The sequence below is a fragment of the uncultured Oscillibacter sp. genome (assembly GCF_910584465.1).
In the GTDB taxonomy this organism is placed as follows: domain Bacteria; phylum Bacillota; class Clostridia; order Oscillospirales; family Oscillospiraceae; genus Oscillibacter.
This window is the reverse complement of the sequence record NZ_CAJUBK010000007.1, coordinates 1-57671: the sequence shown is the minus strand read 5'-3', so window position 1 is coordinate 57671 and position 57671 is coordinate 1. Positions and strand designations below refer to the sequence as shown.

Annotated in this window: 43 protein-coding genes, 3 pseudogenes and 1 riboswitch (1 of these 47 running past the window's edge); of the genes and pseudogenes, 32 read left to right on the top strand and 14 right to left on the bottom strand. The window is 66.1% G+C overall.

Features of this window, described 5'->3' with window-relative positions; all coding sequences use genetic code 11:
• The 6 genes in view from QZ332_RS03550 to QZ332_RS03525 are tightly spaced (at most 26 nt apart) and all read left to right on the top strand, a layout consistent with a single transcriptional unit that may run on beyond the window.
• Nucleotides 1-492, top strand: the final stretch of a protein-coding gene (locus QZ332_RS03550) for a 1-deoxy-D-xylulose-5-phosphate reductoisomerase (RefSeq protein ID WP_295762400.1). The gene continues 660 nt to the left of window position 1, outside the view; 492 of the gene's 1152 nt are visible here — the last part of the coding sequence; its start codon lies off the left edge, out of view; its stop codon occupies nucleotides 490-492.
• 16 nt (nucleotides 493-508) lie between these two features.
• The gene (locus QZ332_RS03545; RefSeq protein ID WP_295762397.1) at nucleotides 509-1570 is read left to right on the top strand and encodes an RIP metalloprotease; all 1062 of its coding nucleotides are present in this window, start codon (nucleotides 509-511) and stop codon (nucleotides 1568-1570) included.
• Between the two features lie 10 nt (nucleotides 1571-1580).
• On the top strand, nucleotides 1581-2618 hold the full coding sequence (ispG, locus tag QZ332_RS03540; RefSeq protein ID WP_295762394.1) for a flavodoxin-dependent (E)-4-hydroxy-3-methylbut-2-enyl-diphosphate synthase: 1038 nt from the start codon (nucleotides 1581-1583) through the stop codon (nucleotides 2616-2618).
• Between the two features lie 26 nt (nucleotides 2619-2644).
• Nucleotides 2645-2785: a hypothetical protein gene (locus QZ332_RS03535; protein WP_295762392.1), complete on the top strand. Its 141-nt coding sequence runs from the start codon at nucleotides 2645-2647 to the stop codon at nucleotides 2783-2785.
• A 24-nt stretch (nucleotides 2786-2809) separates the two neighbouring features.
• Nucleotides 2810-6802 carry a PolC-type DNA polymerase III gene (locus QZ332_RS03530; protein WP_295762389.1) on the top strand — a complete coding sequence of 1331 codons (3993 nt, stop codon included), beginning with the start codon at nucleotides 2810-2812 and terminating at the stop codon, nucleotides 6800-6802.
• A 24-nt stretch (nucleotides 6803-6826) separates the two neighbouring features.
• Nucleotides 6827-7009 carry a hypothetical protein gene (locus QZ332_RS03525; RefSeq protein ID WP_295762386.1) on the top strand — a complete coding sequence of 61 codons (183 nt, stop codon included), beginning with the start codon at nucleotides 6827-6829 and terminating at the stop codon, nucleotides 7007-7009.
• Nucleotides 7010-7057: 48 nt separating this feature from the next.
• On the opposite strand, the gene QZ332_RS03520 is transcribed toward QZ332_RS03525, so the two are convergent.
• Nucleotides 7058-7621, bottom strand: a complete 564-nt coding sequence (locus QZ332_RS03520) for a TetR/AcrR family transcriptional regulator (RefSeq protein ID WP_295762384.1) — start codon at nucleotides 7619-7621, stop codon at nucleotides 7058-7060.
• Nucleotides 7618-8214 carry a TetR/AcrR family transcriptional regulator gene (locus QZ332_RS03515; protein WP_295762381.1) on the bottom strand — a complete coding sequence of 199 codons (597 nt, stop codon included), beginning with the start codon at nucleotides 8212-8214 and terminating at the stop codon, nucleotides 7618-7620. The genes QZ332_RS03520 and QZ332_RS03515 overlap by 4 nt, the downstream gene beginning before the upstream one ends.
• Nucleotides 8215-8356: 142 nt before the next feature.
• On the opposite strand from QZ332_RS03515, the gene QZ332_RS03510 reads away from it, so the two are divergent.
• Both QZ332_RS03510 and QZ332_RS03505 read left to right on the top strand, forming a co-directional pair.
• Entirely contained in the window at nucleotides 8357-11458 is a 3102-nt protein-coding gene (locus QZ332_RS03510) for a hypothetical protein (protein ID WP_295762378.1), read from the top strand.
• A gap of 16 nt (nucleotides 11459-11474) precedes the next feature.
• Nucleotides 11475-13718 (top strand): RND family transporter, encoded by a 2244-nt coding sequence (locus tag QZ332_RS03505; RefSeq protein ID WP_295762375.1) that lies wholly within the window; start codon nucleotides 11475-11477, stop codon nucleotides 13716-13718.
• 69 nt (nucleotides 13719-13787) lie between these two features.
• Here QZ332_RS03505 and glpK read toward each other — a convergent pair whose 3' ends face one another.
• Complete coding sequence (gene glpK / locus QZ332_RS03500; protein WP_295762372.1) at nucleotides 13788-15287, bottom strand: glycerol kinase GlpK; 1500 nt, start codon at nucleotides 15285-15287, stop codon at nucleotides 13788-13790.
• A 20-nt stretch (nucleotides 15288-15307) separates the two neighbouring features.
• Nucleotides 15308-16240, bottom strand: coding sequence for an alpha/beta fold hydrolase (locus QZ332_RS03495; protein ID WP_295762369.1), 933 nt, complete (start codon nucleotides 16238-16240; stop codon nucleotides 15308-15310).
• A 359-nt stretch (nucleotides 16241-16599) separates the two neighbouring features.
• On the opposite strand from QZ332_RS03495, the gene QZ332_RS03490 reads away from it, so the two are divergent.
• Entirely contained in the window at nucleotides 16600-17727 is a 1128-nt protein-coding gene (locus QZ332_RS03490; RefSeq protein WP_295762367.1) for an ROK family transcriptional regulator, read from the top strand.
• Between the two features lie 498 nt (nucleotides 17728-18225).
• The gene (locus QZ332_RS03485) at nucleotides 18226-20085 is read left to right on the top strand and encodes a M15 family metallopeptidase (RefSeq protein WP_295762364.1); all 1860 of its coding nucleotides are present in this window, start codon (nucleotides 18226-18228) and stop codon (nucleotides 20083-20085) included.
• A 117-nt stretch (nucleotides 20086-20202) separates the two neighbouring features.
• Here the strand turns inward: QZ332_RS03485 and QZ332_RS03480 are convergent, their stop codons facing one another.
• Both QZ332_RS03480 and QZ332_RS03475 read right to left on the bottom strand, forming a co-directional pair.
• Complete coding sequence (locus tag QZ332_RS03480; protein ID WP_295762361.1) at nucleotides 20203-21312, bottom strand: aldo/keto reductase; 1110 nt, start codon at nucleotides 21310-21312, stop codon at nucleotides 20203-20205.
• Between the two features lie 154 nt (nucleotides 21313-21466).
• The gene (locus tag QZ332_RS03475; RefSeq protein WP_295762359.1) at nucleotides 21467-22810 is read right to left on the bottom strand and encodes an MATE family efflux transporter; all 1344 of its coding nucleotides are present in this window, start codon (nucleotides 22808-22810) and stop codon (nucleotides 21467-21469) included.
• A 157-nt stretch (nucleotides 22811-22967) separates the two neighbouring features.
• Nucleotides 22968-23073, top strand: a riboswitch (TPP riboswitch).
• Nucleotides 23074-23167: 94 nt separating this feature from the next.
• Between QZ332_RS03475 and QZ332_RS03470 the strand changes: the two genes are divergently transcribed.
• Nucleotides 23168-23827 carry an energy-coupled thiamine transporter ThiT gene (locus QZ332_RS03470; protein ID WP_295762356.1) on the top strand — a complete coding sequence of 220 codons (660 nt, stop codon included), beginning with the start codon at nucleotides 23168-23170 and terminating at the stop codon, nucleotides 23825-23827.
• A 234-nt stretch (nucleotides 23828-24061) separates the two neighbouring features.
• Here QZ332_RS03470 and QZ332_RS03465 read toward each other — a convergent pair whose 3' ends face one another.
• Nucleotides 24062-25603 (bottom strand): O-antigen ligase, encoded by a 1542-nt coding sequence (locus QZ332_RS03465; RefSeq protein ID WP_295762353.1) that lies wholly within the window; start codon nucleotides 25601-25603, stop codon nucleotides 24062-24064.
• A 411-nt stretch (nucleotides 25604-26014) separates the two neighbouring features.
• Between QZ332_RS03465 and QZ332_RS03460 the strand changes: the two genes are divergently transcribed.
• From QZ332_RS03460 to QZ332_RS03450, 3 genes are all read left to right on the top strand, one after another.
• The gene (locus QZ332_RS03460; protein WP_295762351.1) at nucleotides 26015-27121 is read left to right on the top strand and encodes an ATP-grasp domain-containing protein; all 1107 of its coding nucleotides are present in this window, start codon (nucleotides 26015-26017) and stop codon (nucleotides 27119-27121) included.
• A gap of 5 nt (nucleotides 27122-27126) precedes the next feature.
• Complete coding sequence (locus QZ332_RS03455) at nucleotides 27127-27849, top strand: PHP domain-containing protein (protein WP_295762348.1); 723 nt, start codon at nucleotides 27127-27129, stop codon at nucleotides 27847-27849.
• 155 nt (nucleotides 27850-28004) lie between these two features.
• The gene (locus tag QZ332_RS03450) at nucleotides 28005-29300 is read left to right on the top strand and encodes a polysaccharide deacetylase family protein (RefSeq protein ID WP_295762345.1); all 1296 of its coding nucleotides are present in this window, start codon (nucleotides 28005-28007) and stop codon (nucleotides 29298-29300) included.
• Nucleotides 29301-29380: 80 nt separating this feature from the next.
• On the opposite strand, the gene QZ332_RS03445 is transcribed toward QZ332_RS03450, so the two are convergent.
• The 5 genes from QZ332_RS03445 to QZ332_RS03425 form a co-directional block, all read right to left on the bottom strand.
• The gene (locus QZ332_RS03445; protein WP_295762342.1) at nucleotides 29381-31192 is read right to left on the bottom strand and encodes a DUF4127 family protein; all 1812 of its coding nucleotides are present in this window, start codon (nucleotides 31190-31192) and stop codon (nucleotides 29381-29383) included.
• An 83-nt stretch (nucleotides 31193-31275) separates the two neighbouring features.
• Nucleotides 31276-33603, bottom strand: coding sequence for a DUF6020 family protein (locus QZ332_RS03440; RefSeq protein WP_295762339.1), 2328 nt, complete (start codon nucleotides 33601-33603; stop codon nucleotides 31276-31278).
• Nucleotides 33591-34529 (bottom strand): glycosyltransferase family 2 protein, encoded by a 939-nt coding sequence (locus QZ332_RS03435; RefSeq protein WP_295762337.1) that lies wholly within the window; start codon nucleotides 34527-34529, stop codon nucleotides 33591-33593. Before QZ332_RS03435 ends, QZ332_RS03440 begins: the two co-directional genes overlap by 13 nt.
• A gap of 225 nt (nucleotides 34530-34754) precedes the next feature.
• On the bottom strand, nucleotides 34755-36926 hold the full coding sequence (locus QZ332_RS03430) for an ATP-binding protein (protein WP_295762334.1): 2172 nt from the start codon (nucleotides 36924-36926) through the stop codon (nucleotides 34755-34757).
• An 83-nt stretch (nucleotides 36927-37009) separates the two neighbouring features.
• The gene (locus QZ332_RS03425) at nucleotides 37010-39106 is read right to left on the bottom strand and encodes a GAF domain-containing hybrid sensor histidine kinase/response regulator (RefSeq protein WP_295762331.1); all 2097 of its coding nucleotides are present in this window, start codon (nucleotides 39104-39106) and stop codon (nucleotides 37010-37012) included.
• Nucleotides 39107-39609: 503 nt separating this feature from the next.
• Between QZ332_RS03425 and ychF the strand changes: the two genes are divergently transcribed.
• The 6 genes from ychF (at nucleotide 39610) to QZ332_RS03395 (ending at nucleotide 47033) form a co-directional block, all read left to right on the top strand.
• Entirely contained in the window at nucleotides 39610-40719 is a 1110-nt protein-coding gene (ychF, locus tag QZ332_RS03420; protein ID WP_295762328.1) for a redox-regulated ATPase YchF, read from the top strand.
• Nucleotides 40720-40722: 3 nt separating this feature from the next.
• Nucleotides 40723-40932, top strand: a complete 210-nt coding sequence (locus QZ332_RS03415; RefSeq protein WP_295762325.1) for a hypothetical protein — start codon at nucleotides 40723-40725, stop codon at nucleotides 40930-40932.
• Between the two features lie 217 nt (nucleotides 40933-41149).
• Nucleotides 41150-41680, top strand: a complete 531-nt coding sequence (locus QZ332_RS03410; protein ID WP_295762322.1) for an RNA polymerase sigma factor — start codon at nucleotides 41150-41152, stop codon at nucleotides 41678-41680.
• A complete protein-coding gene (locus QZ332_RS03405; RefSeq protein WP_295762319.1) occupies nucleotides 41622-42557 on the top strand; it encodes a hypothetical protein in 936 nt (311 codons plus the stop codon). The genes QZ332_RS03410 and QZ332_RS03405 overlap by 59 nt, the downstream gene beginning before the upstream one ends.
• A 679-nt stretch (nucleotides 42558-43236) precedes the next feature.
• Nucleotides 43237-45726, top strand: coding sequence for an ATP-binding protein (locus QZ332_RS03400; protein ID WP_295762317.1), 2490 nt, complete (start codon nucleotides 43237-43239; stop codon nucleotides 45724-45726).
• A complete protein-coding gene (locus QZ332_RS03395; RefSeq protein WP_295762315.1) occupies nucleotides 45723-47033 on the top strand; it encodes an ABC transporter substrate-binding protein in 1311 nt (436 codons plus the stop codon). The genes QZ332_RS03400 and QZ332_RS03395 overlap by 4 nt, the downstream gene beginning before the upstream one ends.
• 551 nt (nucleotides 47034-47584) lie before the next feature.
• Here QZ332_RS03395 and QZ332_RS03390 read toward each other — a convergent pair.
• Together QZ332_RS03390 and QZ332_RS03385 are read right to left on the bottom strand one after the other, a co-directional pair.
• Nucleotides 47585-47728: a transposase domain-containing protein gene (locus QZ332_RS03390; protein WP_295762313.1), complete on the bottom strand. Its 144-nt coding sequence runs from the start codon at nucleotides 47726-47728 to the stop codon at nucleotides 47585-47587.
• Nucleotides 47709-49058: pseudogene (locus QZ332_RS03385) on the bottom strand (IS66 family transposase). Before QZ332_RS03385 ends, QZ332_RS03390 begins: the two are co-directional and overlap by 20 nt.
• A 251-nt stretch (nucleotides 49059-49309) precedes the next feature.
• On the opposite strand from QZ332_RS03385, the pseudogene QZ332_RS03380 reads away from it, so the two are divergent.
• From QZ332_RS03380 to QZ332_RS03325, 12 genes and pseudogenes are all read left to right on the top strand, one after another.
• A pseudogene (locus QZ332_RS03380) lies at nucleotides 49310-50192 on the top strand (DUF6017 domain-containing protein).
• Nucleotides 50193-50434: 242 nt separating this feature from the next.
• Nucleotides 50435-51922, top strand: coding sequence for a phage terminase large subunit (gene terL / locus QZ332_RS03375; RefSeq protein ID WP_363324013.1), 1488 nt, complete (start codon nucleotides 50435-50437; stop codon nucleotides 51920-51922).
• An 86-nt stretch (nucleotides 51923-52008) separates the two neighbouring features.
• Complete coding sequence (locus QZ332_RS03370; RefSeq protein ID WP_295762311.1) at nucleotides 52009-52302, top strand: hypothetical protein; 294 nt, start codon at nucleotides 52009-52011, stop codon at nucleotides 52300-52302.
• Nucleotides 52303-52393: 91 nt separating this feature from the next.
• Complete coding sequence (locus QZ332_RS03365; RefSeq protein ID WP_295762309.1) at nucleotides 52394-52603, top strand: site-specific DNA-methyltransferase; 210 nt, start codon at nucleotides 52394-52396, stop codon at nucleotides 52601-52603.
• Nucleotides 52600-53025, top strand: a pseudogene (locus tag QZ332_RS03360) (DUF935 family protein); the annotation flags it as partial. The gene QZ332_RS03365 and the pseudogene QZ332_RS03360, both read left to right, overlap by 4 nt.
• A gap of 50 nt (nucleotides 53026-53075) precedes the next feature.
• Nucleotides 53076-53822 (top strand): serine/arginine repetitive matrix protein 2, encoded by a 747-nt coding sequence (locus QZ332_RS03355; protein ID WP_295762307.1) that lies wholly within the window; start codon nucleotides 53076-53078, stop codon nucleotides 53820-53822.
• 20 nt (nucleotides 53823-53842) lie between these two features.
• Nucleotides 53843-54211: a carbamoyl-phosphate synthase subunit L gene (locus QZ332_RS03350; protein WP_295762305.1), complete on the top strand. Its 369-nt coding sequence runs from the start codon at nucleotides 53843-53845 to the stop codon at nucleotides 54209-54211.
• Nucleotides 54208-54618, top strand: a complete 411-nt coding sequence (locus tag QZ332_RS03345) for a DUF2634 domain-containing protein (RefSeq protein WP_295762303.1) — start codon at nucleotides 54208-54210, stop codon at nucleotides 54616-54618. The genes QZ332_RS03350 and QZ332_RS03345 overlap by 4 nt, the downstream gene beginning before the upstream one ends.
• The gene (locus tag QZ332_RS03340) at nucleotides 54615-55745 is read left to right on the top strand and encodes a baseplate J/gp47 family protein (protein WP_295762301.1); all 1131 of its coding nucleotides are present in this window, start codon (nucleotides 54615-54617) and stop codon (nucleotides 55743-55745) included. Before QZ332_RS03345 ends, QZ332_RS03340 begins: the two co-directional genes overlap by 4 nt.
• A gap of 4 nt (nucleotides 55746-55749) precedes the next feature.
• Entirely contained in the window at nucleotides 55750-56427 is a 678-nt protein-coding gene (locus tag QZ332_RS03335) for a hypothetical protein (protein WP_295762299.1), read from the top strand.
• Entirely contained in the window at nucleotides 56424-57326 is a 903-nt protein-coding gene (locus QZ332_RS03330) for a hypothetical protein (protein WP_295762297.1), read from the top strand. The genes QZ332_RS03335 and QZ332_RS03330 overlap by 4 nt, the downstream gene beginning before the upstream one ends.
• Before the next feature lie 19 nt (nucleotides 57327-57345).
• A partial coding sequence (locus tag QZ332_RS03325; RefSeq protein ID WP_295762295.1) for a hypothetical protein occupies nucleotides 57346-57671 on the top strand: 326 nt, incomplete at its 3' end.

Below are 57671 nucleotides of genomic sequence, written 5' to 3'. Positions count from 1 at the left end.
ATCGAGGCCATGCGGCTCTACCGCCTGCCGCTGACGAGGGTGAAGGTGGTCATCCACCGCCAGAGCATCGTCCACTCCCTGGTGGAGTTCCGGGACGGGGCGCTGCTGGCCCAGCTGGGCACGCCGGACATGCGCCTGCCCATCCGGTACGCCATGACCTGGCCCCGGCGGGCAGAGTCGGCGGCGGAGCCGCTGGATCTGCTGCACTGCCCGCCGCTGACCTTCGCCGAGCCGGACCGGGGGACCTTCCCCTGCCTGCGCCTGGCGGAGGTGGCCGCCGCCAAGGGCGGCACCGCCTGCGCCGTGCTGAACGCCGCCAACGAGGAGGCGGTGCGGCTGTTCCTGGAGGAGCGCATCGGCTTCCGGGAGATCTTCGACCTCACCGCCCAGGCCATGACGGAGCTGCCCGTCGCCCACAAGCCCGGCCTCGCGGACATCCTGGAGGCGGACGCGGCCGCCCGGGAGGCCGTGCGGAAACACTTTTCTCGATGATAAGGAGCGTATCCCCATGAGTTTCATCTATGTCCTGGCAGGCATCGCCATCTTCGGCTTCCTGATCGCCATCCATGAGCTGGGCCACTTCCTGGCGGCGCGGCTGTGCGGCGTGCGGGTCGACGAGTTCTCCATCGGCATGGGCCCCTTACTGTGGCACCGGGAGACGGGGGAGACCCGCTATTCCCTCCGCCTCCTGCCCATCGGCGGCTTCTGCGCCCTGGGGGAGGACGAGGAGGACACCGGGGACGAGCGCTCCTTCGCGCATCAGTGCGTTTGGAAGAAGCTGGTCATCCTGGCCGCCGGGTCCTTCATGGACCTGCTGGCCGGCGTGGTCATCATCGCCTGCATCTTCGCCACGGCCAGCGGGTTCTATGTGGACCAGGTGGCCGGCTTCTCCGAGGGCTTCCCCCTGGAGGGGGAGGACGGCTTGATGGAGGGGGACGTCTTCTACAAGGTCGACGGCTGGCGGACCTACCTCCGGGGGGACGCGGCGCTGTTCCTGCGCTTCAACGACGGGGAGGGCGTGGACCTGGAGGTCATCCGGGACGGCAGGAAGGTGGTCCTGGAGGACTTCCCCCTCTACCGGGGGACCTATGACGGCCAGCCGGGGCGCTTCGGCCTGATGGTGGGCGCGGCGCGGGTCCCCGCCAGCTTCCCCACCACGGTGAGGTTCATCGGATACCAGACCCTGGACTTCGTCCAGCAGGTGTGGTTCAGCCTGACCCAGCTGATCCGGGGGGGCGTGGGCCTCGACGAGGTCAGCGGCCCGGTGGGCATCGTCTCCAGCATGACCGCGGTGGGGAACGCCTCGGAGACGGCGGCGGCGGCCTTCGAGAACATCGCCTTCTTCGGGGCGCTGATCGCCGTCAACCTGGCGGTGATGAACCTGCTGCCCATCCCGGCCCTGGACGGGGGGCGCATCTTCTTCCTGGCTGTGGACGGCGCGGCCATGCTGCTGTTCAAGCGCAAGGTGCCCCAGAGGTACCAGGCGGCGGTGAACGCGGCCTGTTTCGTGATGCTGCTGGGCGTGATGCTGCTGGTGACCTTGAAGGACGTGCGGGACTTGTTCCTGTGAGGAGGATACGATGACGAGACGTTTGATGGTGGGCGGGGTCCCGGTGGGCGGAGGTGCGCCGGTGTCCATCCAGTCCATGTGCAGCACGAAGACCGACGACGTGGCCGCGACCGCGGCCCAGATCGAGGCGCTGGAGGCCGCCGGGTGCGAGATCGTCCGGGTGGCCGTCCCGGATCAGGCGGCGGCGGAGGCGGTGGACAAGATCAAGGAGCGGATCTCCATCCCGCTGGTCGCCGACATCCACTTCAACTATAAGCTGGCCCTGGCGTGCGCGGAGCGGGGGGCCGACGCCATCCGCATCAACCCCGGCAACATCGGCGGGGAGGAGAACGTCCGGGCCGTGGCGGACGCCTGCCGCCGGCGGGGCATCCCCATCCGGGTGGGCGTCAACGGCGGCTCCCTGGAGAAGGAGCTCCGGGCGAAGTACGGCGGCGTCACCGCCGAGGCCCTGGTGGAGAGCGCCCTGGGGCAGGCGCAGCTGCTGAACGAGTCCGATTTCGACGACATCTGCATCTCCGTCAAGTGCTCCGACGTGCCGCTGACCATGGCGGCCTACCGCCTCCTGAGCGAGCGGACAGACTATCCCCTCCACCTGGGCGTCACCGAGGCGGGGACGCCCTCCATGGGCATGGTGAAGTCCGCCATGGGCATCGGGGGCCTGCTGTGCCTGGGCATCGGGGACACCATCCGGGTGACGCTGACCGCCGACCCGGTGGAGGAGGTGTACGCCGCCAAGAAGATCTTGAAGGCGGCGGGCCTTCGGAAGGAAGGGGTCGACCTCATCGCCTGTCCCACCTGCGGCCGGACCCGCATCGACCTCATCCCCATCGCCGAGGAGGTGGAGCGGCGGCTGGCGGGCTGTGAGAAAAACATCACCGTGGCGGTGATGGGCTGCGCGGTGAACGGGCCGGGCGAGGCCGCCGCCGCCGACATCGGCATCGCCGGGGGCAAGGGCGAGGGATTGCTGTTCCGCAAGGGGGAGATCCTCTATAAGGTCCCCCAGGAGCGGCTGGTGGACGCGCTGATGGAGGAGATCGAGAAGCTGTGAACCGCCTGTGTACAGGAGGACGTGTCGTGACGGAGAGGCAGGAGGGCGCTTTGGCCTTGGTGCTGGCGCCGGCCCTGCCGGCGGCCTATGCCGCGGACCGGCTGGGACTGACCACGCTGGCGGCTGTGCTGATTTTCCTGGTCCTCCATGACAGGAGCGGGAGCTGACGGATTTGGAGACGAGAGGGTAGCATGTCGAGGAACATCCCATTTTTTGAACTGTTCGCCGAGCTCTCGGCGGCGGCGGAGCTGCGGCTCCGGCTGGCGGGGGCGGAGGTGACCCATGCCTGCATCGACCAGGGGGCGCGGTCGATCCGCCTGGATATGACGGCCGCGGCCCCCTTGGACCAGGCGGGGATCCGGGGCCTGCAGGAGGCGCTGAAAGCCGTCTACGGCTTCCGGGAGGCGGAGCTGAACGTCACCGGCGGGGCATCACCGGGGCCCGCGCCCGCCGCGGCCCCCAAGAGCGGCGGGAGGCCGAAGGCCGGGCAGAAGAAGAAGCCGGGCAAGATCTTGATGGGGGGCCCCGTCAAGGCCAAGCCCGGCCCCATGTCGGCGCTGAACGTGAAGATGGGCACGGCCGTCGTGTCCGGCAAGGTCTTCTCCTTCGAGTGCCGGGAGACCCGGCGGCCCGGCCTGTGGCGGCTCAGCTTCGACATGACCGACGGGACCGGCTCCGTCACCGTCCAGAAGAACCTCGCCGCCCGGGAGGCCCAGGCCCTGGAGAGCGCCGTGAAGCCCGGCATGTGGCTGACGGTCCAGGGGAAGATGGAGCCCACCTGGGACGGCAAGGACATCCAGCTCGATCCCCAGAACATCAACGCGGCCGACCACCAGGAGCGGCAGGACACCTCCCCGGTGAAGCGGGTGGAGCTGCACCTGCACACGAAGATGAGCAACATGGACGCCCTCACCGACACCAAGGAGGTCATCCAGGAGGCCATCCGCTGGGGCCACCCCGCCATCGCCATCACGGACCACGGCGTGGCCCAGTCCTTCCCGGACGCCTGGCACGCCGCCGGGGACAAGATCAAGGTCCTCTACGGTGTGGAGGGCTATTTCATCAACGATGTGGACGACCGCATCGCCGTCCACGGGGATGGGGACGGCCCGCTGGACGGCGAGATCGTCTGCTTCGACATCGAGACCACCGGGCTCCGGGTGGACCGGGAGGCCATCACGGAGATCGGCGCCGTGGTGCTGAGGGACGGGGGGATCGCCGAGCGCTTCCAGACCTTCGTGGACCCCGGCCGGCGGCTGACGCCGGAGATCGTGGGCCTCACCGGCATCACGGACGAGATGCTCAGGGGCGCGCCGAAGCCCGCCGAGGCCCTGGCCGCCTTTTTGAAGTTCGTGGGGGGGCGGCCCCTGGCGGCCCACAACGCAGAGTTCGACATCGGCTTCATCCGCAAGGGCTGCGCCGAGGCGGGGCTGGACTTCCGTCCCACCTACATCGACTCCCTCATCCTGGCCCAGAACCTGCTGCCGGGGCTGGGGAAGTACAAGCTGGATATCGTGGCGGAGCATCTGGGCCTGCCCGCCTTCGATCACCACCGGGCCAGCGACGACGCGGCCACGGTGGGCCATATGCTGATCCCGTTCTGGAAGATGCTCCATGAGAGGGGGATCCACACCCTCCAGGCGGTGAACGGCGAGATGGAGGAGCTGCGGCCCCTGGGGAGCAAGTCCAACCGCTTCCCCAAGCACATCATCCTCCTGGCGCGGAACAAGGTGGGGCTGAAGCACCTCTATCAGATGATCTCGGCCTCCAACCTGCGGTATTTCAAGCGGGTGCCCATCATCCCCAAGAGCCTCCTGCGCCAGCACCGGGAGGGCATCATCGTCGGCGCGGCCTGCGAGGCGGGGGAGCTGTTCCAGGCCGTCAAGGACCACAAGGACTGGGAGGAGCTCAAGCGCATCGCCTCCTTCTACGACTACCTGGAGATCCAGCCCCTGTGCAACAACCGCTTCATGCTCCGAAACGGCGACGCCAGGAGCGAGGAGGACCTGCGGGAGTTCAACCGGACCATCGTCCGCCTGGGGGAGGCGCTGGCCAAGCCCGTCTGCGCCACCGGCGACGTCCACTTCCGGGAGCCGGAGGACGAGGTCTTCCGGCGCATCCTGCTGGCGTCGAAGAAATTCCCCGACGCCAACGAGCCCCTGCCCATCTATTTCAAGACCACGGACGAGATGCTGGAGGAGTTCGCCTACCTGGGGGAGGAGAAGGCGTTCGAGGTGGTGGTCGCCAACACCCGGCTGGTGGCGGACCAGATCGAGACCTTCGAGCTGCTGCCCAAGGAGCTCTTCCCCCCCAAGCTGGAGAACTCCGAGGAGGACCTGGACCGCCTGGTCTGGGAGAAGGTCCGCCGCCTCTACGGCGAGGACCCGCCCCAGCTCATCGTGGACCGCCTGAAGATCGAGCTGGGCGGCATCCTGGGCAAGTACGACGTGGTCTACATGTCCGCCCAGAAGCTGGTCCAGCGGTCCCTGGAGAACGGCTATCTGGTGGGCTCCCGGGGATCTGTGGGCTCGTCCCTGGTGGCCTATATGTCCGGTATCACGGAGGTCAACTCCCTGCCGCCCCACTACCGCTGCCCGGAGTGCCGGAACAGCGAGTTCATCCAGGACGGCTCTTACGGCTGCGGCGCGGACATGCCGGACAAGCTCTGCCCGGTCTGCGGGGCGAAGTATGAAAAAGACGGCTTCGACATCCCCTTCGAGACCTTCCTGGGCTTCGGCGGCGGCAAGGTGCCGGACATCGACCTGAACTTCTCCGGGGAGTATCAGGCCCGCGCCCACCGCCACGCCATCGAGATGTTCGGCGAGACCCAGGTCTTCCGGGCGGGCACCATCGGCACCCTGGCGGAGAAGACGGCCTACGGCTTCGTGAAGAAGTACCTGGAGGAGAACCAGATAGCCGCCGGCCGGGCGGAGGAGAACCGACTGACCCTGGGCTGCGTGGGCGTCCGGCGGACCACCGGGCAGCACCCGGGGGGGCTGGTGGTGGTCCCGGCGGACAAGAGCATGGAGGATTTCTGCCCCGTGCAGCACCCGGCGGACGCCGACGGGTCGGACACCATCACCACCCATTTCGAATACCACTCCATGGAGGCCAACCTCCTCAAGCTGGACATGCTGGGACACGATGACCCGACGATGGTCCGCATGATGCAGGACCTCACCGGCGTGGATCCCCAGAAGATCCCCCTGGACGATCCGGACACCATGTCCATCTTCACCTCCAGCAGGGTGCTGGGCTATGAGGACGACGAGATCCTGGGCCCCACCGGGGCGGTGGCGATCCCGGAGTTCAACACCCGCTTCACCCGGCAGATGCTCATCGACACCCAGCCCAAGGACTTCAACACCCTGGTCCGGCTCTCCGGCTTCTCCCACGGCACCGACGTGTGGCTGGGCAACGCCCGGGAGCTGATCGTCAGCAAGACGGCCACCGTTTTGGAAACGGTGGGCTGCCGGGACGACATCATGCTCTACCTGATCTCCAAGGGCCTGGACCCGAAGATGAGCTTCAAGATCATGGAGTCCGTCCGGAAGGGGAAGGTGAAGAAGGGCGGCTTCGAGCCCGGCTGGGCGGAGGCCATGCGGGACCACGGCGTGCCGGAGTGGTACATCGGCTCCCTGGCGAAGATCGGCTACCTGTTCCCCAAGGCCCACGCCGTGGCCTATGTCATGATGGCCTTCCGCATCGCCTGGTACAAGGTCCACGAGCCCCTGGCGTTCTACGCCACGTTCTTCTCCGTCCGGGCGAAGGCCTTCGACGCGGAGCACTGCTGCGCCGGGAAGGACGTGGTGAAGCGGAAGATCCGGGAGATCGAGAACAACAAGGACGCCACCGCCGTGGAGCAGAACCTGCTGACCACGCTGGAGGTCTGCTACGAGTTCTACCTCCGGGGCTTCCACTTCGAGACCATCGACATCTACCGCTCCGACGCCACGAAGTTCCTGATCACGGACGGGGGGCTGCTGCCGCCCTTCACCTCGGTCCACGGCCTGGGCGAGGCGGCAGCGCTGGACACGGTGGAGAAACGGAAGGGGAAGGAGTTCATCTCCATCGAGGAATTCGGGGACTGCTGCAGCAAATTGTCCAAGACCCACATCGAGCAGCTCAAGGCCCTGGGGGCCTTCGCGGGCATGGCGGAGACCAGCCAGATTACCTTATTTTAAGAACGAGAACGTCGGGAGGAATCAATGAAAAATCAACTACGGGGAATCGCCCTCATTCTGCTCAGCATCGCGCTGATGCTCGGCGCTCTGGGGGATGGGTGGAGATACTTTTTCGACTTAAGTATCAGCTGGCAGCACGTGTTTGCGGCGGTTGGCATCGTTGGGGCCGTGATGGTGTTTCTGCCTGATAAAAAAGGAAAGAAGTAGGGTCAATAAACGAGGAGAGAGGACAGCTGGTCCTCTCTCCTCGTTTATTTATGTATCTGCCTCCATGGCCCGGTTCAGCATCCGCTCCGTCATGCCCTCGCCCAGCTGGCAGAGACGGCGGAACTGCCCGCCGATGTCATAGCGCATCCCGCTGTTCAGCCACTCCATGACCTGGCCGAAGCATTCGCACTGGTAGAAGCGGAGGATGACCTCCCGGTCCTCCGGCCGGATGGGGACGTTGCCGATGGCCGCCGCGGCGAACTCCACCACCACCCGGCGGCACACGTCCATCAGGCCCAGCTCGAACAGGCGGCGGTGGGCGGACTGGTTGAGGTGGAGCACGGCCTGGCGGTGCTCCTGGGCGAAGCGGACGGCGGTGTCCAGGCAGTCCGCCAGGGACGCCGCCGGGCCCTGGGCGGCGATGATGCGGTCCGCGCAGTCCGTGACGATCTCCTCCAGCAGGGAGGGGATGTCCTTGAAATGATAATAGAAGGTGTTCCGGTTGACGCCGCAGTCCCGGACGATGTCCTTCACGGTGATCTCCCGGAGGGGGCGCTCCTCCAGCAGGCGGAGGAAGGAGCGCTTGATGGTCTCTCTGGCAGGGGACGTCATAGGGCGGCCCTCCTCTCGAACAGGCCGGCGGCGGCGCCGTCCGCCATGCGCTGGGCGGCGGAGAGCAGCTCCGCCTTGGGCAGGGCCATGTCCTTCTCGAACCACTCCGTCAGCAGGCCGATGAAGCCCCAGGCCAGGAAGTTGAGCAGATAGTCCGTCAGCCGGGGATCGGCGGGGCGGAACCAGGTCCTCACCAGCGGGGCGCCGTTCTGGTGGACCAGCTGCTGGAGGGACTGGAAGAAGCCGCTGGCCTCGCTGCTGGCGAAGAGGACGGCGCAGGTCTCCCGGTGTTCCACCAGGAAGTCCAGCACCGGCTCGAACACCGGGGCCACGCTGCCCACGGCCACGGTCTCCTGCATGTGGGCGTCCACCAGCGCCTGGAGCTCCTCCAAAAGGTCCGTCTCCACGCTCTGCAGGAGCTCCGTGGTGCCGGAGTAATGGAGGTAGAAGGTGCCCCGGTTCATGTCCGCGGCGTCCGTCACGTCCCGGACGGAGATCTCGGCGAAGGTCTTCCGCTTCATCAGCTCCAGGAGGCTCTCCTTCAACAATCTGCGGGACCGGCGGGCCCGCCGGTCCTCGGGGTTCTTCAGCATATGGGCCCTCCTCTGGACGAGTTAGACACTCGTCGGTTTTTGTCTATTGACCGGATCTCCTGTTTTTACTATAATCGACTCAAGTCAATAAGTCAACAAAAATCTTTTAATCAACGAACGTCTATTATTTGGAGGAGATCCTATGACCAGGCAGACCATGAGGGAACGCGCCGCCGCCCTGGCCCTGGCGGCGGTACTGACCGTGACGCTGGCCCTGCCCGCTTCGGCGGCGGAGGCCATCCGGGACGGCGTGGCCCCTACGTACGATGAGGCGTACTACGCCACGCTGGACTATTACGGCAATCTGCTGGAGGGGAGCATGGTGAAGAGCTATGCCCTCAACGGCAAGGACAGCCTGACGGACTACGGCGTCTACGACGAGGTGGTGAACCTCACCGACGGCACCGTCCCCGCGACGGGGGAGGGGAGGACCTCTTTCCGCTTCGGCGGCGCCGCGCCGGACCACTTCTACTTCGAGGGCAAGACGAAACAGCCCTTCGAGGACCTGCCCTGGAGCATCGCCGTCCGCTATACCCTCAACGGCGTCCCCGCCAGGGCGGAGGACCTGGCGGGGGAGCGGGGCGTGGTGGAGATCCTGCTGGACATCGTGCCCAATGAGGCGGCCAGCGACTATGCCCGGTACAACTACACCCTGGCGGCCACGGCCCTGTTCAACCAGGACGACATCCTCTCCCTGGAGGCCGAGGGGGCCCAGGTCCAGCTGGTGGGCAACCTGCGGACCGTCCTCTTCCTCTGCCTGCCGGGGGAGGAGCGGCACTTCACCATCCGGGTGGGCAGCAACGATTTCTCCTTCGGGGGCCTGACCGTGCTGATGGTCCCCGCCACCCTGGCCCAGCTGGAGGAGATCGCCAAGATCAGCGAGCGCAAGGACGATCTGGAGGAGGACTACCGGGCCCTCTCCGGCAGCCTGGACGGCTTGCTGGACGCGCTGAGCGACATCCAGAGCGGCCTCTACGCCTCGGCCAAGGGCCTGGACCAGCTGGAGGCGGCCCGGCGGACCTTCTCCGGCGGCAAGGGCGTGCTCTATGACGGGACGGACCGCCTCCGGGGCGACCTGAGCGATCTTGCGGCCCTGCTGGAGCCGGTGGGACAGCGGGTCGAGACGCTCCGGACGACGGTGACGGGGTCCAAGGCCGTGCTCAACGAGATGACCGACGCCACGCTGGTGCTCCAGGACCAGCTGGCGGAGATGGAGGATGCCCTCCAGGGGCTGGAACGGGGGACCAACGACCTGAGAAACGTCGTCGAGCTGGCGGCGGATATGGAGAGCAGCCTCCTCCGGCTGGAGCGGGCCCTGGGCGGCACGCACATCAGCACCGGCGGCAGCTTCCCCAGCAGCAAGGCGCTGGTGGATAAGGTGAAGAACGTCGGAGGGGCCTATCGCGCCAAAGACGAGGAGACCTTCATGCGCAAGATGCTGGAGGCCCAGGGGATGGGCAGCGACCAGGCCCAGGCAGCGGTGAAGGACATCAGCGACCTGGCGGCGGCGGTGAAGGGCGGCCTGATCCAGCCGGACCAGCTGACCGGGGAGCAGCAGTCGGCCCTGAAGCAGGCGGAAGACATGCAGAAGCTCCATTCCGCCGCCCAGGGCGGGATGACCTTCCGGGACTTCTGCGAGCAGCTCCCCGGCGTCTCGGAGACCCAGGCCAAGCAGATGAGCGACCTCTGGCTGATCTATAACGCCGGCGGATCCGCCTCCGGCAGGAACCGCTCGGCGGCGGAGGCCCGGGGGGACCGGACCGAGGGCGCGGCTGCGGGCGGGGAGACGCCCGCGCCGGGCGCCCCGGCGGAGGAGGAGACGGAGCAGACGCCTGCGGTGCCGGGAGAGGGCGCTCCGGAGGACCGTCAGCCGTCTGAGGAGGGAGCGGCCAAGGCATCCCTCGGGAAGGGGCAGATGTCGGCCCGGCTGGTCCTCAACGCACCTGGCGACACCGGCGACTCCGGTGACTCCGGCGACTCCGGCGACTCTGGCGACTCCGGTGACTCTGGCGACTCTGGCGACTCCGGTGACTCTGGCGACACCGGTGACTCTGGTGATTCTGGCGACACCGGTGACTCTGGCGACTCCGGTGACTCCGGCGACTCTGGCGACACCGGTGACTCTGGCGACTCCGGTGACCCTGGTGACTCCGGCGATTCTGGTGACTCTGGCGACTCCGGCGATTCCGGCGACACCGGCGATTCCGGCGACACTGGCGATTCCGGTGACTCTGGTGACTCTGGCGACTCCGGCGACTCCGGTGACTCCGGTGATACTGGCGATTCCGGTGACTCTGGTGATACCGGTGACTCCGGCGACTCCGGTGACACCGGTGACACCGGTGACTCTGGTGACACTGGTGACTCTGGCGATCCCGGCGACTCCGGTGATACTGGCGATTCTGGCGACACCGGCGACACGGGCGATCCCGGCGACACAGAAGATCCCGGCGGCACCGTGGGCGGCGCGGTAGTGGACCTCATCACCGGCGGCCTGGACAGCGCCAGCGCCCGGATCGATCAGATCCAGAGCGAGCTCAACGCCACGCTCAACGAGATCAAGCGCCCCACCTCCGAAGTGGTGGGCGACCTGGCGGACCTTTGCGGGGAACTGGACATCCTGATCGACGACCTGGACGAGGCGGAAGACCTCATGGCCGCGCTGCGGGGCGCTTCCGGGACCCTGCGGGACATCCTGGCGGACGTGGACGCCCTGCGGGGCGTGCTGGACGGGTATGAGCCCACGCTCCAGGAGGCCCTGGCCAACGCCGGGGCACTGAGCGCCTCCGCCGTCACCACCATCCGGGATACGGAGGCCCTGCTCGCCGATGCGGAAGAGCTGGCCCGCTCCACCGGCGGGGACTTGGACGCGGGGACGAAGCAGTCCCTGACGGGCCTGGCCGCCGCCCTGCGGCAGACCGCCAAGGCCCTGGCGGCGACCAAGGATGTGAAGGACGCCAAAAAGACCATCACGGACATCATCGAGGACACCTGGCACGAGTACACCGGGGACGTGAACAACATCCTGATGATGGACGCGACAGCGGAGCCGGTCTCCCTGACGGATGAGCGGAACCCCGCTCCCACCAGCATCCAGGTGCTCATCCGCACCCAGGAGATCGAGGCCGAGGACGAAGAGGAAGCCGCGGCGGCGGCCGCCGCCAAGGAGGAGACCACCTTCTGGGGCCGGATCGCCCGGATGTTCAAGGACTTCTGGGACGCCGTCACCGGCATCTTCGGCTGAGGGGAGGGCAGGCGCTATGATCGAAAAGATCGCCCATAAGCTGACCCGGAAGCCCAAGCTGGTGGCCGTGACCGCCGTGCTGATGCTGATCCCCTCCATCATCGGCTACGCCGCCACCCGCATCAACTATGACATCCTCTCCTACCTGCCCCAGGACCTGCCGTCCTCCCAGGGCGAGCAGCTCCTGGAGGATCCCTTCCAGATGGCGGCCACCAGCATGCTCATCGTGGAGGGGATGCCCGCGGGCTATACCAACAAGCTGATCCAGGACATCAAGGACGTCCCCGGCGTGTCCAGCGCCGTGTGGATCAGCAACCTGGTGGGCATCCAGGTCCCGGTGGAGATGATCCCGGCGGAGTTCCGCGATATGTTCTTCTCCGGCCAGGCCACCATGATGCTCATCCAGTACGACCACCCCGGCGCGTCGGACGAGACCATGGAGTCCATCCAGCAGGTGCGGGACGCCTGCAACCAGAACTGCTTCCTGGCGGGCTTCTCCGTGGTCATCAAGGACACCCGGGACGTGATGGACGGGGAGCTGCCCATCTTCGTGGGACTGGCGGTGCTGCTGGCGCTGCTGGCCATGAGCGTGACCCTGGAGTCCACGGTGCTGCCCTTCGTGTATCTCGCCAGCATCGGCATGGCGGTGGTCTACAACTTCGGCAGCAACGTCTTCCTGGGACAGATCTCCTACATCACGAAAGCCATCGCCGCTGTCTTGCAGCTGGGCGTGACCATGGACTACTCCATCTTCCTCTACCACCGCTATGAAGAGGAGCGGGCCCGCTTCGACGATAAGCGGGACGCCATGGCCCAGGCCATCGTGGCGGCCTTCCGGTCCCTGTCGGGCTCCAGCCTGACCACGATCGCGGGCTTCTTGGCCCTGTGCTTCATGCGTCTGACCCTGGGGCGGGACATCGGCATCGTCATGGCCAAGGGCGTGGTCCTGGGCGTGGCGACGGTGATCTTGGTCCTGCCGTCCCTGGTGCTGCTCTTCGACAAGCAGATCGACCGGCACAAGCACAAGACCCTGATCCCCTCCTTCGGCAAGGTGGACGCTGCCATCATCCGCCGCAGGGTCCCGCTGGTGGTCCTGACGCTGCTGCTGTTCTTCCCGGCGGTCTACGCCCAGCGGCACGCCGACATCTACTACAAGCTGGATGAGTCCCTGCCCCGGGACCTGCCCTCCATCGTCAGCAACGAGAAGCTGAAAGACGACTTCGATATGGCGACCAGCCATTTCGTGGTCCTCCGGGACGACCTCAGCGCCGCCGACATGGGCGAGCTGGAGCGCCGGATGGAGGAGGTCCCCGGCATCACCTCCGTGGTGTCCTTCCACAAGATGCTGGGCACCGGCATCCCGGACTTCTTCATCCCGAAGGACATCAAGGATATGCTCCGGCAGGACGGGTGGCAGCTGATGATGATCAACTCCAGCTACGCCCCGGCCACCGATGAGGTCTCCGCCCAGCTGGACGCCATGAACGAGATCCTGCACAGCTACGACCCCGGCGCCATGATCACCGGCGAGGGGGCCATGTACCGGGATCTGATCGATACCTCGGCGGTGGACTTCCAGGTGACGAACTACATCTCCATCGCGGCGATCTTCCTCATCATCGCCTTCGTCTTCCGCTCCGTCTCCGTCCCGCTGGTGCTGGTGGCCACCATCGAGCTGGCGATCTTCATCAACCAGGGCTGCTGCTACTTCCTGGGCACGGAGATCCCCTTCATCGCCCCCACCATCATCAGCTGCGTCCAGCTGGGGGCCACGGTGGACTACGCCATCCTGATGACCTCCCGCTTCCAGGAGGAGCTGAAGAAGGGCCTGGACCGGGAGGAGGCCATCCGCATCGCCGCCGTCTCCTCCGACGCGTCCATCGTCACCAGCGCCCTGGTGCTCTTCTGCGCCACGCTGGGCGTGTCCTTCGTCTCCTCCATCGACCTCATCGGGGCCATCTGCGTGATGCTGGCCCGGGGGGCCCTGGTCTCGGCGCTGGTCAGCATCTTCCTGATGCCCGCCATCCTCTGCGTGTGCGAGCCGGTGTTCGCCAAGACCAGCTGGCGCTGGAAGGTCCCGGATCCCGCTCCGGCGGAGCCGCCGGCCGTTCCGGCCGGGGCGGAGGCCCTCCCCGGAGGAGGGACGGCCGCCCTCCCGCCGGAGGAGGCGGGGACGGCCCCGGGCGAGGAGCCCGGAGAGGCCCCGGAGGCGGGATCTGGCAAAGGAGAGACGGAGAGGGCCCCGGCAGGCGTCGAGTGACCGCCGGGGATATGGATCGGCAGGGCCCCCGGAGGGATCGTCCCTCCGGGGACCCTGCCGTCCGGTCGTTCACCCCGGATCGTTGGCCCAGGCGACGGCGCAGCGCACCGCCCGGGCCCAGCCCTTTTGGAGCGCCTGCCGCCGCTCCCGGGAGATGGCGGGGGCGAAGGTCCGCTCGCAGGCCCAGCTGTCCTCCACGTCTGCCAGGCCCATCCAAAAGCCCGTGGCCAGGCCCGCCAGGTAGGCGGCCCCCAGGGCGGTGGTCTCGATGCACCGGGGCCGCTGGATGCGGATGTCCGACAGGTCTGCCTGGAACTGCATGAGGAAGTCGTTGGCGCTGGCCCCGCCGTCCACCTTGAGGGCGGTGAGGGGCAGGCCGGACTCCTCCTTCATGGCGGTGAGGAGGTCGTTGGTCTGATAGGCCAGGGACTCGGTCACCGCCCGGATGAGGTGCGCCCGGCCGGTGCCCCGGGTCAGCCCCACCACGGTGCCCCGGGCGTAGGGCTCCCAGTAGGGGGCCCCCAGCCCCACGAAGGCCGGGACGATGTAGACGCCTCCGGCGTCCTCCAGCCGCCGGCAGATCTCGTCCGTCCGGGCGGCGCTCTCCAGCATCCCCAGCTCGTCCCTCAGCCACTGGATGGCGGCCCCGGCGACGAAGACGCTGCCCTCCAGGGCATAGCGGACCGGACCGTCCGCGCCGGCGGCGATGGTGGCGATCAGGCCCCGCCGGGACCGGACCGCCTCCGTGCCGGTGTTCATCAGGAGGAAGCCGCCGGTGCCGTAGGTGCTCTTCACGTCTCCCGGCTCGAAGCCGCACTGGCCGAAGAGGGCGGCCTGCTGGTCCCCCGCGGCGGCGGCGATGGGGATGGATCCGCCGAAGCAGTCCGTCGTGCCGAAGACGCCGCTGCTGGGCAGCACCTGGGGCAGCAGGGAGGCGGGGATATGGAAGTAGTCCATGAGCTCCCGGTCCCACCGGAGCGCATGGATGTCGAAGAGCATGGTCCGGGAGGCGTTGGTATAGTCCGTGGCGTGGACCCGGCCCCCCGTCAGGTTCCAGATGAGCCAGGAGTCCACGGTGCCGAAGCGGAGCCCGCCCCGCTCCGCCCGCTCCTGGGCGCCGGGGACGTGGTCCAAGATCCACTCCAGCTTGCTGGCGGAGAAATAGGCGTCGGGGATCAGCCCGGTCTTTTGCCGTACGGCCTCTTCCATCCCGTCCCGGCGAAGCTGCTCGATCCGCTCCGCCGTCCGGCGGCACTGCCAGACGATGGCACTGCAGACGGGCTCCCCGGTGGCGGCGTCCCAGACCACGGTGGTCTCCCGCTGGTTGGCGATGCCGATGGCGGCGATCTCGCCGGGGCGGGCGCCGGCCCGCTGCATGGCCTCCATGGCGGCGCCCATCTGGGTGGACCAGATGTCCCTTGGGTCGTGCTCCACCCAGCCGGGGCGGGGGTAGATCTGGGGGAGCTCCCGCTGCACCACGCTGCGGACGCTGCCCTGCCGGTCGAAGAGGATGCAGCGGGAGCTGGTGGTGCCCTGGTCCATGGCGATCACATATCTTTTCTCGTTCAACTCGTCCCCTCCTGCGGCCCTCACGCGCCGACGGCCCCTTTGAAGAAGGCGATGATGCCCGCTTCCACTTCGTCCTTGAGGTCCGCGTAGTTGTGGATCTCGTGGCGGTATCCGTCATAGATCTTGGTGGTGACCTTGTGGCCGGAGCCCTCCAGCCAGGCGGAGACCTGCTCCACGCCCCTGCCGTACTGGCCCACGGGGTCCTCGCCGCCGGCGATGTTGTAGATGGGCAGCTCCTTGGGCACCTTCTCCGCCCAGACGGGCCCGGTGATGAGGTCGATCATCTGGCAGAAGTAGAGGAAGGAGCGGTTGTTGGTGGGCCGGGAGAAGGCGTCGAGGGGATCCATGGCGTGGTCCGCCTGGACATAGGGGTCGGAGCAGATCCACTCGTTGCCGAACTTCACGCCCTCGGTGCAGCGCTCGCACATCCAGCCCAGCAGGGCCCCGGCGGCGTTGGGGTCGGAGGCGCCGCCCTGCCCGGCGTCCACGGCGGCCTGGAGCATCGCCATGGCCGCCTCCAGGCCGGGGAAGACGCCGCTGGTGCCGCAGAGGGTGACGGCGGCGAGCTCCCGTCCGTAGGAGGCGATGTAGTCCCGCGCGATGAACGAGCCCATGCTGTGCCCGTAAAGGAAGTAAGGGAGGCCGGGGTACCGCTCCTTGACCAGGCGGGTGAGGGCGTGCTCGTCCTCCATCATGGTGTGGGGGCCCTTGTCCCCCCAGTCGCCCCAGCTGTCGTTGACGACGGCGGTCCTGCCGTGGCCCACATGGTCGTCCGCCGCCACGATGAACCCGGCGTCCAGGAACTTGACGATCATGTGGAGGTACCGGCGGGAGTGCTCTCCGAAGCCGTGGACCAGCTGGACGATGCCCGCGGGCTTGGCGGCGGGGACGTAGATCCACCCCTGGACCTGGTCCCGTTGGTTGAAGGACTGGAAACCGATCTCATGCAGCATCGCTGTTCCTCCTGTTCCGCGGCGCGGTCTGGCGCCGCTCTTCGATGTCCTGATGGAAAGATAAGGTGTTATATAAAGTATAATATGCGCCGCCCCCGCTGTCAACCGGGACTGTCCCTCAAGGATGAGGAGGAGGGCGCGGGGACCGGGACCGCGGGGCAGGGCCAGCAGCGGCGCTGCGCGGTCCCTGCCCCTGCCGGACGGCCCCCGGTATTTTTTGAGATCGTTCGAAGAGCGGCGCTTTTGGGGAGGGGGGCCTGGAGAGCGGCGTTTTTCTTTAGAAAGGGCTTGCTATTTGAGGCGGGATGGGCTATGCTATCTATAAAGTCTTTATAAAACACGACCGAGGATGAGGAACGATGACGACGTCACCTGCGAACAACATGGCGGTGAAGCGCCGCAACCGGATCGATACGCTGCGCTGCATCCTGGACAGCGGCCGGGTGTCCCAGATGGAGCTGACCCAGCGCCTGGCCCTGAGCTGGCCCACGATCTTGCAGAACGTGAAGGAGCTGACGGCGCTGGGCCTGGTCCGGGAGGACGGGATGTACGCCTCCACCGGCGGCCGGAAGGCCAAAGCCTACGCGCCTGTGCGGGACGCGCGGCTGGCGGTGGGGATGGACCTGACGAGGGACCATGTCAGCGTGGTGCTGACGGACCTGAGCGGGGAGCTCCTGCGCCAGGCCAAGGGGGCCCTGCGCTTCTCCATGGAGGACATCTATTTCAAATACCTGGGCGGCCTGCTCCGGCGCTTCGTGGAGGCCAACGGGGCGGAGGACCGGCTTTTGGGGGTGGGCATCTCCCTCCCGGGCGTCGTGGACGAGGAGCGGGGGGTCCTGCGGGATTCCCATGCCCTGGACCTGAAGAACATGTCCCTCAGCCTCTTCACCCAGCAGATCCCCTGGCCCTGCCGGATCGTGAACGACGCCGGCGCCGCGGGACTGGCGGAGGTCTACGGGCCCGGGGCCGCCGGGGGGGACGTGGTGTACCTGTCCCTGGGCGACACGGTGGGCGGGGCCATCCTGCGGGACGGGAGGCTGTACCGGGGCGACCACCTCCGGGCGGGGGCCTTCGGCCACATGACGCTGGTGCCGGAGGGCCGCCGGTGCTGGTGCGGGAAAACGGGGTGCCTGGACGCCTACTGCTCCGCCAGGGTCCTGTCCGACCACGCCGGAGGGAGCCTCCCCGCGTTTTTCGAGGGCCTGCGCTCCGGCGACCCGGAGAAGGGGGAGGTCTGGCAGGGATACCTGGGGCATCTGGCGGTGGCGGTGAACGACCTGCGGGCCTGCTTCGACTGCGACGTGATCGTGGGCGGCGCGGTAGGCGTGTACCTGGAGGAGTTCGGGGATCTGCTGCGGGCGCTGCTGGCGGAGCGGAACCCCTTCGAGCCGGACGCGTCCTACCTGCGGCCCTGCCGCCGTCCGGAGGAGGCTTCCGCCATCGGCGCGGCCCTGACCCAGGTGGAGGCGTTCTTCCAGGAGCTTTGAGCTACATACGGGATCGAGGACGAGCGGGACCCGGAGGGGCCCCGCTCGTGACGTCCTGCCGCCCCGCCGGGAGGGCGCTCACGGCTCCTCCGGCGCGCTCCGCCGCTCACGGATAGGGATAGGGCCTTTTCAAAAGTACCTTAGGAAGAGGGACGGCGCCTCCGGCCCGCTGTCCCTCCTGGAAGGCCGGACGGGCCCGTCCACCGGCCTAGACCATGTGGGGGCCCCGTCCGTCCCCGCCGGAGCGGGGACGCCATCCTTCTTGACTTTTCAGATTTCGGATGTAAAATGGGACATGTGAGTTTTTGCCCCCTCATCAGAGGATGAGCGGCCCCGGCATCAGGGAGGGACCGGCCCGCGGCGGCTCTGCCGCCGACATGGATCGAGGTGTGTATCACGGGACGATATGGTCATAGGAGATATCCCAGGCGGAGGCCCGGCCGGCGGACCCGGGTCCAGACCCAGCGGCTGCTGCGGGCCTGGGCCTTGGGAGGGGCCTTGCTGCTGGCCTTGCTGGCGGCGGGGGCCCTGCTGCTCAGCTCCGGGGGCCCCAGGTTCGGGGAGGGGAGCCTCCTCGTCTGCGCCGACGGCGGGGGGACGGTGGAGCTGTACTGGCCCGCGGCGGCAGATCCGGCCATGTATCAGGTGGAGGTCCGCTGGGGCGAGGTCCGCGAGGAGCGGTATCACAGGGAGAACGCCGCCCGGCTGTCCGGCATCCCGGCGGGGGAGGAGCTGCATGTCCGCATCCGCGCCGTCGCCGATGGACAGGACCTCTTCGGCAGGCCCCGGCAGGCCCTCAGCCGGAAGACGCTGAAGGCGGACGTCGTCCTGCCCGAGGGGCTGACCGCCCCGGAGGTCCTGGGCGCCGCAGAGGCGGGGGCCCTCGCCTGGACCGGCGGGGGGGACGTCTATGAGATCTTCCGGCTCCACGATTCGATCGCGCCGGGGGCGGCCGGCGGCGACCACGTGGCCTCCACCGAGGAGGAGAGCTGGTCCCCGCCGCCGCAGGAGGATGCCCGGCGCTTCGCCGTCCGCTCCGGATGGCGGCGGAGGGGGTTCGTCCTCTGCGGCCCCGCCGCCTCCCTCACGGTCTCGGGCGGCAGGGATCTGCCCGTCGTCCCGCTGTCGCTGTCCTATCGGGAGACGGATCCCCGGATGTACGTCCTGGAGTGGGACGGGACCCGGTGCCACGGCTTCGAAGTCCAGGAGTGGCGGGGGGACGGCTGGGAGACCATCGCCAGGATGGCGCCGGAGGAGCATATGCGCTACGATACGGGCCGCCTGCGCTCCGGGTCCAGCCACCGCTTCCGCGTGGCCGCCAGGCCCGATAATGCCCTGGGCGTGGATATCGACGCGGCGGAGGTGTCCTTCACCGCCTCCGTCTCCCCGCTCTACAGCACCGTCTGGCCCATCCAGGACCTGACGCTCTACGAGGACCCCGGGAAGGGGGGGCGGCTGGCCTCCGTCCCCGGCGGGACCGCCCTGTGCGTGCTGGCGGAGGAGGGGGACTGGTTCCGGGTGCGGTACGAGGAGGAGTACGGCTGGCTGGACAGCCGCTTCTGCATGATCGACCTGCCGGAGTACGTAGGGGACCACTGCGATTATGACATCACCAACAGCTATCGGTCGTTGTTCGCGGCCCATGACGTCCCCATCGGGCAGATCACCGGCCAGGTGATCGAAGGCTTCGAGGATGTCCGGACGGCGGACGGGGAGTTCCTGGTCCCCTACCTGTACCCCTGCGCCAAGAAGCTGCTCGCCGCGGCCCGGCAGGCGGAGGCCGACGGCTACCGCCTGAAGATCTACGAGGCGTTCCGCCCCCAGCGGGCGACCCGGTCCCTCTATGATGTCACGGACGCGCAGAAGGGCGACGCCGTGGTGACGGCGGACGGCAGACGGACCACGCTGCTCAAGCTGATGACGGACGACGGCCGTTTCAGCCTGGGCAGCTTCCTGGCCCGGACGATCTCCGCCCACAACCGGGGCATCGCCCTGGACCTGACGCTGGAGGAGATCGGCAGCGGGGAGGAGCTGGCGATGCAGAGCCCGATCCACGATCTGAGCTGGTACGCGGCGGCGGACCGCAGCAACGACAACGCCCGGCTCCTGGCGGGGTACATGACCGGCGTGGGGATGAACGGCCTGTCCTCGGAGTGGTGGCACTTCCAGGACGACGCGACGAAGGGGGCCATCGGCCTGAAAGCCAGCTTGTACCAGGGCGTCAGCCCCGAAGGCTGGGTCCAGGACGACGCCGGCTGGCGCTACCGGGACAGGGACGGGAGCTTCCTCCGGGACGCCGCCGTCACCATAGACGGCAGACGCTATACCTTCGGACATGACGGCTACGCGGCGGGATGACCGCCGGCAAAGCAGAGAGGGCCAGCCTGGGAGGCTGGCCCTCTCTCCATCGATGGACGCGGGGCCCGTCCGGCGGGGAGGGGAGGCCGGCCCTCCGCCCGCCGATGTCTCCGTCCCTCACTTCGACTCGAAGGTCTCCGCCACCTGGACCAACAGGTCCCGGATGGGCAGGTGCTGGGGGCAGACGGCCTCGCACTCGCCGCATTTGATGCAGGCGGAGGCTTTGCCGTTGCGGACCGTGTGGACGTTGTTGTAGTAGTAGTCGGTGTTCCAGCTCTGGAAGAGCTTCTTGGTGTTGAGGCAGGCGAAAAGGTCGGGGATCGAGATCTTCATCGGACAGCCGGCGGTGCAGTAGCGGCAGGCGGTGCAGGGGATCGTGCCCTTGGACCGCAAGATCTCGCGCACGCGCTCCACGGCGGCCAGCTCCCTCCCGTCCAGGGGACGGGAGCCCTCCATGGAACGGATGTTGTCCTCCATCTGGGCCAGGCTGCTCATGCCGGAGAGGACCATCACGATCCCCTCGTGCCCGGCGGCGAAGCGGAGGGCGTAGCTGGAGGGGGAGCCGCCGCCCAGCTCCTCCAGGACGGCCCTGGCATCCTCCGGCAGGTCCGACAGGCTGCCGCCCCGGCAGGGCTCCATGACGAGGACCGGCTTGCCGTGCGCCCGGCAGACCTCCCAGCACTTGCGGCTCTGCACCGCCGGGTCCTCCCAGTCCATGTAGTTCAGCTGGAGCTGGACCACCTCCACCTGGGGGTACTCCGTCAAGATCTGGTCCAGGACGCCGGCGGTGTCGTGGAAGGAGATGCCGAAATGGCGGATCTTGCCTTCGGCCTTCAGCGCCAGGGCGGTCTCATAGGCCCGGCAGCGCTTGAACTTGGCGAAGTTCTCCGCGCTCTGGGCGTGCATCAGGTAGAAGTCGAAATAGTCCACCCCGCACCAGCGCAGCTGTGCTTCGAAGAAGGGGTGGATGTCGGACTCCCGGTCGAAATAGGTGTTGGTCAGCTTGTCCGTGAGGATGTAGCGGTCCCGGGGATAGCGGCTGGTGAGGCACTGCCGGAGGGCGGTCTCGCTCTTGCCGTCCAGATAGCCGTGGGCGGTGTCGAAGTAGTTGAAGCCGCCGGCCAGGAAGGCGTCCACCATGCGGTCCATCTCCGCGGTGTCCACCTGGCCCCCCTTCATCGGCAGGCGCATGCAGCCGAAGCCGAAGTTCTTTTGGATACGTTCCATCGTATGTGCGCTCCTTCCTGATGTGCCCTGTGGAGGGCCGTTCTCGGTCCGGCGGCGGCCCTGCGGCCCGGTCCCGCCGGGGACGGCACCATCTTATCAGATGGAGCGCGCTCCAAGTCAATAGCCGCGGCGAGATCTTGCGGAGGGGCCCCGCTCATCCCTCCCAGGAGAGCAGGCGCTCCCTGCGGGCGATATAGTACGCGCAGCCAGCCGCGTCCGCCAAAAACCAGCCGATGGGCACCGACCACCAGATGCCGCACACGCCGAAGGCCGGGACCGCCGAGAGGGCGTAGGCCAGCGCCACGCGGGTGCCCAGGGAGACGACGGTGAGGACGACGCTCATCCCGGGCCGCCCCAGGGCCCGGTACAGGCCATAGAGCAGGAAGAGGCAGCCGATCCCGCAGTAGAAAGCGCCCTCGATCCGCAGATAGCGGACGCCCTCCGCGACGATCCCCGTCTCTCCGGCCTCCACGAACAGCGCCATCAGCGGGCGGGCGAAGGCCCAGACCAGCCCGGAGACCAGGACGCAGAAACCCATGGACGCCAGCACCGCGCCCTTCAGCCCGGCGCGGATGCGCGCGTCCTGTTTGGCGCCGTAGTTCTGGGCGATGAAGGTGGAGAAGGCGTTGCCGAAGTCTTGCACCGGCATATAGGCGAAGGCGTCGATCTTCACCGCCGCCGCGAACGCCGCCATGACCGTGGGGCCGAAGCTGTTGACCAACCCCTGCACCATCAGGATGCCCAGGTTCATGACGGACTGCTGCACGCAGGTGAGGATGGAGGCCCCGGCGACCTCCCGGACCCGGGCCCAGCGGACGGGCCCCCGGCGGAAGATGGCCCGGAGCTGCGGGCGCCGGGCCAAGGCGTAGACGGCGATCCCGACGCCGGAGGCGTATTGGGCAATCACCGTGGCCTCCGCCGCTCCGGCCACGCCCCGCCTCAGGCCCAGCACGAACCAGAGGTCCAGCAATATGTTCAGCACCGCCGAGACGGCCAGGAACAGCAGCGGCACGACGGAGTTGCCCACCGCCCGGAGGAAGGAGGCGAAGTAGTTGTAGAGGAAGGTGGCGGGGATGCCGCAGAAGATGACGGCCAGGTAGTCCCGCATCCCGCCCCACACGGGATCGGGCACCCGGAGGAAGATCTGGATGGGATCGAGGCAGGCGAAGGCGAGGACGTTCAGCAGGAGCGCCGCTGCCGCGATCAGCGCGAAGGAGGCCCGGATGCTCTCCCGGAGGCCGGCCTCGTCCCGCTGGCCGAAGCGGATGGAGAACAAGGCGCCGCTGCCCATGCACAGGCCCAGCAGGATCGAGGTCAGGAAGGTCATCAGGGAGAAGGAGGATCCCACAGCGGCCAGGGCGTCCTTGCCCAGGGCCTGCCCGACGATCAGGGTGTCCGCCACGTTATAACACTGCTGCAGCAGGTCCCCCAGGATCATGGGGACCGCGAAGAGCAGCATGGAGCGCATCACCGGCCCATGGGTCAGGTCTTCGTTCATCGTTTTCCACACTCCGCAGACAGGAAGCGCCCGCTTCCGTTTTTTCGAGTATTGTACCAGCATCTCCCGGGAAAGTCAATCCGCGCCCCCGGCGGGCCGGACGGAGGGGCTTGCGCTTTGGGAGGGATCGTGCTAAGATAGGAGCGTCGATCTCATGGATCGTGGACTGGGGAGCTTGCGGGAGCAGGCTGAGAGGAAGCGGACGCTTCGACCCGTGACCTGATTTGGGTAATGCCAACGTAGGGAGCTGTCATGGACCGCCGTGCGCCGCGCCGCATGAAGGGCCGCCCTCCCGGGTCCGGGAGGGCGGCTTCGATCTCGCGCCGGGTCCGCGGCCGGGACAGGAGGGACGATCGTATGTTGGAGCTGTTCGTGGATGCGGAGGGCGGACTGACCATGGCCGGCTATGTGCTGAGCGCCGCGGTCTTGACGCTGAGCCTGCTGACGGGGCTCGTCATGGCGGACCGGGGGGAGGAGAGGGGCTTTGCCGTCAAGCCGCTGGCCTACTGCGCCATGGCGGTGGCGCTGGCCTATGTGACCAGCTTCATCAAGGTCTTCAAGCTGCCCTACGGCGGCTCCGTCACGCTGCTGAGCATGCTGTTCATCGTGCTGGTGGCCAACTGGTACGGCGTCAAGTCCGGAGTGCTGGTGGGCTTCGCCTACGGCGTGCTGCAGTTTTTGCAGGAGCCCTATTTCCTCTCGCTGTTCCAGGTCTGCTGCGACTATGTGCTGGCCTTCGCGGCCCTGGGGATCGCGGGGCTGTTCCGCAGGAACAAGGACGGCCTCCTGATCGGCTACATTGCGGCGGTGCTGGCGCGGGGCGCGTTCCACGCGCTGGGCGGCTACCTTTACTGGATGGACTACATGCCGGAGGAGTTCCCCCAGGCCCTGCGGGACCTGTACCCCATCGTCTACAATTACAGCTATCTGCTGGCGGAGGGCCTGCTCACGGTGATCGTGATCAAGATCCCGGCGGTGGAGAAGGCGCTGGAACGGGTCCGCAGGTCGGCGGTATGAGCCCCGTCCGGCCTCTTGGATCTGCGGCGGGAGATCCGGGCGGAGGCGCCTGCGCCATCCGGGCCGGGGAGTCCCGGGGACTTTTTGAAAGGTCCTGAAAAAGCGCCCGGCCTGCCGGGAAGCCATCCCGACAGGCTGGACAAAGCCCTGGGACCGTGAGGCCCCAGGGCTTCCCTGTCTTTGGCGGGAGATGCGGGCCCGCTCCCCCGGGGCCCGGCGGGGCCTCGAGCCCGCTCATGCCCCGCGGTCCGGACGCCCCGCTCCGGCCTCCTGCCGGCAGATCTTCGTCCCGGCCAGGGCCATGGCGAAGACGAACCAGAAGATGACCATCACCCGGGGATAGTGCCACGGATAGTCCGCCAGGCCGCAGACCATGATGCCGCAGATGGACGCGGCGGCGGCGCAGGTGATAGTGCGGGCGGCGGAGGGGGGGCAGCGGCGGGCGGTGCGGGCCGCGCGCTTGACGCCCCACAGCAGGGAGCCCACGCAGCTGACGGCGCCCAGCAGGCCGGTCTGGAGCCATACCTCCAGGTAGAAGTTATGGGAGTGGACATAGGGGAAATCCGCGTGATAGAGGTTCCAGTCGGCGGCGTAGAGCTTGGGCACCGCGGCGCCCAGGCCGATCCCCCGGACAGGGCGGCTGCGGATCATCTCCAGCGCCGTGAGCAGGGTGGGGAGGCGGTTGCGCGTGGAGGCGTCCGAGAAGTTCCCGATGGACAAGATCCGGTTCCAGATGCTGGAGGGCAGGAGGGGGATGCAGAGGACGCACAGCGCCGCGAACAGCGGGAGCAGCCGGGGGCGCCAGAGGGTCACCATGACCACCATGGCACAGGCCATCCCCACCCAGCTGGCCCGGGAGTAGGTCATGCCCAGCGCCGCCAGGCCGACGGCGAACACGCCCCCGGCCGCCAGCTTCCCCAGCAGGCGGCCGGAGCAGAGGGACAGCGCCAGCACCAGGGGCAGCAGCAAGATCAAGATCTCGGCGAAGGTGTTGGGATTGTCGAAGAAGGACTCCACCCGCCCGGGCATCCCCGGGTTCACCCGGACGTCCACATAGGAGAGGTTGACCTCCACGCCCCGGATGCGCTGGTATACGCCGTAGAGCGAGGAGACCAGCACGCAGGCCCCGCCGCCGGCGGCCAGCCGCTTGAGATCCTCCGTGCAGCGGACGGCGCTGACCGTCACCAGCACGCAGAGGGCGGAGGAGATGTGGTAGAACAAGGACCGCTGGGACAGGGCGGGGGCGTAGGAGGACACCGCGCCCAGGAAGGCGGCGGCGAACAGCATCACGGGATAGGCCCCCACCGACGCCACGTCCAGGCGGAGATCCCGGCGGCGCATGGCCCCGGCGTGGAACAGCGCCAGCAGCAGGGAAAAGCCCAGGAGGCTGTAAGCGTTGTTCCAATAGGTGAAGGGGATGGTCCACAGCAGCATGATGAGCCAGGACTGGGCCACGGCGGTCTGCTCTCCGACGGCGAAGAGCAGCCGGGCGGACACGCTCCCTTCGAAGGCGGCCGGCATGGCGCGGTACAGCCCGTGCAGCAGCCGGGCGGGCAGATCGGCCAGGAAGGACAGCACCCGGCAGAGGACGCTGTCCTCCCACGACCGGGCCACCGCGCCCTCCCGGCAGAGGGGGCGCAGGACGGCGCTCCCGTCGATCTGCCGGGCGCACCAGCGGCCAAGGGCGTCCAGGACGCGGCACAGGGCGCTGTCCTCATAAAGGCCGATCAGCGTCAGCCAGAGATGGCAGAGATAGCTCTCCCGCAGAGAAGCCATGGCGGATCTCCTCGTTTCGTTCAGTCTGATCTTCCGGGCGGCGGGCCGGCAGGGAGGGGGGGATCCCCCGTGCCCGGGCGTCCCGCGGCAAGATCCCGGGAAGACGGTCCTATTCTACCCCTTTCCGGCGGCCAGGTCAAGCGGGATCTGGCCCCGCCCTCCCGCCGGAGGCGATTTGACAGCCGGGACGGAGCGTGATATGATGGGACCGGCAAAGCCGGGGCCAAGGAGGCGGGGGAGGGGCGGCGATCCAGGAGCGCCGCCCCCGCCGCCGCAGGCGCTGTGACGCATGGAGGCGGCGCGCCCGTCGGGGAGCGCCGGAGGGGAGGGGAGCGGGACGCGCCTCCCCCCTTGTGCTCCCTCCGGCGGTCTGCTATGATACGTTGCGATCGATGGATAGGGGGACCGAGGATGGAGACTGTCGTGCTCACGGATGCGAAATACCGCGCTTCCATCGCCGCCGCCCGGGTCCTGGGGAGGGGCGGCTACCGGGTGGTGCCCGTGCAGGCCGGTCCGGAGGAGCTCCCGGATCCGCCCGTGTTCGCCTCCCGCTATGTGGACGGGGGGCGGAGGCTGTCCGCGCCGCCGGACGGCCCGGAGTACGAAGAGCAGCTGCTGCGGCTCTTGGGGGAGTTCCAGCGGCCCATCCTCTTCTGCGCCGGGGCCGCGACGCTGAACGCGGTCTCGAGGAGGCGGGAGGAGTTCGCCAAGGTCTGCGACTTCCTGATCGCGCCGCCGGAGGTGCTGGAGCAGCTCAACGATAAGGAGGCGGTCCACCGCCGCTGCCTGGAGCTGGGCATCCCGGTCCCCAGGAGGTTCGACGGCGAGCCGGAGCGCTATCCGGTGGTGGTCAAGCCCCACTGCGGAGAGAAGCTGGGCCTGAAGGCCCGGGACCGCTATGCCGTGGCCGGGACGCCGGAGGAGTACCGGGCCTGCCTGGCCTCCATGTCCCGGTACGACCTGCGGCCCATCGTCCAGGAGCGGGTCTCCGGGGCCGGGGCCGGGGCCAGCCTGCTGCTGGACCGCCAGGGCCGGCTGGTCTGCGCCCTCTGCCACCGGAGGATCCGGGAGTTCCCCGCAGCCGGAGGGCCCTCCACCTGCTGTGAGAGCTTCTATGACGCCGGGATGATCGACAGGGCCTATGCGCTCCTGCGCTCGTTCGGCTTCACGGGGGCCGCCATGGTGGAGTTCAAGGGAGACCGGGTACTGGAGGTGAACCCCCGGATCTGGGGGAGCTTCCCGATGACGGAGCACGCCCGCAGCCCCTTCGCCGTCCTCTATGCCAGGGCGGCCCGGGGGGAGGTCCTGGAGTATCGGGCCGGGGACTACGAGACAGGCGTGCGGATGCGCTTCCTCCTCAACGACGGCGCGGCCATGCTGGACTACCTCCGCCGGGGCCAGCCGGGGAAGTTCCTCCAGGGGGCGGCGGACGTCTTCCGGGCCAAGGAGGCCCTCTCCTCCCGGGACGACCCCGCCCCGATGCGGAGATACCTCCGCGGCATCCTGTTCAGGAGGTGATCGGGATGATCGTGCGTTTGGACCTGCACGTCCACTCCGTCCGCTCCCCGGACGGGTGCATGGAGCTTTCGGAGATCGTGGAGCGGGCGCGGGCGGCGGGGCTCCAGGGGGCCGCCGTCTGCGACCACGACCTCACGGCGGAGGCGCTCCCCTCGTTCCCGGACTTCCTGCTGATCCCCGGGACGGAGGTCTCCACGGACCGGGGGCACCTGCTGGGCCTTTTCGTCACGGAGCCCGTCGAGAGCCGGGAGTCCCGCCGTGCGGCGGAGGAGATCCGCGCGCAGGGCGGGCTGGCCGTGCTGGCCCATCCCTTCCAGCGGTCCCGGGACCCGGAGCGGCTGGTCCCCCTGGTCCCCTGGCTGGACGGGGTGGAGGTCTGGAACAGCCGGGCGGAGCGGAAGATCCCCCAGGCCAACCGGATGGCGGCGGACTTCGCTGGGGCCCATCATCTGCGCCCCTTCGCCGGGAGCGACGCCCACCTCCCCCAGGAGGTGGGGAACGGGACGACCGCCGTCGAGGTGCCCTCCCTGGATCTGGAGGCGGTGAAGGCGGCGCTGCTGCGCGGCGGGGCGGAGACCTCCGGGCGGCGCAGCCGGTCCTGGTACACGGCCAGGAGCCAGCTGAACAAGCGCCGGCGGACCCGGGCGGGACCGCTGTCGTACCTGGAATGGGGGGCCTTCGCCTTGAAATGCCTGGGAGAGGATCTTAAAAGATCCGTCCTGAGATGAGGGGGCGGGGACGCCCCTCGCGGAGCGGGCGGGCATAGGGGCCGGCGTACCGGGACCGGGCGCCCCTTGCGGTCCGGCCCGCGGGCGCGCCGCCGGCAGGCGATGTACACCGTCCGTGACGGGAGGACCGTCCGAGTACAAAGGAGGATAAGCTCATGTCTATGATCGTGAAGATCGGCAAAAAGGGGAAACGGGTGCTGAAGAAGATCGTCGCCCCGGCGGAGAAGCACAGCCTCAGCTATACCCGCCGGATCGAGCGGGTGGCGACGCGCCGCCGGATCTGCGCCATGACCTTCGACGACGGCCCCATGGACCTCCCCGCCGCGCCGGACCGCTTTGGCGGGAGGTCTTTGACGGACGTCCTGCTGGACACCCTGGCGGAGTTCGGGGCCAAGGGGACGTTCGACGTAGTGGGGGACACCAGCGGGAACTATCCCGACGAGGCGGGGAAGGTGGGGAGCGCCGCCTGGGGAGGCATCCGCTTCGACCACTATCCGGATATCCACCAGGACGACAAGGGCGGCGCGGTCCACAACGACCGCCTGATCCGCCGGATGCTGGAGGAGGGGCACCAGATCACCAGCCACGGCTACCGCCACATCATCTTCGGCAAGAAGCCCTTCGTCTACGGGGGGCGGGTCTATCTGGGCTCCATGGACAAGGCGGTGGAGGACCTGCAAAAGCTGGATGCGTTCATGCGGGACCGGTACGGCTACCAGCTGTCCATGCACCGCCCGCCCCACTATGTGGACAGGATGCAGGACGGCTTCACCAGCTACGACGTCTGCGACCGGATGGGCTACCAGTACCTGGCGGCGTCCTTCGACGGCGCGGGCTGGCTCCCCTCCACCCTCAGCGACCCGGAGGCCGCCCTGCAGGCGGAGGTGGACGCCATGGTGGAGCCGATGCGGAAGGCCCTGGAGAAGGACCCGGACGTCTTCTGCGGGCAGATCATCTTCCAGAAGGACGGGTACAACATGGGCAAGCGGACCCCGGTGGCCTTCGGGCTGCGCAGGCAGCTGGAGCTCCTGCGGGAGCATGGCTATCAGGTGGTCACCGCCGCCGCGCTGCTGGCGGAGAGCCCTTTCGCGGACCTGGGGCGGGAGGATCCCCTCTTCGAGAAGCTGTGCGCGCTGCAGCGGGAGCGGGCCATCGTCTACTCCGACAACTGCCTGCGGCTGGACGCGCCCATGACCCAGGGCGAGCTGGCGATGCTCCTCTCCCCCAAGGAAGAGACGCTCCACCGCCGCTGGGAGGAGATCCGGAGGACCGGGAGACGGCAGGGCCCCTATTGGGGCGCCATGGACTGGTGCGCGGCACAGGGCCTGCTCCCCAAGGGCGCCAAGCCGGACGCGCCGGTGTCCGCCCTGCCGGAGGGACTGTTCGCGCCCGCCCGGGGCTTCACCCGGAGGGAGGTCTACCGGGCTTATAAGGGCCATAAGGACCGGTGAGAGGCGGAGCGGGGAAGACCGCCCCATCCCTGGAAGGCAGCGCGCCTTCCGGGGATGGGGCGGTCTTTTTCATCCCTCCTTCATCCTCCGGCGGAAATCAGGGGCTCCACATCTATGGTGAAGGACAGCTCGAAGGTCCGGCGCCAGGGGAAGTACACGTCCCGGATGGAGACGCCGGAGATCTCCTTTTCCTCATAGGGGGACAGGGAGGTGATGAGATAGGATCCCCGGAGGTTCTCCGTCACCTTGCCGCACAGGGGGAGGAAGCGGCGCTCCAGGAGGGCCTGGATCAGGCGGGCCCGGATGGGATGGCCGGGGGAGAGGTTGTTGTAGTCGTCCCCCAGCTTCTCGATGGACCGGTTCAGCTCGTACCGGGTGTGGAGGATATAGGGATAGGTCAGGGCCATGGAGTTGGCCAGCTGGCGGACGTGGGCGATGTCGCTGGCCTCGTCCTTGTCCTCCCGGCAGGCCAGGTAGAGATACCGGGAAAAGCCCATGGCAAAGGCCGCGCCGGTGACGTTGGCCTGGTCGTACTTCCCGGCGAAGGCCAGGAGGTTCCCGAAGTCTACCCGCTGGAAGAGCATCTGCTCCAGCTGGTCCCCGTAGGCGTTGTTGCTGGCCTCCAGCAGGATGGTGGGCACCCGCCCCCGGCAGTTCTCCTCCAGCTGGGAGACCAGCTCCTCGCAGTATGTCCCCGCCTTGGCGGGATCGTCGGGGGCGGTCATCACCAGGAGCTGGAGCTCCGCCTCGTCCTCCGGTACCCGCTGGGCCTGGAAGAGGTCCATGTGCAGGTCCACCGTCTTCTCCAGGGTGTGGACATCGTACTCGGAGGAGGGGATGCGCTCGCTGCCGCCGATGTAGCGCAGATACGTCTTCACCGGATGGTCGTAGCGGCTCTGCGCGATCTGCCCCACCAGCAGGCGGGCGAGGCTGTCCAGGCCCGTCAGCAGGGTGGTGCCCCGTCCCGCCGCCTGAGAGAGGTAGCGCAGCTCGTTATACTGGATGTTGGTGGTGTTGGAGGAGTCGTCGATCCCGATGAGGAGGTGGATGTTGTCGTGGGGGGCGGCCTCCAGGGCGGAGATCACGTAGTCCGTCAGCCGGAGCTTGCGCCGGCGGACGCCCAGGTAATCCCGGATCATCTCCTCCGTCAGGTCCTCCCGGAAGCGCTCCATCCCCTCCTCCGCCGCGGTGACGCCGTCCTCCCCGTAGGGATAGGCGGCGAAGATGCCCTCCAGCGTCAGCGCCTCCCCCTCCAGGGCGGGGCGGGGCTCCATGCCGTAGGCCCGCAGGGCGTTGTACTCCGCGAGCCCGAAGCCCCGGTAGCCCACGGTGGAGGCCAGGCGGACCACGCTGTCGAAGAGGCGGATCTCATTCTCCGGGTCCTGGGCCAGGGAGAGGACGAAGCGGTCGAAGGCGTCCGTCTCGCTCATGCGGGACCCGTCCTCGAAGACCAGGTCCGCCGGGCCGCTGACGGAGCGGGAGTTCACCAGCCCGCCGGAGAAGAGCTGGTCCAGGGACAGGAGGTAGAGGTCGCAGCCCCGCTCCTCCATCTCCTGGAGCCAGAGGAACAGCGCCTCCCGGTCGCCGTACTGGGTCCCGTTGCGGTTCGGCGCCTGGCCGTCCAGCTTGGTACAGTAGCTGTCCCCCGGCGGCAGGACCACCTGATAGCCGGAGGCCTCCGCCAGGTAGACCACGTCCTCCAGGTTGTCCGTCCGGTCGTCCAGGGGCACGTAGGCGATGGCGTGGGACCAGTCCGTCACGTCCTCCGCCTCCACGTCCAGGCTCTCCAGCACGGAGGGGATCTCCCGCGGCGGGGACAAGAGCCAGATCAGCGCCGCGGCGGACAGCGACAGGATGACGGCGGCGCAGGCGATACAGAGTTTTTTCCACACAGGGGTGCCCTCCTTTGAGCGGGTGAGATGATAGGGGGAGCGGGGCCTCCGGGCCCGCGGGCCGGCCCGCGGCCATCCGCGGGTCAGGGCCTTCGGGAGGGGCCGCGCTCTCGCGGCGGCCCGCCGGCCCCTTTTTCCAGGAAGACCTTCCGCGTCACGAAATTATAGACCATGACAAGGATGGTGGCGCCCGGCTTCACGACCAGGTAGTGGAGCCCCAGGGCCCGGGTGCCCGCCAGCATCAGCACCTGGTTCAGCCCCAGGCCGATGACGCTCATGAGGAGGAACGCCGTCATCTCGCGCCCCCGGCCGGCGTCCTCCCGCCGGCGGAAGACGAAGCGGACGCTGAGCAGGTAGTTCACCGCCACGGAGACGGTGAAGGACACGGCGCTGGCGGCCAGGGCGGGCCATCCCGCCGCCTCCACCAGCAGGGCCAGCAGGCCGTAGTCGATGAGGAAGCACAGGCCGCCCACCAGGGTGAAGCGGAGGATCTGCCGCAGGAGCGGCGGCACCTCCGCCGGGGCCCCGCCGCGCTCCCCCGGGAGCGTCCGGGAGGCCAGCAGGAAGGGGAGCATATAGATCATGGGCATGGCGTAGCGGTAGCTCCCGCTCACCGGGGCGGCCGCCAGCACCGCCACGGAGAGGATCGCCGGCAGCTGGGCCAGGAGCTGGGGATACTGCCGCCGCCGCAGCACGTCCAGGAAGACGAAGAGGACCGCCCAGGGGTAAAAGCCCACGCAGAACAGCAGCCCGGCGCCCGGGACATGCTGGGCCGCCACCAGGAGCACCCGGGCGGCGTCCCCTGCCGCGCGCTGCCGGGGAGGCGGCGTGACGCAGAGCTCCGGATAGGGGGCGGTCTCCCTGTTGTCGAAGTCCGTATAGGACAGCGCGGTCTCGTGCCGGACGAAGAAGCCGCCGTAGATGTTGTTCAGCAGGGCCTCGGCGTACACCGCCGGGTGCTTGCGCAGCATCTGGGACCAGACGTGATAGTAGGCGGAGAGCTGGTCCGGCGAGGCGTCCTGGCGGAAGGTGAACTTCACGGGGTCCGCCAGACGGGGCTCATAGAGCTCCGGCAGGCGGTCGTAGTCCAGGACCGCCCGGATGGCCTCCGCTTCCTCCTCCGTCACCTCCTCCGGATAGGTGGAGACGTACCGGGCCGTCTGCTGGAACAGCAGGCCCAGGACCTCCTGCTTCCCGCCGGGGGCCACGTTCCAGGCCGGGAGCAGGATCTGGATCCAGACCGCCTGGAACAGCAGCACCGGGATCAGCAGCGCCGCGGCGGCCCGGAGGCGCGGACGGCAGCAGGCCAGAGCGCAGATCCCCGCCGCCGCCACGAAATAGACCCCCTGGTTCTTCGTCAGGGCCACCAGGAGCGCGGAGGCGGACAGCAGGAGGAGGAAGGACCGGCGCCTCAGGGCCTCCCCCCTCGTCCGGGCCGTCTCGAACAGCAATAGGGAGAAGCCCAGGCAGGCCAGGGAGAACAGGGAGTCCTTCAGCATCGTGATGGCGTACAGGGGGAACAGCGGGAACAGGGCCGTGAACGCCAGGCCGCCCCGGAAGACCCTCTCCGAGAGGCCCAGGCGGCGGAGGTAGTACCACACGGCGGTCATCACCAGGGCCGTCAGCAAAAGCTGGAGGGCGCAGTACAGCGCCACGCCCCGGGAGAGGTCCCCCAGGGCCAGCCCCAGCTTGGCGAAGAGGCCGAAGAGGAGGGTGACGAGATAGGGATGGTGGTTGGTGGCGTAGATGTCCGGGCCCCGGAGGGGGGAGTACTGGAGCCACGGCGTGGGCTTGTGGAGGGCCCAGGCGATCTGCATCCCGGTGTCCGGGCTGCTGAGGCCGGGATAGAAGGCCCAGAAGTAGGGCAGCCAGCACAGCGCCACCAGCCCCGCCGCCAGCAGGAAGCGCTTCCGGGGAAACGGCCTCTGCGCCGGGACCGGCCGGCCGCTGAGACGGTCCAGGAGCCGGAAGGCATACAGCGCCAGGCAGGCCGCCAGCAGGGCCCGCCCGCCCAGGCACACCGCCCCCCGGAAGCAGACGAACCGGGAGCCGAAGAGGGCGCGCCAGCTCTGCTCCTGGGAGTAGGAGAGGCCCAGCAGCTGGAAGGAGGCGAACAGGAGCCCGAAGCACCCCGCCAGCCCCCGCTCCAGGCCGGTGCTCCGCAGGGAGGGGAGGCCCCAAAGCAAGAGCCCCGCGCACAGGGCCAGGCAGGCGCCCGCCTCCGGGTCCCCGGTGAAGAAGGACCGGACCGTGTAGATCAGCAGGCGGTAGAGCGTCCCCAGGCCCTCCAGGGCGGGGTCGGCCGTGTAGCGGGGCTCCGCGCTCAGGCTGCACGTCAGGCTGGCCGCGATCCAGACGGCCAGGACGCCGGTGAGGAGCCCCCGCCGGACCGGATGCCTCACGCCGTCCATCGCAGGAATTGGTCGTGGACCTGCTGGAGCTTGAACTCGAAGTCCCGGCAGTCCTTTTGCCGCATGTTGTCCAGGAGCAGGCCGGAGAACAGGGCCACCAGCGCCGCCAGCATGGTGAAGCCGCTGACGATCAGGGTGGGGAAGCGGGGCACCAGGCCGGTGCGGAGGTAAGTAGACAGCACCGGCAAAAAGAGGATCCCGCTGACCAGCACCAGCGCCAGCGCCAGCAGGCTGAAGAACCGGAAGGGCCGGTAGAGCCGGAACAGCCGCAGGATGGTCATCAGGACCCGCGCCCCGTCGCTGTAGGTGTTCAGCTTGGACACGCTCCCCGCCGGGCGGTCCTGGTAGTCCACCACCACGTTCTCCACGTACAGCTTCTTATCCACGGCGTGGATGCTCATCTCCGTCTCGATCTCGAAGCCGGAGGAGAGCACCGGGAACGTCTTCACGAACTGGTAGCTGAAGGCCCGATAGCCCGTCATGATGTCTTTGATATCGCTGTGGAACAGCCAGTTGATGGAGGAGCGGACCAGGGAGTTGCCGAAGTTGTGGAAGGGGCGCTTGTTCTCCTGGAAGTAGGTGGAGGACAGCCGGTCGCCCACCACCATGTCGGCTCCCCGCTCCAGCACCAGCCGGGCCATCTCCGGGGCGGAGGCGGGCGGGTAGGTGTCGTCCCCGTCCAGCATCAGGTAGCACTGGGCGTCCACCTCCCGGAACATCCTGCGGATGACGTTGCCCTTCCCCTGCTTATACTCCCGGCGGACCACGGCGCCCGCGGCACGGGCCAGGTCGCCGGTGCCGTCGGTGGAGTTGTTGTCATAGACGTAGATCGCCGCCTCCGGGAGGACGGCGGCCACGTCGCGGACCACCTTCGTGATGGTCTGGCTTTCGTTGTAGCAGGGGATCAGGACGGCGATCCGATCCATGGAGCTCCCCACTCCCTTCTCTTTCGGGCCGGGCCCGGGCCTTCGGCGCGGGACCGGCCGGATGTGTCTTGAAGTTTCCCTGATGATAGCATAAATGGGAGGGGGTGTCAAGGAACCGGGCGGCGCCCCGCGCCCCGGTCCCCGGATGCCCCCGCTTCCCCGGGGAGGGCCCATCAAGACGGCCGGGAGGCGCCGGCCCCAGCCGCCGCCTCCCGGCCCCCATCCTTACCGCAGGTATCTCTTCAATTTGCAGGCGACGGCCTGGATGTCGATCGGCTTGGCCAGATGGTCGTCCATGCCGCACGCCAGGCACCGCTGGATGTCCTCCGAGAAGGCGTCGGCGGTCATGGCGATGATCGGGAGGCCCGCGTCCGCCCGTCCCAGCGCCCGGATGGCCGCGGTCGCCTCGTAGCCGTCCATGACCGGCATCCGCACGTCCATGATGATCGCATCGTAGTACCCGACCGGGGACCCCTTGAATCTTTCCACGCAGACCTCTCCGTTCTCGGCCCGGTCCAGCTCCAGCTCGAGGACGGAAAGCAGCTCGCTCGCCACCTCCCAGTTGAGCTCGTTGTCCTCCGCCAACAGGATGCGTTTCCCTTTCAGCTCCACCTCGCCCGCGGCGTCAGCGCCGGCGGCCCCGCCGGCCGGCTCCGGTGCCGCGCAGTCGGGCGCCTCCTCCAGATCGAGCACGACGTGGAACTCGCTGCCCCGGCCCTGCTCGCTGTGGACGGAGATCGTCCCGCCCATGGCGTCCACGATGTACTTGGTGATCGTCATGCCCAGCCCGGAGCCCTCCGTCTTCCGGACCCGGGTGTTGTCCTCCCGGCTGAAGGACTCGAAGATGACCTTCTGATATTCCTTCGACATGCCGATGCCCGTGTCGCTCACCAGGAAGTGGGTGCGGACCCGGGAAGCGTCCCCCGGCAGCGCCTCCTGATACAAGACGATCTGGACGGTGCCCTCCTCCGGGGTGAATTTGACGGCGTTCCCCAGCAGGTTGATCAGCACCTGGTTCAGCCGCACGCCGTCGCAGTACACGTTTTCCGAAAGGATCTCCCGGGTGAGCGCGCGGAACTGCTGCCTCTTCGCCTCGACCTGGGGCTGCATGATGCTGACGATGCCGTCCATCGTCTCCTTCAGCGACACCGGCTCCACGTTCAGCGTCATTTTGCCGCTCTCGATCTTGGAGATGTCCAGCACGTCGTTGATGAGGCCCAGCAGGTGCTTGCTGGACAGCGCGATCTTGCCCAGGTGGTCCCGGACCCGCTCCGGGTCGTCCGTGTCGTCCAGGGCCAGGGAGGTCATGCCGATGATGGCGTTCATGGGAGTGCGGATGTCGTGGCTCATGCTGGACAGGAACTCCTGCTTCGCCAGGTTGGCCTGCTCCGCCTCTTTCCGCGCCTGTTCCGCGGCCTCCCGGGCCAGGTCCATCTCCGCGTTCATGCGCTTCAGTTCGGACACCTGGTCCCGGAAGAGCCTCAAGTAGCGGAAGAATATGTAGAGGAGCATGGCGATCACCGCGAAGGAGGCGGCGTAGACGGCGGTGAGCCACCGGCTCCCCATGCCGGAGATGGCGTCGTCCAGCCCCTCGAAGGGGAGGACCGTCACCAGGTACCACTCGCAGTAGGGGAGGCCGGTGCAGTATATGTGGCGGCGCGACCCGCCGCTTTTCAGGATGGCGGAGCGATCCCGGCCGGCGTCCATGGCGGCCTTCATCTGTTCGATGAACGCCTCCGCCTCCTGCCCGCCGAAGATGCTGCGGAGCCTGTCGAAATAGTTCTCGTAGACATCCCCCTCGTTCCCGACGACATAGCTGCCGTCTCCCCGGATCACGAAGGAATAGCTCAGGGACTTGTCCGAATCCAGGAACAAGACCTCGTCCATATATTTGGTGGAGAGCCCCACCACGATCGCGAGGCTGTCGCTGCCGTCGGACATGGGGTATCCGCAGGGGACGCCGAACAAGATCACGCCGTCGCCGCTGCTGCTGACGGCGGAGGCCGCTTTGCGCTCCCCGTCCCGCAGGCTCTCCAGGAAGGGCTCCGGGTGGTTGAGCTCCACGGGGTCGCCGAAGATCATCTCGATCCCGCCGTCAGGCGAGTACAGGGCGGCGCACAAAAAATGCCTTGCCCTTGCGCCGTATTCGATCTCCTCCCTCGTCCCGAGACCGGGATCCCCCTCGTCCCCCGCCGCGATGTGCGCGATGGATTCCGCCATGGTCAGGCGGAGCTCGATGATCGTCTCGAAGTGCAGCGACACCTGCTCGTTCATCCCGGCCATATAGGCGGTGCCGATCTCCTCGATCGTGTTCTCGCTCATATCGTGAAGGGAGGATCCCAGGAAAGAAAACACGAAGATCGTGAGACAAACGATCACCGCGATACCGATCTTCAAAGAACGCGGCAAAGTCTTGTTTCCCATATTTTTTCAATCTCCTCTGTTTTCAGCGTTCCAGACGTCCGGCGTCCCGGGCCCTGTCACGCTCTCAGCCGGCTCATGACCTGGAACATCCTGTGGATGTCCACCGGTTTTGCCAGGTGGGCATCCATCCCGGCGTCCTTCGCCAGCGCGATATCCGCTTCGAACGCGTTGGCCGACAGCGCTATGATGGGCACGGACCTCGCGTCCGCCCGGTCCAGGCCGCGGATCACCCGGGCCGCCTCGTAGCCGCTCATCACCGGCATCATCAGATCCATGAGTATGCAGTCGAACGTCCCCGAGGCGGATGCTTCGAACGCGTCCACGGCGGCTTTCCCATCCTTCGCGGTCACGACCTCCGCGCCCGCGTCCCGCAGCATGAACTCCACGATCTCACAGTTGATCTCGTTGTCCTCCGCCAGGAGGACCTGCATCCCGGCGATATCGCCCCGCTCTTTTTCCTCAAAGCGCGCTTCCCCGGCCGGATCTGCCCGGATGGGCAGGACGATCCGGACCACGCTGCCCTTGCCGACCCGGCTGTCCACCTCGATCGTCCCTTCCATCTGGTCCACCAGCCGCTTCACGATGGACATGCCGAGCCCGGCGCCGTTATAGTCGGTCCTGGCGCCCTGGTGCTCCTGGGTGAAGGGCTCGAAGATGTGGTCCTTGAAGTCCTCCCCGATGCCGATCCCGGTGTCTTCGATGGTGAAACGGCAGCGCACGGTCCCGTCGCGGAAGGCGGCCTCCTCCGCCCGGACGGACACGGAGCCGTGGGGGCGGTTATATTTGAGGGCGTTGTCGATGACGCCCATCAGGACCTGCTTCAAACGGAGCGGGTCCCCGATCGCCCGGCTGTGCCGCAGGCCGGACGTCTCCAGCTCCAGCAGGACGTCCCGCTCTTCCGCCAGGGGGGACAAGATCGTGACGCAGTCCTCCAGCACGGTGCGGAGGTCGAAGGGCTCCGCCGCCGCCGCCGGCTTCCCGCTCTCCAGGTTGCTCACCTGGAGGACATCGTTCACCAAAGACAGCAGGTGCTCTGCCGACACACGGATCTTCCTCCGGCAGTCCCTCTGCCGCTCCGGGTCGTCCTGGCTTTTTTCCAGGATGGCCAGCATCCCTAAGATCCCGTTGATGGGCGTGCGGAGATCGTGGGACATATGGGAGAGGAACTCGCTTTTCGCCGAGTTCGCCCGCCGTACCCGTTCCAGGAGCTCCATGATGGACTGCTCCTGCTTTTTCCGCGTCACCATGGTCTCCGTGATGTCCTGGTGGTATCCGTTCAGGCAGGCGCCCGGCTTCGCGAACGTCTTGTCCGGCACGCCGCCGCAGCGGACATAGATCTTGCCCAGCTCCGGATGGTCCCAGGGGTAGATCACCTCGGCCCGTCCGGTCTTCAACATCTCCTCCACCGTCTCCCGGACCATCTCCACATAGTCCGGCTCGATGCGCTCGGACCAGTGCCGGTAGCATTCCTCCGGCCCGATGCCGTCCGGCACGCCCAGGAGGATCCGCATGGTCCGGTCCGCGTACATCCTGGGCGGGCAGCCATCCTCCAGCTCGATGGTCCAGATGCCGGTCCTGGCCCCCTCCAGGATGCCCTCCAGGCTCTGCCTCCCCTCCAGGTAGCTCCGCTTTTGAAGCGCCCGGAACAGGTCGCGCCGCTTCAGGGAGGACACGATGAAGTACGCCGCCGTCTGCAGCATGTTGGACGCGTATTCCAGCGACTTCACCGGGGGATCGTCCACGCCGTAGAAGCCGATGATCCGCTCCCCGTCGTACAGGGGGACCACCACGAGGGAGTGGATGCCCTGCCGCTTCAGGTTCTCGTACTGGAGCGGCTCCGACTCCCGGATGTCCTCCACGCTCTCGATGACGATGTGTCTGCCGATGCTGAAGTTCCGGTACCAGCTGGCACACACCTCCGGGGGGACGTTTTGAAGGTTCTCCTGTTCCGGTTCCACCCCGTCGGCCACCCACTCATAGGTGTTGTCGTCGCCGCCGGACCCGTTCTGTTCAAAGATGTAGGTGCGCTCTCCGTTCAGAGCTTTCCCCAGGTGCTCCAGCAGCACCTTGAGCGACCGGTCCGGGGTCTCCTCCATCAGAGCGGTGCGGAGGCCCTCGTTGATGATGGCCTCCAGGTCCTGGACGCTTCGCATGCCGCTGTGCTGCTCATGAGCCTCGACGGCCGGAGCGGCCCCTCCGGCCGGCAAGAGTCCCTCTGCGTGATCCATAAGCCAGTCCCCGCTTTCTCTCCACAGCTTCGCTCCAAAAGTAAAAAATCCCTGTTATGATATCATATGAGTTCGATCACGTCAATGATAAGAAGCGAAGATCGTGCGCGAGATGGGCAGGACTGCCGAATGGGTATTGAGAAACCCGGGGCCCTATGCTATAATGGGTCATCCGACGAGCCCCTGCTCCGCCGGACGGACGAGCGGGGCCCGGGCCCGCGGCCGGCAGGAGTTTGGGAGGCGGGGATGCGGCATGAGGACCGGCCGGAGGAAGGCCGGCGGAGCCTCGGCACGGTACTTCGGCCAAGGCGGCGGACGTCCGGGGAGGCGCGGCAGCCCTGCCGCACCGTGCCGCCGCGCCTCCCCGGATCCATGGGACATCCTCCGTGTGTGCGGGCCCTTGAAAACAAAAGGAGTTGTAGGAAGCTATGAGATTAGGCATCGTGGGACTGCCCAACGTGGGCAAGTCCACTCTGTTCAACGCCATCACCAACGCCGGCGCGGAGAGCGCCAACTACCCCTTCTGCACCATCGATCCCAACGTGGGCATGGTGGCCGTCCCCGACGAGCGGCTGGACAAGCTGGCGGAGATGTACGAGCCGGACAAGAAGACCCCGGCGGTCATCGAGTTCGTGGACATCGCCGGGCTGGTGAAGGGCGCCAGCAAGGGCGCGGGCCTGGGCAACAAGTTCCTGGCGAACATCCGGGAGACCGACGCGATCATCCACGTGGTGCGGTGCTTCGACGACGAGAACATCATGCACGTGGTGGCGGACGCCGGGACCAGCGTGCCGGTGGACCCCCTGGGGGACATGGAGGCCATCGATCTGGAGCTGATCATGGCGGACCTGGAGATGGTGGAGCGCCGGGTGGAGAAGGCCCGGAAGGCTGCCAAGGGCGACAAGAAGTTCCTCCATGAGGCGGAGGTCTTCCAGTCCCTGGCGGAGCACCTGGACGCCGGGAAGTCCGCCCGGACCTTCGAGTGCTCCGACGAGGACAGGGCGCTGGTGGCGACCTCCGACCTGCTGACCCTCAAGCCCATCATCTACGCCGCCAACACCGACGAGGAGGGCTTCGCGGATCTGGAGGGCAACGCCTACTTCCGGCAGGTCCGTCAGGTGGCCGAGGCGGAGGGGGCCCAGGTGCTCCCCATCTGCGCCAAGCTGGAGCAGGACGTGGCCGAGCTGGAAGGCGAGGAGCGGCAGATGTTCCTGGAGGAGCTGGGCGTGGCGGAGTCCGGCCTGGACCGGCTCATCAAGTGTTCCTACGCCCTGCTGGGGCTGATCTCCTTTTTGACCTACGGCAAGGACGAGTGCCGGGCCTGGACCATCCGGAAGGGCACCAAGGCCCCGCAGGCCGCCGGGAAGATCCACACCGACATCGAGCGGGGCTTCATCCGGGCGGAGGTCATCGCCTACGAGGACATGGTGCGCTGCGGGAGCGTGGCCGCCGCCAAGGAGAAGGGCCTCCTGCGCAGCGAGGGCAAGGAGTATGTCGTCCAGGACGGCGACATGATCTACTTCCGCTTCAACGTTTGAGCCATGACGGAGCGGGAACAGGCCCGGCTGGCGGGCTTCGAGCGGATGTACGCCGACCTGTTGAAGGAGCGGGAGGCGGTCCTGTCGGACATGGAGGCCCTCCGGGAGGCCGGGAAGCAGAAGGGGGCCACCTACCGCCAGCTGCTGGCCCGGAAGCTGACGCTGCAGGAGCTCATCGGCAGGTTCGAGATCTACGGCATCGGGCCGGGATGAACGGGGAGCAGGACTTCGAGGCGGACGCGTGAGCGTCCGCCTTTTTGCGGCCGGTCGTAGGCGGCCCCTCCGGCCGACCGGGGCAGCGCCCGCAGGCGCGGGGGCCCATCCGGCCGGTGGGAGAGGAGGAGATCTCCCGTCCCAGGGCACATCTCCGGCCTTCGCGGCGTGTTGTAAGTGAAGAGCGCTTTTCAGAACGAAGGAAAGGAGGCGACGCATGACCGAACAGGAATTGCGGGACGCCATGGACGCGTACGGCGACACGGTGTACCGCCTGGCCCTGTGCCGTCTGCAGGATACGGCGGACGCGGAGGACGTTTATCAGGACGTATTCCTCCGCCTGCTGGGGCAGGAGGCCGGCGGCTGGGACGGCGAGCACCTGAAAGCCTGGCTCATCCGGACCGCACTGAACCGCTGCGCCGACCTGGGACGGCTCCGGCAGAGGAGGGGGACGCTGTCCCTGGACGAGGTGCCGGAGCTGGCCCAGCCCGCCGACGAACAGGCGGCGGAGCTGTGGGACGCGGTGGGGCGGCTCCCGGAGAAGCTGCGGACGGCGGTCCACCTCTTCTATGGGGAGGGCTATGAGAGCGGTGAGATCGGGGCCCTGCTGGGCGTCCCGGCGGCGACGGTGCGGAGCCGTCTCCGCCGGGCCAGGGCGGAACTGAAAAATATGTTGGGAGGTCTCGACGATGGAGGATCGGTATCAGGAGCTGATGAGGGATATCCATGCGCCCGCCGGGCTGAATGACCGGGTGCTGTTCGAGGCCCGCCGCCGCTCGGCGGCGCGGCCTGTGCAAAAGGAGAGGGGGAGGCCCTTCCTGCGGGCGGCGGTGTGTGCCGTCTGCGCCTTGGCCCTGCTGCTGGGGGGGATCTCCCTGCGGCCCGCTCCCGCGGCCGGGAGCGGCGGCGGGACCGCCGGCGGCCCCGCGCCGGACGGCGGGACAGGCGCGCCGGCCCGGGAGCTGGTCCCCACCTTCGGCCTGACGGCCTACGCCGCCATGACCGAGGACGCCTACGGCCCGGCGGAGGACGGCAGCATCGCCTTCGCCGTGGGGGAGGGCTGCACCACGCCGGAGTTCGGCGATCTCACGGGCTGTCTCTTCCAGATCGAGGGGGAGGACATCGTCCGGGTGAGGATGTCCGTCGACCGGGGCGGCCTGTACCGCTATCGGTCCCGGGAGGACCTGACGGAGGAGCAGATGGCGGAGTACCGCCGGGCCATGGCGGAGGGCCATCTGGTCCCCGCCGCCATCAGCCAGCGGGAGGACGGGTCCTGGTACATGCCGGAGATGACCGTCCTGGGCGGGAGCTTCCAGGACGATCACGATCCGGAGGTCCGGTATGGGTTCTGGGTGCCGCCGGAGGACATGGCCTATGACACCGGCCTGGGCATGGAGGCCGAAGCCCGGATGGACGCGGACTACTTCGACGGCGGGACGCTGACGGTGACCGCGGTCTCCTCCGGCGGGACGGAGGAGACCCGGACCTACCGCCTCCACAGCGGCGCTTTGAAGGTGGAGTTCGCGGAGGATGGCGCCATCACGGTCCTGCCGGAGCCGGCCGGCCCGGAGGAGCTAGCGCGGAACGGCTTCGTCTACGGCATCTACGCCGTGCCGGAGAACTGAGCGCGGGGGAGCCCCGCCGCTTTTGGAGGGCGCCGCCATGAGGGGATATGGGGGCCGCAGGGCCGGTGTTTTTTGAGGACCGCCGGGGACGAGGCGGCGTGGACGAACAGACGGGCGCACAGGGGACGGGCGGTGTCGGCAGGACACCGCCCGTCCTCTTCCTAGGGAGGGGGGCTCCTCCTCAGGGGACTTGGCCCGTAAAGCCGTGGGCTTTGCATAGGAAGGGCTTCATGGGGGGAACGTAACGGCGGGGGGCGGGCCGGCATGTACCGGCGCGCTGTCCGCCATCCCAAGATCCGGACCAGGCCCTCCGGTCCGCGGCGGTCCAAGGGCCTCCTGCGGCGCGGCGGTATGCGGACCAGGGATCTCCCCGGCGCATATGATGAGATGACTCGGGAGGCTTATTGTGATGAGGCTGCCGCCGTCATATCCGGGCATGGCGGCGGTCCCGCCGGAGGGCAGGACCGTGCCCCGGGAGCCCGCGATGTCTATTGACAGGAAAGGGAAAAACAGTATAATGGAATGAGATGTGGCGGGAGGCCGGCTCGTTTTGGCTGACGGGCATCCCCGGCCGGCAGGGGATACGCTTCTGGATGACAGGGATGGGGGATCGCCGATGAAAGGACCGACGAACACGCGAAAGAAAGTGGGTGGAGCGTCCCTCCTCCTTTCCATCATCATGATCTTTGGGATCTTCGGGGCGATCGTTTTCTCGGTGTCGCAGAAGATATCCAGGGAGATGTCCGCTTCCGCCATCCAGAACCTGAGCGAGAGCCTGGACCTGATCCAGAGCACGATCGAAGCCATCTTGCGCAGCGAGGCGGAGTTCCAGGAGATGATCGCCCACGAGATCGCCAGGGCGGAGGATCCGGAGGCGTACATCCGCGCCTATGAAAAGAACGATACCATGGTGAAGCTGTCGCTGATCCGCTCCGGCCGCGCGGAGGGGATCTCCAACTCCGGGGACCGCTTTACCGGGGAGAGGCTGGATTTCTCCGCAGGCGGGACAGTAGCGGGCCTGCCGGTGTCCCAGTCCTATGTGAACCATATGGGGACCTGGTCCTATACCCTGAAGTGCCCTGTGGAGCGGGATGGGCAGAGCATCGGGACCCTTTATGCGGAATATGTGTACGACTCCATCGACCGTTCCCTCCCGGACGGGTTCTATAACAAGCAGGCGTCGCTGTACATCATGGATGCGGAGAGCCAGCGGTTCGTCTTGAAGCCCAAGGGGATGGGGATGCGCAGCGCCGGGCACCTGAACCTGACGGATTTCTACCGGGCCAACGATGTCCGGGACCAAGAGATCCGGGCGGAGGTGGAGGACTGCCTGCGCACGGGGCGCAACGCCCTGTTCTATCACGATATCCGCCAGGTGGACGCCCTGAACTATATGTGGGCCGTGAACGGGGGGACGATCTTCCTGGTGGGCTATGTCCCCGTGGAGGCCATCCAGCAGGAGGGACGGACCGTCAACCAGAACATCGCCATCGTCGTGGTGTCGCTGCTGGTGGCGTTCTCCCTGTGCATCGCCCTGTACTACCTGAACTGGCGGCAGCAGGACAAACTGCGCCGGGAGCGGGAGGAGGAGCGGAAGCTCCACAGCCAGCAGCTGGCGCAGGCCCTCCAGGCCGCCCAGATCGCCAGCGAGTCCAAGACCACCTTCCTGTCCAATATGTCCCACGATATCCGCACCCCCATGAACGCCGTGCTGGGCTTCACCACCCTGCTGGCCAGGGATGCGGAGGATCCGGTCAAGGTCCGGGAATACACGAAGAAGATCACCGCCTCCGGGCAGCACCTGCTCAGCCTGATCAACGACGTCTTGGACGTCTCTAAGATCGAGAGCGGGAAGGTCGTGCTCAACCTGGAGGGGTTCTCCCTGAACGATGTGATCTCCTCGGTGGACGCCATCATCCAGCCCATGGCCAAGGCCAAGCGGCAGGAGTTCCACCAGGAGGTGACGGGCATCCGGCACGAATACCTGGTGGGGGACCAGACGCGGATCGATCAGGTCCTGATCAACCTCCTCTCCAACGCCGTGAAGTACACCCCCGAGGGCGGGTCCATCTGGCTGCGCGTCATCGGGCTGAAGCAGCGGTCCAGTCAGTATGAGCGCATCCGCATCGAGGTGGAGGACAACGGCTACGGCATGACGCCGGAGTATCTGGAGACCATCTTCGACGCCTTCTCCCGGGCGGAGAACAGCACGACCAACAAAGTGCAGGGCACCGGCTTGGGCATGGCCATCACCAAGAGCATCGTCGAGCTGATGGGAGGCACCATCGAGGTCTCCAGCGAGGTGGACCGGGGGTCCCTCTTCCGGGTCGATCTGGAGCTGCACATCCTGGAGGAGGAGGCGGACCGGCGGTCCTGGGAGCAGCGGGGCATCTCCCGGATCTTAGTCGTAGGCGGGAGCGCGGAGAGCAGGGAGGACATCCGGACGCTGATGGAGGACACCGGGGTCCAAATGGATGCCGCGGCCACGGTACAGGAGGCGGCCGGCCTCCTGGGGGACGGGGACCACCAGCTGGTCCTGCTCGACTGGGAGGACGGCGGCCTGCCGGCGGTGCAGGCCCTGCGCGCCGGGCTCCCGGGGGACGTCCCCATCCTCCTCCTGGCGGAGTTCGACGCGGCGGACATGGAGGAGGCCCTCCGGTTCGGCCCGATCGATGCCATCACGAAGCCTTTCTTCGTCTCCGCCCTGCGCGTCAAGCTGGACGAGATGTACCGGGCGGAGGCCCAGGAGCCGGAGCATGCCTGCGACCTGAAGGGGATGCGCTTCCTGGCCGCGGAGGACAACGAGATCAACGCGGAGATCCTGACGGAGCTTTTGAGCCTGGAGGGGGCCTCCTGTGAGATCGTGGGGGACGGCCGCTTGGCGCTGGAGCGCTTCCAAAGCTCGGCCCCCGGCGAGTTCGACGCGATCTTGATGGACGTGCAGATGCCGGTGATGAACGGCCACGAGGCCACGCGGGCCATCCGGGCGCTGGAGCGGGAGGACGCGAAGCAGATCGCGATCATCGCCATGACCGCCAACGCCTTCGCGGAGGATGAGAAGGCCGCCCTGGCCGCCGGCATGGACGCGCACGTGGCGAAGCCGCTGGATATCGAGATGCTGAAAAAGGTCATCGGACGATCTGACAGAGAGGAGGGACATCCAGGATGAGGAAGGGAAGAAGCAGGCGGCTCTCTGCCTGCCTGGCGGTGCTGGCGGTCCTCACACTGGCCGCCTGCGGCGGCCGTGAGGGCTCCGGGAACCTGATCTCGCAGGATCCGTCGCGGGAAGAACGGGTGGTCGACCTGTTCAGCCCCATGGAGAAGAGCGATCCCGACGCGGAGAACGTGGCCCGGACCGCGGCCGATCTGACCATAGCCATGGCCGAGGAGGAGCTGGGGGTCCGCGTGGACTATTGGACCTACACCGCGGAGGACTATCAGGACAGGACCTATGACGAAGTGGCCCTGGACCGGGCCCGGAACGATATGGACGATCTATACCTGCTCAATCCGGACGTGATCTTGGCTTTGGGTGCGGAGGGCCGGCTGATGGACCTGTCCGGTCTGGACTGCGCCAAGGACCTGCGGGAGATCATCCGCGTCGCCAACACGGTGGACGGCAAGCTGGTGGCCATCCCGCAGGAGGTGGTGGCCTACGGCCTGTTCGTCAATGTGGATCTGTTCGAGCAGTATGGCCTGGAGCTGCCCAACACCCCGGAGGAGTTTTTGGAGTGCTGCCGGGCGTTCCAGGAGGGCGGGATCGAAACGCCCATCGGCGCCAACCGCTGGTGGCTGGAGACCTTCGTCTTCGCCTTAGCCTATGCCGACCTCTACAACGGCGGGGATACCAGTGCGGCGATCGCCGACCTCAACAGCGGCAGGGCCCGCTACAGTGACTATATGCGTCCGGGCTTCGAGTTCCTCCAGACGCTCATCGACCGGGGCTATATCGATGCGGAGGAGGCCCTGGTCAGCGAGGCCATCGAGGGGGAGGGCGCGGCTTTCCTGGCGGGGGAGACCCCCATCGTCATGGCCTACTGGGGGGCGGCGAACACCAGGACCGCCTATGGAGAGACGGATTTCGAGATGAAGGTCATCGGCTTCCCCAGCAGCCGGGGCCAGATGCCGGTCATGCCCATGACCGGCTGGGCCGTGGGCGCCAACGCGGAACACGCCGAGGATGCCATGCGGGTGATGGACGTCATCATATCCGACGAGGCGCTCCAGCTCTTCGCGGAGACCAACCGGGTCATCTCCCCGTCCAAAAATGTGAAGGTGGACTGTGTCCCCGCCCTGCGTCCCCTCAACGACCGGATCGAGGAGGGGGTCTACGTGCTGGGCTCCAATGCGGGGATGGATGTGGAGCAGTGGGGCAACACGTGCCGGATCGTGCGGGACCTGCTGGCGGGCATGTCGGTGGATGAGTGCATGATGGAGTTCGATACGCTGCAGGACGCCGCATTGGGCAGATCGTGAGGCCGGGAGGGACCCGGTCCGTTCCATAGGGCGTCCGGCGGTCCCGGGCCGCCGCTCAGGCCCCTCGCGTCCTGGGACGCCTTCGCATCGTGGGGGCCGAGCGGTATGGGAGTTGGGGGCCGTATCCATGACGGGGAAGTGACGGATGGGGGAGGACCCGATCGGGACAGCATCCGATGGCTGCGGGTACAGGTCCTCGGGCTGTGGGATCCCAAAGTTTGCTGTGATCGCAGCGGTCATGGTGAGCTTAACTTTACCGGGCCTTTGGTGATCGACACCCATGCTTCGCTGGCTTCCTCTGGTATCGGAGCGTCGTAGAGGCCGATCGTTCCCTTGCCAACGATGATCGGGGGACAAGGTGAACATGACTATTGATGTGACAGATGGGGGAACAAAAAAGCCGCCCACGGTCTGCCTAAGGGACTGGCAGGCTGTGGACGGCTTTTGGATGCTTGGAGTGTCCGAGTCATGGATGTTTCCTGAGATCCCCAAATTCGGCGGAGCTACACCTATAAGTGTAAAATAGTGAGTTACAAAGTCAGGGTCAGGATTCAGCTCAAGTTTTGGACGAGCGGCATCCAAGGTAAGCAGTCCTGAGGAGGGCGCTCAGTCGGCAAGGTCTCCAGCAGGAAGCTGAGACATTCAAAAGGCTTCAGATCATTGGCCTTGGCGGTCTCAACTACGGAATAGATCACGGCACTTGCATCGATGCCTTTGGGCGTGTTGGAAAACAACCAGTTCTTCCGCCCCAGAGTGAAGGGCCGCACAGAAGTGCTCCGCCCGGTTGTTAGATAACTCCGATCGCCCATCCAGGAAAACGTTCATCAGCCAGCTTTCCTGCCGCACGGCATAGGTCAATGCCGCGCCAAGCATACTATTAGGCACGGGATTTTTCTTGTATTCTGTTTTGGCTCAAGCAAAAAACGCTTGGGTCGTTGGCACAGATCGTTCTATGCGTGCTAAATATCTGTGTTCAAAGGAAGACTCCTGTTTACTGAACTGTTCCTCCAGGCCAAAAAGCGTATTGCAGTAATTCAGCCCTACCTGAGCAGGAGGTCTGTTTCGTAAATCAGCTGGCAGATTCTTTAGTGTGTCTGTAAACTTTCTACGCATGTGTGCCCAGCATCCCACCACTGTTATCTCCGGCGGTAGCTTGCAGTGGTAAGCCTCATAGCCGTCTGTGTGCAGCATCCCGGAGAACCCAGACAGGAAATTGCTGGCACACTCCCCGGTCCGGGTGGGCTGGTAGTCGTACAGCACGACTGGCCTTTGAGGATTCCCGGAAGTCCGGTAAACCCACACATAGCTCTTTTGCCGGGCTTTCCATCCTGGCTCCTTCAGTACCATCAGTGTGGTTTCGTCCGCGTGCAGGATAGAATTTGTGAGTAGCTCACACCGCAAAAGCTGAAAGAACTCAGCAAACCACTTCTGGTGTGCCGCAACCATCCAATTGGCCATTGTCTGCCGGGATATCGGGACTCCCAACCGCTGAAATTCCTGCTCCTGCCGGTGGAGGGGCAAAGCCAGTACATATTTGCTGTTTAAAATATGGGCCAACAAGCTCGGAGAGACAAGACCGCTCCCTGGCAGCAGAGGAGGCGGAAGCACTCTCTTTTTCATGGGGACATGGTCATTTTCCTGCTCACAGCGGCGGTAGCTGTAAACAGCCTGGGGATGCTCCACCACCTTGTACTGGGCAGACAGATAGGCCAGCTCCCGCCGAACAACGCTTTGGCAGCACTGATGCAGTGGACCTCCGCACTCCGGGCAGACACGCTCAGTCTCCGGCACTTCATGAATCACTTGCTCCACAGGCAGGCCGGAAAAATCAATCTCCCGTTTTCCAATCCGTTTCTTCCGTTTATAGGTAATTTGCTCCAAATCAGGTTTCGGTATATCGGATGCCGCAAGCGCCTCCGACTCATTGAGCAGGGATATCTGCTCTGAAATGGCCTGTGTACGTTCACTGGACGCACCAAACCGTTGCCCCTGCATCAGGCGCAGCTGCTGAGTCAGCCACTCCACCTGCCGGTGCAGTGCGATAATTTCATCTTCCTTTTTCTCAAGCAGCGCCTGCCATTAAGATGGAAAACCCCAGTAAAATCAATGTTTTTAAGGGCAGCGGAAAACGGGGCGGCGCAAACAAGTGAACAGCAGCACAGAAAACGGGCGATGTCGGCAAGAAACCGCCCGTTTCTGCGTCCCGGCCAACGCCGCAGATTTAAAAAAGTCTGCGGCGTTTTTTCATGTCCAGACGCCGAAAGGAGCGGAGAACCATGCCAGTATTCCGCGTGGAGAGGAACAAGGGGTGCACGGTGATGTCCAACTACCACCTGCGGGACAAATCCCTGTCCCTGAAAGCCAAGGGCCTGTTGTCGCAGATTTTGTCACTCCCGGAAGATTGGGATTACACCCTGTCCGGCCTGTGCTGCATCAACCGGGAGAGCAAGGACGCTATTCGTTCCGCCGTCAATGAATTGGAGCGGGCCGGGTACATCGAGCGCCACCAGACCACGGACGAAAGCGGCAAGTTCAGCAGCAAAGAGTACATCATCCACGAACAGGCTGTTTTTTTGCCGCCGTTGTTGGATAAACCGTCGTTGGAAAACCCGACAACGGGAAAACCTACGTTGGAAAATCCAACGCAATTAAATTAAAGATATACAAAGTAAAGACCCAAGAATTACAGACCCATCAATTACCCATTCCATTCCCTCCCTTTCGCCCCCTCCCGCTGGGGCGGCTGTTGCGGCTTCGCCGCCGGAAAGGAAAGGAACGGAAGCGGCCACGCAGAGCGCTGTTGAGATTTACCGGGAGCTTATCAAAGAGAATATCGAGTACGACCACCTCCTGCGCCACTCCAAGATCGACCCGGAGGAATTGGACGGCATCGTGGAATTGCTGGTGGAAACCGTCTGCACGGCCCGCAAGACAATCCGGGTGGCCGGTGACGACTACCCCGCCGAGCTGGTAAAGGCCAAGCTGCTGAAACTGAACAGCGGCCATATCGAGTTCGTCATGGACTGTATGCGGGAGAACACCACGAAAATCCGCAACATCAAGAAATACCTGCTGGCGGTGCTGTTCAACGCCCCAAGCACTATGGGAAGCTACTACACCGCCCTCGTCGCCCACGATATGGCGGAGGGCAAAATCTGAATATAGACCGTGCGGCGGTTGCGGACCAGGAATACCAGCGGGAGCTTTTTCTCGATTACATTGTCCGAAAGGAGGGTTTTCCCGAGCGCCGGGCGGAGCTCCTCCGGGCTTTTCGGACCGGGGCGGAACTGACGGGCCCCCAGGGCCTCCGGCGAAAGCTGGGGGCGATTGATCTGGAGTACTTCGGGCGGGCCTACCTTGCCCACTACTTCCTCCGGGAGTCCCCCGCGTTCCACGGGGAGTTGGACGAAATCTGGCGGGAGGGCGTCATGAAGGGCCTGAACCCTGCTGTTTCGGCGAAGGAGATCGGCCGGGCAGACGGCTGCCGCCGGGTAATCGGAGCCCCCCGTGGCCATGCCAAGAGCACGACCTTCACCTTCAAGGACTCCATCCACGCGGCGGTCTACGCCTACAAGCACTATGAGATCATCCTCTCGGACAGCTCCGAACAGGCCGAGGGCTTCCTGGCGGACATCAAGACGGAGCTGGAGGAGAACGCTGCTCTGAAAGAGGACTTTGGAGAGCTCATGGGGAAGGTCTGGAAGGCGTCGGTCATCCTGCTCGCCAACGGCTCGAAGATCGAGGCGATCGGCTCGGGCAAAAAGATCCAGGGCCGCCGCCATAAGCAATGGAGGCCGGACCTCATCCTCTGCGACGACCTGGAGAACGACGAGAACGTCAACACGCCTGAGCAGAGGCGGAAGCTCCTGAGCTGGTTCAACAAGGCTGTCAGCGAGTGCGGCGATACCTATACGGATATCGTATACATCGGGACCCTGCTGCACTACGATTCTTTGCTTGCCAACGTCTTCAAAAAGCCGGAGTACAAGACCCGGAGATACCAGGGCATCATCCGCTGGGCGGTGCATACGGAGCTGTGGGATGCCTGGGAGGCACTGTACACCAGCCTCACGGACCCCCAGCATGATGAGACCGCCCTAGCCTTCTTTGAGGCGAACAAGGCGGAGATGCTGGAGGGAACGGAGGTCCTCTGGGAGGAGAAGTGGAGCTACTACGCCCTCATGTGCAAGCGGGTCAACATCGGCCCCGCCGCCTTCAACAGCGAGATCCAGAACGACCCCATCGACCCGGCAGATTGCGCCTTCCAAGAGGAGTGGTTCGACTTCTGGGACGATGAGGGGAAGCAGCAACCGGACTTCTCGGACCCGCGCTTCCTGTTCATCGGGGCCAACGACCCGTCTCTTGGCAAAAACAAGAAGTCGGACACCAGCTCCATCATCGCGCTGGCAAAGGATACCATCACCGGCTACCTCTACGCCGTGCTCGCTGACGTCGCCCGGCGGAAGCCGGACCAGATCATCGAAGATGCGCTGGAGGCCAGCCGCCGGTTGAAGCGGGACTTCAAACGGCCCTACTACAAGTTCGGCGTAGAGACAGTGCAGTTCCAGTATTACTTCGCGGAGATCATGCGGCAGCGCTCGGCGGCTGTTGGCGAATATCTCCCCATCGAAGAGATCAGCAGCACGCAGAACAAGGACGCCCGCATCCAGTCCCTGCAGCCGTTCGTGAAAAACGGCTATATCAAGTTCAGCAAGAAGCATAAGACGATCCTGGAGCAGCTGAAGACCTACCCCATGGGGAAGAACGACGATGGCCCGGACGGGCTGCAGATGGCGGTGAAGCTGGCGCTGGGCGTGAACGCCGGGCGGGGAGCGGACTATCAGAGCGTCGAAGCCCGGGCTCTGCGCTTCCGGGACGGAGCTTACTAAAAAGGAGGGGGACTACTATCATCCAGGAAAACACCATCCTCCACGGGGACAGCCTCACACTGCTGCGGCAGATGGAGGCGGAGAGCGTGGACGCGATCATCACGGACCCGCCCTATGGCATCAACTATGTCTCCCAGACCGGGGCAAAGGTCAAGAATGACCAGTCTCCTTTTATCTGGTTCCTGTACGACGCCTTCCGGGTCCTCAAGTCCGGGGAGTCAGGCCGGGGCTCCCTAATCTGCTTCACCCGCTGGGATGTGCAGCAGACCTTCATCGACGCGATGAAGCTGGCGGGCTTCCAAGTCAAGAGCGAGGTGATCTGGGACAAGGTGTATCACGGCATGGGAGGACACCCGGGCGGCGTTCGCTCCCTCCCATGAAAACATCGCCTTCGCAGTAAAGGGCAAATACGGCTTCCCCGGGCACCGCCCGAAAGACCTTGTCACCTTCCCCGAGATCAACAGCTCCAAGATGGTGCATCCCACGGAGAAGCTCGTGGGCCTCCTGGCCAGCCTCATCACCAGCGTCACGAAACCGGGGGACCTCATCCTGGACCCCTTCGCCGGAAGCGGCTCCACGCTGGTGGCGGCAAAGAAGACGGGACGGTGGTTCATCGGCATGGAGCTGGACGGCGGGCATTATGAGACCGCCCGGCGGCGCGTGGAGGAGGCGGTGGTATGAGCGGGAGAAGACGCCGCCAGACCGATCGGGTCCCCCCTGTACGATGCCCGGAGTACCGGGAGATTGCCGTCGCCCATGTGACGGACAAATACAGCGGATATCCCAGCAGCGGCCTGACGCCGGTCCGGCTGGCGGAGATCTTCAAGGAAGCGGACGCCGGAGACGTGCTGCGGCAGATGGAGCTGTTCGAGGAGATGGAGGAGAAGGACCCCCACCTCTTCAGTCAGCTCCAGACCCGGAAGAACGCCGTCACGGGCCTGGACTTCGAGATTATCCCGTTCAGCGACGAGCCTCGGGACAAGGAGACCGCCGCCTTCATCGAGGAACAGCTGGGCGGCATGGAGGGCTTCGAGGACGTGGAGAACGACCTGCTGGACGCGATCGGCAAGGGCTTTGCCGTCTCGGAGATCATGTGGGGCAGCGACGGAGGCCGGACCGTGGTGACGGAGATCAGATCCCGGCACCAGAAGCATTGGAACTTTACTATCCCCAGATCATGGCGCAGGCTGGGGGATATTCGTTCGCTCAGGGCATCGAGATCGAAGTATGCTCCGCCCGGTCCTCTCATTTCGACTGGGCGAAGATACGTTTCACGGAACCGTTCCAGCCAGAGATCGCCCTGGCCAGGAAGGACCCAGCCGCTGTCTTCCTCGGCTACGACGGCGTCCTCAGCCGGGTCTTCACCGGCTATGTCGCAAAGCCCTACAACGGCGGGGACCGCACCAATGAGGTCAGCCTGAAGGACGACATGCTGCTCCTGGAAGAGACGATCATCAACGACACCTTCCTCAGCGCTACGCCCCAAGAGCTCATCTCCGCTTTCCTGGCGAAGGCGGGCGTGTCCAACATGGAGCTCTCCTCGAAGAGCTACCCGAGGCGGGAAGTGCTCCCCATACGGCGGCAAAACGCCGTCCAGGCGATCGAGACGGTCAACGCCGCCTGGGGGCTCAGGCTCCCGTTCTTCTTCTCGGACGGCGTTTTCTATTGGGGCGAGGAGCCAAAGCAGGAGAAAATCTACACCTTCGAGTACGGTGTCAATATCCTCCACCTGGAGCGGATGGGCGGTATATGGGACTTGGAGACCGTCTCCGTCCCCTTCGTGAAGCACTCTCACAAGATCGATATCATACACCCTCGTGTGAGCGGGGAGCAGAGGGTCTCGAAGGTGGTCTCCTCCACCAACGACTCCGGCTTCATCCGCACGCATATTTATTTCTGAGTCTCTGGAGGGGACTTACGATGCAGGAACTTCAGCGCATGATGAAAGACGTCGTGAAAAGGACGGTGGCCGAGGAGTATCCCCACGCGAAGCTCCCCGCTGTCGTCTACGCCAGCGTCAGCAAGGTGGAACGTTTAAACGCCTACGAGATCACGGAGCTGGTCATCCACAACGACGAACGCCACGACAGCTATTACCGGGGGCACATCGTCGCTTACTGGTATGGATACGAGCTTACCGTCCTGGACCGCTTCGGGGATCCCGACGCGGACTATCCGCCTATCCCTCAGATTCGATCAAAAAAGCAGTTCCGGCAGGGCGCGGTCGTTGCCGTCGCGTTGCCCTATGGAGAGCTCACGCCCTCCATCATCGGGGAGGTGCGCTTATGACAGGGCTCTACGATACCGATATCCGCCTGGACAGCGCATGGCAGCTCACGCAGGCGGCGGACGGAGGGCCGCCGCTCTGCTCTGGTCTGGACTGCCTCTACCAAAACATCATCCTGGAATCCCTCACCCAGCCCGGCGACCTGTTCTATGATGAGGAGTTTGGCTGGGGGCTCTATGACTTCATCCAAGCGGAGGATACGGAGCTCACCCGACTGGAGATCGTGCAGCGGATACGGAGCAAGCTCCACAAGCGGGAGGTCATCCTCCCGGAGACCATCCAGATCCGAGCCGGCTTCCAGGACGGCGCGTTCCAGGTCTACTGCTCCTTCCGCTTCGCGGGAGAGGCGGAGGCCCGGCAGCTCTATATCACCGTCGGCGCGGTCAGCGTGGAGGTGGCAGCGGCATGATCGACAAGGACATCCTGGATGCCGTCATCTCGGTCCCAAACCTGGAGGAACTGAAGGAGGAGAAGGTACGGGAGCTGGAGGAGGAGGGTTTCGTGATCTCGAACTTCCACTCCGGCGGCGTCTTCCACACGATGCTCATGATCGCCCTCCGGATCAAGATCGAGTTTTTGGAACTGCTCCGGCTGGCGCTGAACGAGATGTTCGTCTCCCACGCTTCCGGCGTGTGGCTGGACCTGAAGATGGCGGACTATTCCAAAAAACGGAAGAAAGCGCAGAAGGCCCAGGGGCTCGTCACTGTCTCCCGTATGGGTATGGGCGGCGAAGCGGTCAAGATCGCCAAGGGCCAGGTCTTCAAGACCGGTCTGGACATCAACGGCGATGAGCTCCGCTTCTTCGCGCTGGAGCCCGCCGTCCTCCAGAAGGGGGCCAAGGCGGTGGACGTGCTAGTAGAAGCTGAGAGCGAGGGGAGCCGTTACAATGTCCCCCAGGGCCGCATCACCGTCTCCCTCACCTATATCGGCGATGTGGAGGTGACGAACGGCGCGGACTGGATCGTACGGGAGGGCAACGATACTGAGGACGACGAGAGCTGCCGGACCCGGACCCTCCGCTCCTGGTCCGAACTGGCCCAGAGGGCGGTCGAGGACAGCTTCATCAATACCGCCGAGAGCGTCCCCGGCGTCCTCTTCGCCCAAGCGGACTGCCAGCACCCCAGGGGCCAGGGCACTGTAGACGTCATCGTCACAGGCACGGCGGGAGAGGCGTCGGAAGGGCTCCTGGCCCTCGTGCGGGAGGCGGTGAGCCAGATCGCCGGGCCTTATGACGACATCCTGGTCAGGTCCTCCGTCACGGTGGTCCAGGATATCGCCGTCACAGTGACCGTCACGGGAGGCTCAACGGACGCGGAGATCCAAGACCGTGTCCAAGCGATCCTGGCGGAGCTGCTGGCCGTACGCAGGGGGCGGCGCTTCTATGAGCTGACGCTCTCGGATATCAACCATGCGATCCGCTCCGGCTGCTCCGAGGCAGTCAATGTCAAGGTATCGACGCCCGCCCAGGATATCTCTCTGGCCAAGGACAAGGTCATCATCCTCGGGGCCGTCACAGTGAAGGTGGGGAGGGGATGACAGGATGAAGCGATCCGATACCTTTGGTGGATATATGTTCAGCCTCCTGTTCGGACCATTGAAGAGGACCAGGCAGATCGTCAACCAATTCGCGATCTTTTTCCGAGTCGTTGGGCGGGAGTTCGACGATTTGAAGGAGGCGGTCTTCCGCGTGCGGGATGAGGCCAACGTCGCCAGCGCCTCCGTCGTCATGCTCCCCGTCCATGGCCAGGACCGGAACATGCCGCGGCTGGCCGGGGAGACGGATGAGGGCTACCGCACGAGGCTTTCCATGAAAGGGATCATCGCCAGCTGGGCCGGGACGGTCAAGGGGATCGAGTACGTCATGGCCGCCCTTGGTTATGTGCAGAGCACGGTGGAGCCGGTCTATCTCCATGACCCGGCCCGCTGGGCAGAGTTCGTGGTCCATCTGGGGCCTGGGGGACCCGATGCCGTCAAAGAGCTCCGCACGGTCTACGATGAGGTCCTAAAAGTCAAGGAAGGGTCCAGCAGGCTCGCCTACTTCACCGTTTACCATGATCCTTTCGATATCCCAGTGTATCTGGGCGTACAGGTATCCGGCTACACGGAACAGGTCCTCAACTCTGCGGATGCTATCATCCTCGTACGGGACAGGGCCTTCGATGTCCCGGCGTTTGCTGGGACCGGCATTTCGTCTTACAGGGAGGAGGTCTTCATATGAGTGTGACGACCGTCATAACGGACGGCGGCTTCGATATGCTCCGCGCGGCCCCGGACCATAGGCTCGTATATACCCGCGCCGTCTGCGGCTCCGGCCATGTGGATAAAACGAGGCTGGCGGCACTGACGGAGGTCCAGGGCTATGCCATGGATCTCTCCATCATCGATGTGAGCCCGACAGAGGACGCCGCCACGGTCCGGCTCCAGCTGGATAATCGCCGGGCCGAGCATGAGTTCCAGTTATATCAGATCGGGCTTTACGCAAAGCTGCTGGGTGACGGCGGCGAGGAGATCATCGGGGAGACATTGTTTCAGATCATGCAGTATGACCAGCCCGATATCGTCCGGAAAGTCCCTCATGTTTCGGAGTTCGTCGTCAACACGATCTTCGGGCAGGCTGAGGATGTGGAAGGCATCATCGACCTTGCCGCCTATGTGAGCCTCCGCCAGTTCAAGCTCACGATCGATAGACTCATCCGCTCGATCATGAAGGACGAGCTGGCGCTGCCGCTGGCGGCGGGGGACGGGGAGCCGCTGCTGACGGGCGGGGGGACACCCATCCTGGCGGTGTACCATCCGGACCGGAGCGCCGGCATCCTGGCGGCGATGGAGGCCATGGCCGGACAGCTGTCCGCCGGCGCCAGGGCCTATACCGACAAGGAGGCCCTGGGCCTGATCGCCAAGATCGCCGCCGCGAAGGCGGAGGCCGTCTCCGCGGCCAGGGCGGACGCGGAGGCGGCGGTGCACAGCGCCACGGAAAAGATCGTGTACCGGCTCAGATGGGATATGTACCAGCACAACAACGGCGACGGCCCTGAAACGCACCCGTCGTTCCTGCGGCAGTCGGGCTCTATGATCCTTCTCCCGCCCAAGGATCTTGACCACGAACCGGAAGTTTGATCTGACAGGAGGTATTTTTATGGCGATCAAAACGGATGAACTCCAGCGGGCTTCGGCCCCGAAAAGCACGGACACGCTCCTGATGGCGTCCTGTACCGACACGGACGCCTCTGGGACTGCCCAGCTCTCCCTGGCGGACCTGGGGAGGTTCCTGGTCGGGCAGGACAACGCCGTTAGGACGGCTTTGTATGATAAGGCGGACGCGAAGGCCCCGGAATGGTATGACTTGGTCCTTTTGGAGTCGTTCCTCCCGGACGGCGAAAATGCTGTGAACCAGTATTGCAAAGATTGTTTTGGCCGCGTGACTGTACGGTTGCAGTGCAGGACCTCTGATGCGGAGGGGAT

Coding starts and splice junctions, on each gene's coding strand:
- QZ332_RS03545 (WP_295762397.1), top strand. CDS start 509: ATGAGTTTCATCTATGTCCTGGCAGGCATCGCCATCTTCGGCTTCCTG.
- ispG (WP_295762394.1), top strand. CDS start 1,581: ATGACGAGACGTTTGATGGTGGGCGGGGTCCCGGTGGGCGGAGGTGCG.
- QZ332_RS03530 (WP_295762389.1), top strand. CDS start 2,810: ATGTCGAGGAACATCCCATTTTTTGAACTGTTCGCCGAGCTCTCGGCG.
- QZ332_RS03525 (WP_295762386.1), top strand. CDS start 6,827: ATGAAAAATCAACTACGGGGAATCGCCCTCATTCTGCTCAGCATCGCG.
- QZ332_RS03520 (WP_295762384.1), bottom strand. CDS start 7,621: ATGACGTCCCCTGCCAGAGAGACCATCAAGCGCTCCTTCCTCCGCCTG.
- QZ332_RS03515 (WP_295762381.1), bottom strand. CDS start 8,214: ATGCTGAAGAACCCCGAGGACCGGCGGGCCCGCCGGTCCCGCAGATTG.
- QZ332_RS03510 (WP_295762378.1), top strand. CDS start 8,357: ATGACCAGGCAGACCATGAGGGAACGCGCCGCCGCCCTGGCCCTGGCG.
- QZ332_RS03505 (WP_295762375.1), top strand. CDS start 11,475: ATGATCGAAAAGATCGCCCATAAGCTGACCCGGAAGCCCAAGCTGGTG.
- QZ332_RS03495 (WP_295762369.1), bottom strand. CDS start 16,240: ATGCTGCATGAGATCGGTTTCCAGTCCTTCAACCAACGGGACCAGGTC.
- QZ332_RS03490 (WP_295762367.1), top strand. CDS start 16,600: ATGACGACGTCACCTGCGAACAACATGGCGGTGAAGCGCCGCAACCGG.
- QZ332_RS03480 (WP_295762361.1), bottom strand. CDS start 21,312: ATGGAACGTATCCAAAAGAACTTCGGCTTCGGCTGCATGCGCCTGCCG.
- QZ332_RS03475 (WP_295762359.1), bottom strand. CDS start 22,810: ATGAACGAAGACCTGACCCATGGGCCGGTGATGCGCTCCATGCTGCTC.
- QZ332_RS03470 (WP_295762356.1), top strand. CDS start 23,168: ATGTTGGAGCTGTTCGTGGATGCGGAGGGCGGACTGACCATGGCCGGC.
- QZ332_RS03465 (WP_295762353.1), bottom strand. CDS start 25,603: ATGGCTTCTCTGCGGGAGAGCTATCTCTGCCATCTCTGGCTGACGCTG.
- QZ332_RS03460 (WP_295762351.1), top strand. CDS start 26,015: ATGGAGACTGTCGTGCTCACGGATGCGAAATACCGCGCTTCCATCGCC.
- QZ332_RS03455 (WP_295762348.1), top strand. CDS start 27,127: ATGATCGTGCGTTTGGACCTGCACGTCCACTCCGTCCGCTCCCCGGAC.
- QZ332_RS03450 (WP_295762345.1), top strand. CDS start 28,005: ATGTCTATGATCGTGAAGATCGGCAAAAAGGGGAAACGGGTGCTGAAG.
- QZ332_RS03440 (WP_295762339.1), bottom strand. CDS start 33,603: ATGGACGGCGTGAGGCATCCGGTCCGGCGGGGGCTCCTCACCGGCGTC.
- QZ332_RS03435 (WP_295762337.1), bottom strand. CDS start 34,529: ATGGATCGGATCGCCGTCCTGATCCCCTGCTACAACGAAAGCCAGACC.
- QZ332_RS03425 (WP_295762331.1), bottom strand. CDS start 39,106: ATGCGAAGCGTCCAGGACCTGGAGGCCATCATCAACGAGGGCCTCCGC.
- ychF (WP_295762328.1), top strand. CDS start 39,610: ATGAGATTAGGCATCGTGGGACTGCCCAACGTGGGCAAGTCCACTCTG.
- QZ332_RS03415 (WP_295762325.1), top strand. CDS start 40,723: ATGACGGAGCGGGAACAGGCCCGGCTGGCGGGCTTCGAGCGGATGTAC.
- QZ332_RS03410 (WP_295762322.1), top strand. CDS start 41,150: ATGACCGAACAGGAATTGCGGGACGCCATGGACGCGTACGGCGACACG.
- QZ332_RS03405 (WP_295762319.1), top strand. CDS start 41,622: ATGGAGGATCGGTATCAGGAGCTGATGAGGGATATCCATGCGCCCGCC.
- QZ332_RS03400 (WP_295762317.1), top strand. CDS start 43,237: ATGATCTTTGGGATCTTCGGGGCGATCGTTTTCTCGGTGTCGCAGAAG.
- QZ332_RS03395 (WP_295762315.1), top strand. CDS start 45,723: ATGAGGAAGGGAAGAAGCAGGCGGCTCTCTGCCTGCCTGGCGGTGCTG.
- QZ332_RS03365 (WP_295762309.1), top strand. CDS start 52,394: ATGGTGCATCCCACGGAGAAGCTCGTGGGCCTCCTGGCCAGCCTCATC.
- QZ332_RS03350 (WP_295762305.1), top strand. CDS start 53,843: ATGCAGGAACTTCAGCGCATGATGAAAGACGTCGTGAAAAGGACGGTG.
- QZ332_RS03345 (WP_295762303.1), top strand. CDS start 54,208: ATGACAGGGCTCTACGATACCGATATCCGCCTGGACAGCGCATGGCAG.
- QZ332_RS03340 (WP_295762301.1), top strand. CDS start 54,615: ATGATCGACAAGGACATCCTGGATGCCGTCATCTCGGTCCCAAACCTG.
- QZ332_RS03335 (WP_295762299.1), top strand. CDS start 55,750: ATGAAGCGATCCGATACCTTTGGTGGATATATGTTCAGCCTCCTGTTC.
- QZ332_RS03330 (WP_295762297.1), top strand. CDS start 56,424: ATGAGTGTGACGACCGTCATAACGGACGGCGGCTTCGATATGCTCCGC.